Source organism: Weissella cibaria (assembly GCF_004521965.1).
Lineage (GTDB): Bacteria > Bacillota > Bacilli > Lactobacillales > Lactobacillaceae > Weissella > Weissella cibaria_A.
Genome location: NZ_SDGK01000037.1, coordinates 56,953 through 109,222 on the forward strand (window position 1 = coordinate 56,953; position 52,270 = coordinate 109,222).

A 52,270-nucleotide genomic window follows, 5' to 3' on the forward strand; every position below is an offset into this window, starting at 1 on the left:
CTCGCCGAATTACTGTAGAATAGAAGCAGATATTTTACGAGGAGGATAACATGACACAACCTGAGAGCAAGCAACTCGCAATTTTGCGGTTTGTCTACGAAAAGCAACTTGAAAAAGGTTATCCACCTACTGTCCGCGAAATCGGTGACGGCGTTGGCTTATCATCTTCATCAACAGTCCATGGACATTTGAACCGATTACAGAAAAAAGGCTTATTGCACAAGGATCCAGATAAGCCACGTGCACTAGAAGTCACCCCCGCTGGTATTGAAGCCCTCGGTATCACCACCCGTAACCAAAACATGATGCCCGTCTTAGATGAACATGAGGCCATTCCGGCCAGCAACGAAGATAGCGATTATATCGTTGATTACTTCCCCGTGCCCGAAAACCTCGTCCGCTTTGACGGTGATTTGTTCATGCTGCGCCTTCGTGGCAATGCCATGTTAAACATCGGCATGCTCGACGGCGACTTTGTCATTGTCCGCCGGCAAAACGATGCCGACAACGGTGATATTGTGGTAGCCCGTGATGAAACTGGGCAAACTCATATTAAACGACTTTTTCGCGAGGCCGATGCCTATCGACTCCAACCGGAGAATGATAATATGACGCCCATTATCGTCCGCAAACTAACCATCCTTGGCAAAGTCGTCGGCTTGTACCGGGATGCCATTTATTAATACGCTACTAAAAATAAAAACGTTCGACGCGCAAATTGCGGTCGAACGTTTTTTACTTCACTGCCAAGAACTGTTTACCAAGATAGTTCTTACCAGCACTGAGGTCATATTGCACATATTTCAAATCAGTTAACAACGCTTGTTGCTTCGTTGTAAGTTGTTTTTCCTTAACCGTCTTGCCTTGTTCATTTACAAACGTATTACGTGTGTAATTGGCAAAAGCTGGCATCTGCTTAGTGATTGCCGTTTGCAAAGCAAAATATGGTGACACCTTGGTGTTCATTGCCTCGAACGTCAAAGCTGGAAAATCGCTCGGCGACGCGACTGCTCGTGTAGCCGCCGGTGTCTTGCCTGCCAATTTTTTAGCCGCCGGATTCTGATAGACGAAGTAATCCGTCTCGTGAGCTACCTTGGCAGCCGCTTGCGCATCCACGAATGTGAAGACACCTGGCCAGTGATCACCATAAAGGACCATCGTAATTGGTCGTTCAGACGCATCTAACCGCTTAATTAATTTGCCTAAGGCCATATCACTACGATGAACCCCTTCTAAATAGCTTTCAATTTGCTTTTTCGTGCTTTTTGAGACCGCTGGGGTTTTTACCTTATAGTGATTATCAGGATGCTCACCTGCTGTATAAGGCATGTGATTTTGCATCGTCATGAGTTGCAAGAACTGGGACTGGTTTGACTTCGCGTTGTCAATTTTAGAGGTCAAAAAACGGTAGGCATTCGCATCGGTTGGATAATCCCCATCCTTTGCAGCAGCTTGATATTTTTCAGGATACGGCGTTTGCATGTTATCCGTCGTGTAAAAACCGTCGATACCCATTTTTTTATACGCATTCGTTCGATTATACAAACTACCAATAAAGGGGTGTAAGACATCTTTTTGCTGGAAAACGTTAGTAACGTTTGGCACCGCCTTAGCGAATGGTACAACCTGCACATAAGGTACAGACATCTCGGGGGCATACGTTGCTAACGGCATTCCTGTCAATGTCATATACTCAATGTTCGCAGTACCACCACCGTAGCCCGAAGACAACATTTTACCAGAGAACGTTGCCGTTGCCTTCACCTTGTCCATATTCTTCGACACATTTTTGCCACTATACGTCAACGACGGTACATCGTTGGGATTTGCCAATGATTCACTTAACACATAAATGACCGTTTGACCGGCTAAATTAGCTTGACGGTTTTTATTCAATTCGGTGGCATAAGCAGCGTACTTCTTTTGAATTTCTGCCATCTTGGCCTTTGAATAACCGGCTGGTTCACGCATGATAACCGTCGAGACATTCGAAACAAAAGTCATTAGCGGTCCATTCCATAGCGCGTCATCCCCTGAACTATAGACAACTCGTTCATAATTAAACCGCTGTAACCATTCTTGATTTTCATCTGCAGTAGAGACAAATGGAATGGCAAGCACACCACCGGCTACTAACACAACAATGATTCGTGACCACGTTTGTTGAAACAGGGTTACCATCACGAATTGCGCAAAGTGACCAGCTCGCCGTCGACGTAACAAAAACTCAAGCCAAATGGTGACAACTAGTAAAATCAGTACGGCAATAATGGCACCAATCAATAAACCACGATCAACCATCCCCGATAAACCACCGGCCGCTCCCGCCTCAGACATATCACTGAACATAATTGGTTCGTTACGGGCCTTAACTTTCATAAATTCAGCTACAAAAGCGACAATGCCAATGACGCCATACAAAGCAATGCTAAGAAACAAACGATTTAACAACGCCATAATGAAAATATAAAGTAAGAAAGTTTCAAATACAGAAAACCAAGCTTGCGGTTTCCACATAAAATTCCATGTATAACCGAGCGCCGTACCGAGGTCAGTTGTTTGATTGTAACGTCCCCATTCCTGGAAGTACATCGCAAATTGCAACATAAATGTCGTTAAGATGCTTAGCACCAGGCCAATCAAAATTAGGCGCATAAAATTATTTATCGCTATTGGCTGGATCATCTGTTTCAACGGAGTCCAACCCCTTCTTTTATTCGTCATATACTATCTCACGATCACTATTTCTCTCTATCACTAATGAATAAGTATACCGTATTAAAACGACGGTTTTTTAACAAATGGTTAACACGTAAAACAAAAAGCAGGCCATACAGTCTGCTTTAGAATTAGTCTTCAAAATAGATTTGTCGGGCCCAATTAATTCGTCGGGCGCCCCACGTTAGTAATCCCATCACGATTAATGTCACGACAATGTTTATCAAAACATTTAGGGTGTGGTCAGTAGTAATCAAACTAATGTACCCACCCATTTTGAACAGGCTCATTAAGATCGTCAAAATACTAATTTTTAAGATGACTGCATCACCTAATTTCGCAAACCATGTCGCAAATACCGGTGTCCATTGAATCAACCGTTGCGCAAGATACACAATTGTTAAACTGCCCAAAACTGCCCCAAGCGATGTAAACACCCAGTGTGGTGCGGCCGCCATAGTAACATCAAATGGTCCTGAGGTTGACACACCCGTCCAAACCAAGAAACCCGCAGCCGCTGTGGCGTGCCCAACCTGCCAGTCACCTGCAACTCGAAGTTGCTTGCCAAGCATCATTAATGGTTGCATCACTAATGCCCCTTCAGTCGACCAAGGCATCTGAAACTGAGAACTCAAGTAATATCCTAGCCAGGCTAGTAAAATTGTCACCACCCATTGGTACGCCACGCGACCCGGTAGATATTGCACTACCTTAAACACGATTGTGGCCACAAACAGAGCCAAGGCAATCCAAATCATTCCCGTACCAAGGACTTGCCAATCCCCAACATGCGCAGTTGGCCAGCCATTACCGTACAAAAATGTTGTTACACCATCGCGCATTGCAACGAATCGATACTGCATCCAATAAGTCAAATTAAATTTAATAATGACTTTACTACCAAGAATAATAACGGCCGCTGTAACAGCAAACGGCACAACATAATGTTTAATGCCCTTAAGTAATACTTCTCGCCACTGCAACCCCGCCGCCCAGTAGCCAGCCACCATAAATAAAACTGGTACATTCACGATTGTTAACCACTGATAAAGTGGCCTTGCGGTTGCTTGATCAATCAGCTGCGCAACCACAATCATAATGATTGCAAACACTGTTATCAATCGCGTTAGTTTTTGTTCTTTGGTCATAAAACTCCTCCAACTACAACAAAGGAGAAGCACAGAAGGCTTCTCCAGTTATGTTAGTAATTCATCAATGCCAAGATGTCATATCCTTCAAGACGATCACGTCCGTGAAGGGCATCAAGTTCAATCAAGAAGGCCAAGCCAACGACTTTACCGCCCAAAGCTTCCACCAACTTAATTGTTGCGGCAATCGTACCACCAGTTGCCAACAAATCATCCGTGATAAGTACCTTATCACCTGGCTTAATGGCATCCTTGTGCAATTCCAAAGCTGCCTCACCGTATTCAAGCTTGTAGCTTTCCTTAACGGTTTCGCGAGGTAACTTACCTGGCTTGCGTGCTGGTACCAAACCGATACCCATTTCGTGGGCGACCGGTGCACCGACTAAGAATCCACGTGACTCAGGGCCAACGATAACATTTACCCCGCGCACTTGTGCGAATTCAGTAATTTGATGCGTTGCTTCTGCGTAAGCCGCCCCATCCGCCAACAAAGGCGTGATGTCACGGAATGTAATTCCTTCTTCTGGGAAGTTCGGAATCGAGGCAACATAATCATGCAAATCCAACATCTGCTTAGCTCTCCTGCTTACTTAAGTTCGTCAACAATGTTTCGAGTTCACTTGTCGAACTGTAAATCAACTGTTGTTCTAGTTCTCGCTGTGCCACGAAACGCTGATATGACGGCATTTCTTCCAAGACCACTTGCTGTGGTGCAGGGATGGCGTTTAAGACACCATCGTTAATTGTAACAAATTTTGCGTCTGAAAACACCTGCAATATTAAAGTTAACATATTTCTATCGATCTGTAAGTGCGAAACGATTGCATCATACTGCGTTCGTAACGACACATCCGAAAACGATCGGGCAAATTTGTAAACCTTTGCAAAATCCGCCTTCGATGGCATCTTTTGTAAATACTTTGGTGACTTCGTGTAGAATATTGGGGCCAATCGACCAGCTGGCACGAATTTTAGCAAATCTGCTAACTGACTTAACTTATCTGGCATATCAACAAAGGCCATTGTCCCAATACTCGTTCGATTAAAAGCATCCTCCCAGTAAATCGCTTCACCGGGTTCCTGAATCGTCGGACCTAACTGGTCATAGTGTTTTTTATTAAAGAAAATATAGCTTGCCGGCTCCGCTAATGTTTGACGAGTTAAGCGGGTTGTTCGCCAATCCAGCAGCGATGACCCCGCAGCTTCAATATCCGTCAGCATCATTTGATAGGTAACATCACCTCGGAAACGATTCTCACTCATTGTCCCCACAATTTTGATTGATTCAAAACGCCCTGCTAAATCTTCAGCAAGTGATCCACGACCAAACGCAATCACCGGTAACGAGCCCATTTGCGTACTTGCCGCGAAACGGAGGTGCTTGCCTTCACTCATGGTTTTAACGTTTTGTACGCCGTTCAATGTCACAGCAAACAGTGGCTCTGGATTACCTTCACCAAACGGTGCTAAGACTTGCAACTGCTCATAATTCTGCGCACTAAAGTCTTTAGCCGTCACTTCGGCTGCAATGCGAATTTCTGGTAGGCCAGCGTCCGTAAGCCCTTGCGCATCAGCTTCCGTCCGTAACACATCTCGAACAGCTTGCAAATTGGCTGTTGGAATTATCATTCCTGCAGCGCTGGCATGACCACCGAATGAGGTTAACAAGTCTCGATGACCATCAAGACCGACAAATAAATCAAATGCCGGTACAGAACGGCCCGAACCCTTCATCTGGCCATCTTCGTCATTGAGCACGATTGCTGGCTTGCCTGTAGCTTCGACTACCTTACTGGCGACAATACCAAGAACACCTTCATGCCAGCCTTGATCAGCGATAACCAACACCGGGTCAGCCGTCAAAGTTTGTGCCTGCGCTAATGCTTCATCAGAAATTGTTGCTACCAGTTCCTGCCGTTCACGATTCAACGTTTCAATTTGACCAGCCAACGCACTTGCTTCTTCTGGATCATCGGCTAACAACAGCCGGACACCATCCGTTGCATCAGCTAAACGTCCGAGCGCATTTAAACGTGGTCCGATGGTGAAGCCAATCGTCATTGAATCAATATCGGATTTATTAGTGCCGGCAGTTTGCAACAAAGCCGCTAAACCAAGACGTGGATCTTCCTTAAGATTAGCCAACCCCATCGCAACAATCGCCCGGTTTTCGTCAACCAGTTCCATGACATCAGCGATCGCCCCTAAAGCTGCCAAATCCATAACTTCATCGGCTGGTTCTTCCAGCAAGGCCGAGGCAACTTTGAAGGCCACGCCAGCTCCAGATAAGCCTCCAAATGGATAGGCCCCATCTGGGTGACGTGGGTGAACCACAGCAACTGCCTCTGGTAACTCGGTAGGCATCTCGTGATGATCAGTCACAATGACATCGACCCCGTTGTTCATTAGCCAAGCAACTTCATCTCGTCCCGACACACCATTATCGACTGTAATCAGTAATTGCATGCCTTCACCCGCTAAACGTTGGTACTGCGCTAAATTAGGTCCGTACCCATCTTTAAAACGGTTAGGCACATAATAACTAACGTCGGCACCCATCAACTCCAGGGCCCAGGTCATGATTGCTGTACTGGTAATCCCATCCACATCATAATCACCGTACACGACAATCTTTTCGCCGTTGTCAATGGCGACCATGATCCGTGAAATCGCAACATCCATATCATGTAATAAGAACGGGTCATATAAGCCTTCAACACCCGGACGCAAAAATGCATTAGCCGTTTCAACGGTGTCATAGCCACGATTAACTAAAATTTTGGCAACCAATTCTGAAACACCAAAGGTCTCAGCGATTTCTTTGGCTGCCGCCTCGTTTGCAACGGCAGGGAAATCCCATTGATAGTGTGGTGAAATCATCTGTTTGCCTCCTTACTTACTGTTCGTCTTCATCTATCGGCGTCAATTTAATCGGTTTGCTATTGCTTTGCTCACCAAATGGCACCTCAAATACATCAAAATCATTCACAACGCGAGTGTTTTCAAAAATTGTCCGCGCTTGATAAGCGAGTTCATTCGCTGACTTACCGGCATAACGCGCCGAAATGTGTGTTAGCAATAAGCGACCAACCCCAGCTTTCGCAGCGACTTCAGCCGCCTGAATACTCGTTGAGTGGTAGTGATTACGTGCTTGTTTACCTTCACCTTTGCCATAGGTCGACTCGTGCACCAGGACATCCGCGTTCGTCGCAAGATCACTGGCATTCAGGGTCTTACGCGTGTCACCCAGAACAACAACTGTCCGGCCTTTTTTAGCAGGGCCAATTACATCGGCACTCTTAATTTCACGGCCATCAGGCAATGTAATATCGTTACCACGCTTCAATTGCCCGTATAGGGGACCTTCCGGCACTTGCATTGCCCTTAAACGTTCGACCAAAAGTTCACCGGCGTGGTCATGTTCGACAACACGGTAACCAAATGACAAAATTTTATGATCCAACGGCAAAGCTGTCACCGTAAACTTGTCAGTTCGAAGCACCTCACCACCTTCGTTTGGCAATTCGACAAACTTCAATGGATACGTTAAATGCGTTTGTGCCACGCGGAGACTTGTTTCCACGAATTGTTTAATCCCATGGGGACCATAAATCACCAGTTCTTCTTCGCCTCCCTGAAAAGAGCGAGAAGACAACAAACCTGGCAACCCATAAATATGATCACCGTGCAAGTGCGTGACAAAAATCTTATCCACCTTACGTGGACGAATCGTTGATTGCAGCATTTGAATTTGCGTGCCTTCACCGGCATCAAACAACCAAACGGAATTAATTTCTTCTAGCAAGCGAAGCGCGATACTCGTTACATTGCGAAAACGAGCTGGCACACCTGCACCAGTTCCTAGAAACTCGATTTGCATGATATTAGGAACTCCTTTTATCTATCTCTCAAACAAAAAACCGCCATAATGACGGTTTAAACTAACTATTAGTCTATCATTTTTTGACGCATATTTATAGACCCGGGCATTAAATCAAAAGCTCACCTGAAGCTTTGCAGACGGGCCGACCAAGATATTGCCATGGCGTTCCTTGACCGTGGCAAATTGCAACTCAATATCATTCGTCGCCCCTTTCGGAATGAAAACCGTCACGGTTGCATCAGTGTAGCCCCCGGCGGGAATGCCAGCCACGCCTAACTTGGGGTCATTGACCAAACCGTTTAATTCAGACATGGTTGGCTTACCCTTAAAGCCAATCGTCGTCACACCTGGTGTCACACCGAACGTCGTACTATCATTTGTAATCCGATAGGCAATGACCAACGTTTCATACCCATTGGCTAATTTAGGTGTATTCAGAACCCGTCGCGCATTTTGCAAAGCTTTCGTCGATCGCGCAGTATTTTTGTAACGGGCAATTCGAGTAACTTGATAAGTAAAGTTGCGATTTTGCAACGTTTCATTCACGACGTTATCCCCAACCAACTTTTCTGCAACCCCGCTACTCGTTAGACGATACTGCCCCACTTGCGTCAAACGACCATTCGCAACGAACTCCTTCGACTTCAAATCACTTGCGGTCGGGGTACCAACCGATTTCTTTTTTTCAGTGGGTAAATCATGATTACTATGTGTGTCCGCTTGCTCAGCAAACGTATGCACTGTTTTTGTCACATTGCTAGTATGGTAAAAAAATATCACTACGCTCGCAAATACCAGTAACAATATTGCGGTGATCAACCACCCTAAGCGTTTTTGCATTCTCATTTCTCCATTATCCAAGAACTAGGGCGTCGTCAACAATCCGGTATCCATACACCGGATGCAGTGTGAAATCGTCATCACGCACCACTATCTGCAATGCATCGGGCGTTTGCATAATCACCTCCGCCAATTCTGCTTGATAGGCTACGTCCGTTGTCATGACTAGCAAATCACCATCACGCCCAAGTAAGCGCACTGGTTGCACCTGGTCATCTAGCCGCACCGCCAACAAACGATTCGTTGGCATACCAGATGTCGCTGCTTTAAAATCTGCTAATAGCATGTCTTGCTCTCCATTGGTAATTTCTTACCGTTAATCTTACCACATAAAAAAGGTGACTAACCTTAAGATTAGCCACCTGATTAATGGTCGATTTAACCGAAAAAGCCCTTCTTGTGCTCACCAGTCATCGCTGCTTGGAATGCTTCAAGCGCCTTCTTTTGGTCCTTATTCAACTTCTTAGGCACGTCCACGTAAATCGTGACGATGTGGTCACCTTGACCACCGCGCATAAATGGTGCTCCTTGGCCGCGAAGACGGAATTTTGCTTCAGTTGGGGTACCGGCAGGAACCTTCAACTTCTTCAAACCATTAACCGTTTTTACTTCAATTTCGCCACCCAAGACAGCGGTCGCATAGTCTATTGGAACACGTGAATAAATCGTGCCACCATCACGCTCAAAGCCATCCTTTGACGCTTCAACACGGAAGACCACAAACAAATCACCGTATGGACCACCGTTGTAACCGGCTTCACCTTGCCCAGACAAGCGCATTTGCTGACCGTTCTCGATACCTGCAGGCACCGTAACTTTCAACTCCTTGCTTTCTTGGCCACCGTTATCCGTTGAACGAGTGTATGAAATTGTTGTTTCTTTACCAAACACAGCTTCTTCAAACGTTAAGTTCATACGGTATTGCAAGTCTTGTCCCTTACGTGGTCGGTTTGGATCTTGGAAACCACCACCAAACATCTGGCTGAAAATATCACCCAAATCAGAAAAGTCGCCGTATTGGCCACCACCGAAGCCACCAAAGCCACCTTGACCACCAAAGCCACCAGCTTGGCCGTCAGTTGCCCCGTATTGATCGTACATGGCACGCTTTTGCTCGTCACCAAGGGTCTCGTATGCTTCTTGCACATCCTTGTACTTCTTTTCGGCACCGTCTTCATGGTTCAAATCAGGGTGGTACTTCTTTGATAGCTTGCGGTAAGCTTTCTTAATCTCGTCTTGTGAGGCGTTCTTATCCACGCCTAAACGTTCGTATAGCTCCGTGTTATTCATGAGGCCAACCTCCATCATTATCTCAATATGTATCACAAAGCGAGATTCACACCTCGCTTTGTGTCTAGTCTGTAACTAGTAGGAAAATGAACAGACTAGGAATTTAATTTTAAATTACTTCTTATCTTCAGAAACGTCGTCGAAGTCACCATCAACCGTGTTGTCATCACTTGATGAAGCACCGTCAGTAGCTTGGGCACCTTGCTCAGGAGTAGCTTGTTGATACAACTTAACAGCCAATTCTTGAGCAACCTTTTCCAAAGCTTCCTTCTTCGTCTTCATGTCGTCCAAGTTGTCGGCTTCCTTAGCATCCTTCAACTCAGCAACTGCATCTTCAACTGGCTTCTTGTCCGTATCGGGCAACTTGTCGCCAACTTCTTCCAATGTCTTTTCTGATTGGAAGATCAATTGGTCAACATCGTTACGCAAGTCAACTTCTTCCTTACGCTTCTTGTCAGCCTCTTCATTAGCCTTCGCGTCATTCATCATACGCTCAATTTCTTCGTCTGACAATGAACCAGAGCTTTGGATAGTAATCTTTTGCTCCTTGTTCGTTCCCAAATCCTTAGCAGAAACTGAAACGATACCGTTACGGTCAATATCAAACTTAACTTCGATTTGTGGTACACCACGTGGTGCAGCAGGAATGTCAGTCAATTGGAAGCGACCCAACGTCTTGTTGTCGGCAGCCATTGAACGCTCACCTTGCAAAACGTGGATATCAACAGCTGGTTGGTTATCAGCGGCCGTTGAGAACACTTGTGACTTTGACGTAGGAATCGTCGTGTTGCGGTCGATCAACTTTGTGAACACACCACCCATCGTTTCGATACCCAATGACAATGGCGTCACATCAAGCAAAACAACATCCTTAACGTCACCAGTAATCACACCACCTTGCACAGCGGCACCCAAAGCAACCGCTTCGTCAGGGTTAATTGAATGATCAGGCTCCTTGCCAGTCAAAGCCTTAACAGACTCTTGCACAGCAGGAATACGCGTTGAACCACCATTCAAGATAACCTTATCAATATCATTGATTGACAAACCAGCATCCTTCAAAGCTTGACGAACAGGCTCTTCCGCACGCTTTACTAGGTCAGCCGTCAATTGGTTAAATTGGGCACGCGTCAAAGTCGTTTGCAAGTGCAATGGACCAGCTTCAGTTGCCGTAATAAATGGCAAATCGATTTGTGCTTCAGTTGCTGATGACAACGTCTTTTTTGCCGTCTCAGCAGCATCCTTCAAACGTTGCAAGGCTAACTTGTCAGCCTTCAAATCAACACCATTTTCAACCTTGAAGTTATCGGCCAACCAGTCAATAACCTTTTGGTCAAAGTCATCACCACCAAGGTGTGTGTCACCATTTGTTGACAAAACTTCGAAAACACCATCACCCAACTCAAGGATAGAAACATCAAACGTTCCACCACCCAAGTCATAAACAAGGACCTTTTCGTCGTTTTCCAACTTGTCCAAACCGTATGCCAAAGCAGCGGCCGTTGGCTCGTTGATGATACGCTCAACTTCCAAGCCAGCAATCTTACCAGCATCCTTAGTTGCCTGACGTTGTGCATCGTTAAAGTAAGCAGGTACCGTAATAACAGCCTTATCAACCGTCTCACCAAGGTAATCTTCAGCGTACTTCTTGATATATTGCAAGATAATAGCTGAAATTTCTTGTGGCGTGTAGTCCTTACCATCAACCGTTACCTTGTAACCAGCTTCACCCATGTGTGACTTGATTGACAAAATCGTGTCAGGGTTCGTGATAGCTTGACGCTTAGCAGTATCACCAACTTGCGTCTCACCGTTCTTAAATGAAACAGCTGATGGCGTCGTGCGACCACCGTTCGGGTTAGTGATAACCTTTGGTTGGCCACCTTCCAAAACGGCAACAGCTGAGTTTGTTGTTCCCAAATCAATTCCAATGATCTTTGACATAATGTTTTTACCTCTTATTGATCAATTTTTATTTCTAATAGTAAATGAGTAGTTGTTTAGTTATAAACCGCTACCATCGCTGGACGAATTACACGATCTGCCAAGACATAGCCCTTTTGAAGAACCTGAGCAATCGTATCTGCAGGGTGATCATCATCAGCCGGTACAGATTGGATTGCTTGGTGGAAATTAGGATCAAATGGTTCGCCTTCGGCCCCAACGGCCTTGATGTCATTATCCTCCAAGGCAGATGCCAATGTCTTATAGACCATTTCGACACCCGTCTTAATTTGCTTAGCTGCATCGTCATCAGCTTCTACTTGCAACGCACGTTCCAAGTTGTCCAAAGCAGGCAATACTGACTTTGCCAACTTTTGGCTCGCATACTTAACTGCTTGTGCTTGTTCCTTTGTGAAACGTGTCTGCATGTTTTGCATCTCGGCGTGGGCACGCAAGTACTTATCTTCCGTTTCTGCAAGCTTAGCTTCCATCGCAACCATTGGGTCAATTTCGACCGCTTCGGTTGTTTCGGTGTCAACATCCGGTGTCTCAACCGTTTCTTCAACTTCTTCTTCAGGAGTCTGCTTATCTTCTGCCATGCTAACACCTCTTTTCTATCGGTAATATTCTAATAATTGTTGTGATAATGCGGTATGATATACATCAACTAATTCAACCATATCGGCGTACATCATCGATGTTGGACCTAGAATGGCAACTGCCCCTACACCGTGTTGTGGCACACGATAGGTTGCTGATACCAAACTGTAAGGTGATAATAGGCTATTCCCATTCTCATCCCCAATTTGTACCAGCACACCATCATTCGCATTACCAACAACGTGACGCATAGCGGTCGGCGCATCCAACAATTGATACAACTGCTTAACTTCTTGCAAATTAGTATCAACCGTAAAGTCCATCAAATTCAAACGGCCACCAACGAAAACTTTATCACGGACGGAACGTGCCAACACGTCACCAAACAGTTGCAAAAAAGCAACCGGCGTTCGAATTGTTCGTTCCATCTTCAATGGTAAATCGCCAGACAGCGTTCGTAGAACATCAACAATTGGTTGATTAACCAATGTTTCATTAATGTAACGCACCATGTCATCTAATCCATGTACAGCCATACCCTCGGGTAGTCTAAAACTCTGACTCGTTACCTGTCCATCGTTTGTCACGATGATCGCCATAATTTGCTGGCCATCGACAGGCACCAACCGGAATCCCGACAATCGCGTGTCAACTGATTCCGGCTTCAATGCAATCACCGTGTAACCTGTTAGATTTGCCATCTCAGTAACCATGTGCTGCACCAAATCATCAATTTGTTGGAAGTTACGGCTAAACACCCGTTCCAACGATTGGTGCACAGCTTCCGACAATTGACTTCTTCGCATTAGTTTATCGACGTAATAACGATAACCCCGTTGCGATGGTACCCGACCAGAAGATGTATGTTCTTTTTGTAGCAATCCTTGCTCTTCCAATGAAGCCATTTCATTTCGAACAGTAGCCGAGCTGACTGCCAATCCCAATTGTTCAAGCAAAGATTTTGATCCAACAGCTTTACCGGTTTTTGCGTAATCTTGAATTATCGCGGCTAGAATTAACCGCTGCCGTTCCGTTAACATACGCTATACCCCTCTTAGCACTCTCTATCACTTCGTGCTAACACATATTATAATACACACCACGCAAACGCTTGTCAACACTTTTAGCACTTTTAATTATAGAGTGCTAAAAACGTTGGCGCCATCCCGAAAATACGACCGAGCAAAAAGGACCGAGCCATCACATGACCCAGTCCTTCGTTTACATTTATTAGTACCAACCAATTGCTTGAATGTGATTCCAAGCACCTTGTGGGTTACCGTAACGATTAGAAATGTATGCCAAGCCAACCTTAGCTTGCCCTTCAACTGACATGTCGTAAATTCCTGTCGTTTGGAACAAGCCCACGTATTGACCGTTGCGGGCATTTACATTCCAGCCTGATTCGTAGTTAATCAACAAATTAAGGTAGTATTGTTGTGTTGAGTCCCAACCGTGCCAAGCTTGTGCAAAGCCCATCATTTGATCCTTAACAGAGCCAGATGAAAGCTTGGTTACAACACCGTTAGCATCAGCTGAATAGTTTGCACCATTAGCTGTGAACTTCGTGTTCTTACGCAAGTAGAACGTACCGTCGTTACCGAAGAAGTATTGCTTGCCACCGATCGTTTGCAAGCCTTGCACAGCACGACCAACGTTATCAACGTAATATGTCATGTCCCAAGCATTCTCCCATGAATTTTGGATGCGAGCCCCATTTTGGAACCAGTAATATGTGCCCATGTAGAATTGGAAACCTGTGTAACGGTAACCATTTTGCATCCACAACCAACCTGATGGTGTTGCGACGTAACCATTGGTCTTGCCGCGTGAGAAGAACGTACCATTGTTACCAAAATCGTAGTTAACGCCGTTAATTTCGTTAACGCCTTGCACAGCGCGTCCGTCAGCACCAACGTAGTAGTTCAGGCCCCAAGCACTCTCCCATGAGTTTTCTTGACGCACGCCGTCTTGGAACCAGTAGTAAGCACCCATGTAGAAACGGAAGCCTGTGTACCGTTGGCCATTCTCAAACCAGTACCAACCAGTACCGTCATTCAAGTATCCTGAACCTTGCACCGTTGCGGCACTAGCTGACGTCCCAAATTGTGTTGTGTTTGCGATTGCCAAACCGGCCATCGCTGCAGTTGTTGCCAATACTAATTTCGCTTTATTACTAACCATATCTGAATTTAAACCCCATTCTTATCAACAGACTGTTCTGTATTCACGACGCATATCTGCGTCGGACTCGTTTTTACTAATTCGACTTTACTTAGTGTATCGAGTTATAGTGACAGCCGGTTAAAGTGAAAGTTTCAAATCCGCGCCTTTTATTACTTGTATGTTACAAGCCAAACGACCGTTACAGAATTCCAGATTTTTTACAGGTGTTTTGTGCGATGCCTGGATATTTTTGCGAGAATATCAGTTGCGATTTTTCACAGGCCTAAATTGTTTATTTTGCAAACGGATGCAAAACCACCTTACCATGAATAAATTCACCCAAATAAATATCTTCCACGTCACCCTTCGTTTGCTTAGCAACTTCTTCGCGTAACCAGTCGATGTCTTTATCCAAAACTTCTAACAAATCGTAATTAGCTTGACCATCCTGGATAAGTGGATACTTAATCGTTTCCTCACCATATTTGATAATCGTCAGTTGACCGTTTTGCTCTAGAATTGCTCGACGTACCACCTGCACCTCATCAACACCAGCAGCGCGTAGCTTAAACATCAGCTCGCTAGCCGATAGACCGACCCGCATCGTTGTGGCCACATCAACCTCACCATTCTTTATTACTGTGACCGGTGCCCCATCGATCACACGCTTGACCCAGTAATTGTGTTCTTTCAAGAACTTAAGTAGCAAGACTAAAAATGTCCAAACAATCAGGACTAAGACAAATTGCAGTGCCGTAATATCTGAATTATAAATAACACCACCAATAATCCCACCCAAAACATAATTTTGGACTTGATCCATCGCGGAAATCGGCGCTAAGTTACCCTTCCCCAAAATATTAATTTGGATAATCAGACCGATAATCCCGATTGCCAATTTCAAAGCAATCGTTGTATAACTTGCGTCCATCACTTCACCTCAACTACTGTATGCTCGTCTAATAAGTTCGTCTTTTCCAGGGTATAGTTCGATTGATCAGCACTTAAATTCACCCGATAGAACTTCTTCCCGGCTTTCACAATTAAATTATTGTTCAAATTGACACTGTTTACAGCCACTTGTGCTGGCTCCACGTCCCGATTATGTGCCACATGCTTTAACAACTTAACAACCTGTGCTTTTTGAGCCGACTGGCTTTTCACCTGGTTCATATCTTGATACTGTAGCCCAATGACAAACGCTACTAATAGTAACATCATCACACTCAAATCCCGGTACTTCGACTTTAAATTATTGCGAAAATACAGTACCGCAAAAATTGCAAAAACAATTACTAGTACCGCAATAACCACCGTCGTTGCCGTTTCCAACCACGAATGGCGCTGGGTCAAGTAACCAATTGTATAAAATGTCATGCTATCCTCCTATCCTTCTGTCATGTTACGCAAATTTTTGGCGGTATACAACCTGATTACCAAAAAAATCCGCCAGGTATACTACCCAGCAGATTTTGCAAATCAAAATAGATTTAATTAACGTAAGAAGAAAGTATGGTTTGTACCAAAGTTGTACGTCTTACCATCAATCTTAACCTTGTTACCCTCAACAGAGCGGCCATCGTTACCGACGTAATACTTCAAGCCCCATTCTGCAACCCATTGATTATGTTGGCGCACACCGTTAATGAAGTAGTAGTAGGCACCCATATACATACGGAATCCTGTGTAGCGCTTACCGTTTTCAATCAACAACCAACCATCTGGCGTTGATACATAACCGCTTGCCTTACCACGCAAGAAGAATGTGTCATCGTGGCTGAAGTTATAGTATATTCCGTCGACATTATAACCGTCTCCTTGTACGGCACGACCTTCGCTGTCAACGTAATACTTCAAGTTCCAGGCTGTACGCCATTGGTTATTGATACGTGCGCCCTTTTCGAACCAGTAGTATGTGCCCATGTAGAAGCGGAAGCCAGTGAATAATTCACCGTTTTCATACCACAACCAACCATTACCAGCATCTTGGTAGCCTGAAAGCTTTCCACGCAGGAAGAACGTACTGTTGTTCCCAAAGTCATACGCGATACCGTCGATTAGGTGGTAACCTTGGACTGAACGACCATCTGAGCCAACGTAGTACTCGTTACCCCACTGGCTGACCCACTTGTTTTCTTGGCGCACACCATTAATGAAGTAGTAGTAAGCCCCATAGTATGAACGGAAGCCCGTGTATGGCTTACCGTTTTCGAACCAGCGCCAACCTTGATCCGTGTTCAAGTAACCAGATTGCGTAAAGTTACGGGCATAGTAAGTCTTGTTTGTCCCAAAGTCGTACCACTTACCGTTGACCAACTTAATGCCCTCTTTCGTCGTACCATCGGTTGCAACGTAGTAGGTCTTACCACCGGCCGTCGCCAATCGGTCTTTCCCCTTCAACAAACCATTGTTGCTTGGGTTAAAGAAATAACCTTGACCGTTAATGTTCTTGAAGCCGCCGGCAAGCACATTGTTTGTCGCATACTGGCGGTTACCTGACTCATCCGTTTGCCAACCATTACTAATGAAATTCGTCTTTGAATCGTGTTCATTTTCAGCAAGGTTGCTGTTATCAGCCGTAGACACTTCAATCATCCATTGGGCCATCAAATCAGCCATCTTGGCATACGTATCTTGTGTTGGGTGAACTTCGTGATCCCCCAGCGTTTGTTGTCGGTTCACATCCGTAACAATCTGATAACCTGCTTGACGCCAATCTAACACTGGAATACCAAAACTCGTATAAACTTGCTTCAAAGCATCAGCCAACTGATTAAACGTGTATCCTGCTTGCCCTTTAACATTCAAGTTATTTCCACCCATATATGACGGAATTGGCAAAACACCATAAATCACTAACTTTGGATTAGCGGCACGCATTGTTCGAATGTTCTTTTGCAAACGTTGTTGCACGTAACCCAAGTTATTGTCGCTATAGTTTAAATCATTAACTCCGATTTCCAATACCAATGATTCAGCATTCTTGAACTGCGAATCAGCCGTGACACGCTTTAAGTTATTGGTCAGGTCGTAAGTCTTATCACCAGGTCCGTTTTGGTTACCTGAAATTTGTGAACCACTTGATGCATAACCTGCATGCATTGACTCAGGCTTGATGACGTTAGCTAAAAGCGTTGGGTAATTTTGCTTAACCACTTGGTTACCATCCCACCCAACGGCTAACGAGTCACCGACTACCCATACATTTTGATAACTAAAATAGTTATTTTCTGATTGTTCTGGCGTTTCGAGTGGCTGCGTAGTTGCGTTCGTCGCTGTTCGCTTTACCCCTTCAACCTTAGCCGTCGTTTGCGCTGATTCTTTTGGCTGCTGTACCGCAGTTGCGGCGTGTATTGAGTCTGCCGTCGCCCATAATCCGAAACCTAAAACTGCTGAGGCCAGCATTAGGCGTGTTGTTGTTTTACTCATTGATTTGCACTCCTCCAAACAATTGAATATAGCAAACATTTGCCCGGATGGCATAAAACTTCCTGAACTTCAATTGAATATAAATATAATGGTAGCATTTTTGAAAAAGTTATAAAAATATCGCAACGTTTGTTACAAACGTTGCGATATTTTAATTACTTATCCTTAGGGAATTCAATGGTTGGCTTAAACTTACGACCAGCCTTAATACCACTAATCATTGTATCAAATCGCTTCTTCTTGTGGTCTGTCCGTACAAAGATCAATCGAAGGAGGTCCCAAGCGATTTTACCGTTTCCACGCATGTGACGGAAGAAGTCACGCCTGCGCATCGTGTAAACACGATTACGGTACATGTTAAAGTACCAAGGTAAACGACGTTCAATATCGTTGGTAATATCATCTTCAGAATTTGAACGCATTTTGTGCGTGACAGAAGATGCTGGCACTAGATAACCTGGTGCAACCCGTCCGGCACGTTCCGTATACTCCAAATCGTCAATCCAAATAAAGAATTCTGTAATTGGCAAACCAATTTGGCGAACAATATCCCGTGAGAAAAATGATGACACGAATGTCGCATTTTCAATTCGAACAGGTTCTTTAAATTCTGTATTCAACGTCGTCTTATACGTACCGTATTGACGGAGTACGTTACGAACTGATGGCTTGCCATCACTAAACATTACCTTTGAAGCCAAGAAGCCAAAATTAGGATTTTGTTCCGCGAATGCCGTCAGTGGTTCCAAAGAATCTGGGTGCACCATCGTATCGTCGTCCATAACCCAAACGTAATCATCATCCGTTTGTTCATAAAAGTAGCGAATCCCGGCGTTGAACCCGCCAGCGCCACCAAGGTTCTCAGACATCCGCACATACGTAATGCTGTCACCCAACGATTCTAAGTAATCTTGTGTATCTTGCTCAGATTTATTATCAATCACAATTAAGTGTGACAATTTTGGCTCAACGGCTTGCAAAGCGGCAATTGCCTCTTTTAACATTGGCAAGCGGTTGTAGGTCACAATCACTGCGCTTACTTTTGCCATAATATCTCTTATCCCTTCGCCTTGTTCTTAGCAAATTCTACCTTTGGCTTGAAGAACCAACCAGTCGTGACACCCTTAAGGACCATCTTCAAGCGAAGCATCTTCTTTGGTTGTCCGTTAAAGAAAATCATCGCTGCTTCATAGGCAATGCGAATGTGTGCACGCAAGAAACGGACAAAGCCACGATTGCGACTGAAGTACATCCGGTTACGGAAGGCGTAGAAGTAACGTGGTACACGATCTATTGAATCAAGCGATACATTTGACTCCACGTTTTGCGCCATTTTGTGAATAACACGTGATGTTGGCACCATGTACCCTGGGTAAACACGCGCAGCACGCTCCGTGTACTCAATATCATCACCCCAGATGAAGAATTCCTTCACCGGTAGGCCAATCTTATCCACGACTTCACGACTAAACATCACTGAAACGAACGTCGCATTACGCAACTGTTCCATTTCAGTCGCATCCAATGGAATCTTCTTAAACCGGTCGATTGGGAATGGTAAGTTCATCTTGGCACGTGTGTTATCCGTCCAACGGACATCTGAAGACAAGAAACCAAACTTGTTGTCAACCTTAGCGGCACTGTCAACAAGTTCTGTCAAAGCGGTTGGCGTTGGGACCGTATCATCGTCCATCAACCAAACGTAATCATCGACAGTTTCTTCCATGAAGTAACGAATACCCTTGTTAAAGCCACCCGCACCACCAATATTTTCTTCCAAACGCACATAACGGATTTGATTACCCAAACTCGTCAAGTACTCCTGGGTATCAGCATTACTCTTGTTATCCACAACAATAATGTTGTCCACCGGCGTTTCTGAGGCTTGCAAAGCTGCAATAACTTCCTTCAACATTGGCAGACGGTTGTACGTAACGACGACAGCGCTAACAGTCATATCAATCAGTCTCCAAACTAAAATTCATTCAATATCTTGTCATTGTATAAAAACACTCCCTTCAGTTTACCACATCCAGGAGTGTTTCATATATCTTATTCTTTCTCTTTATAAAATCTACGTAATTGGGCAATGCCCGCACCAAAGGCTAAGAGGGCCCAGCTAATTGCGGCCACATACTGTGTGGTCGGCAACCAACCTGGCGTCTGATAACCCAAGATTAATGTGTTGCGACCAGCCTGCTGTTTGACCATAGGGGCTCCAATCCGACTCAGCTTAATGTTATTTAGCATTTGACCATTTAACGATAGCGTCGTCTCCGCATACTTCACAACTGGCAAAGTAACGGTTGTCGCCCGCTCAGCTTGCCAAGTCAGGTGCAACTGGCCATCAACAACCGTTTGCTTCATTTTCGGCAAACGATTTAATACAACATCGTGCATATACGCTTGATCTAACCCGTTCTTCGTATACCAATCTTTACCAGTCAAGGATAATGCCGTCTTCTTTGAAATTGGTACATAATCTGGGTAGTTTTGCGTGCCATCTAACATCAAACGACTTAAATCGATACGTCGCTCGTCGGCCACTAGTTGTTTTAACGTCAACTTCGGCCTAGTGTACGCCGTCAAACCGACCACTGTTTGCAGATCCGACTGTGTCGCCATCTTATCAGTCATCGGCGTGAATAACATCCCCATCGCCAAAACGCCCGTCGCCAGCGTCGCCACCTGCATACCTGAAGCCGCCGCAATTGGCTGTTGTTGCAAACACAATAGCAAGCCAAACACAATCAAAATCAAGCCCGGAATACCAAAACGCAGCGCAAATTGGAAGGTTGACAACCAATTGTCAGCATCCTTCATAATCATACGCCATGGTAGCAATTGTGAGCCGGTTACAACAAGCAACACGCCACCCAACAACGTCCATTGTGTGGTGAAATCCAACCGTGGTCGGTACTGGTTACGCAAAACTAAGGCGGCAACTGCAATGGTAATTAAAACCATCGCAATTAACGATAGATTGTGACTCCCATCCCAAGTGAAGCCCAGTGTATCGGCCGGTATATCACCACGTAATTCAATAAACGGCCGCAATAAGCGGTTACTCATGTTCACGTGCAAAAATGGTAGCCAAACATTAACTGACAATAGCAATGTCAAACCTGCCGCCAGAACCCCATTCAGGACCATGAACAACGGTCGCTTCGCCCTAAAAACTGCTGGTAGCGCGAACCACACTAATGCCAGGAGCATAAACAAAGTTGAGAGCATGTGGACTTGAATGCCCAAGGCCATCACTGCTCCCATCTGCCATGGGTTAATCGGCCGATTTGGTTGTTGGAGCATCCGAATACCAACACCCACAGCTAGCGCGATAAACATGGATCCAACGCTCATAAAAGCCTGATTGGCGAACCAACTTAGGCCCGGTAGAGAACCAACCATAATCATCGTCCCAGCCACGCTATACAGGCGGCGCACGTGGGCCCAACGCAACGCCAAGTAACCAGCCAACAGGCCACCAAATGCAACGATGAAATTAGACCAAAATTGCCAACGGACCCAACTACCTGCTAGCAATAGCAGTAGTCCATTTAGATAAGCGAACCATGGGCCGTAGACCGCATTCACAATCCGGCCTGATTGATTAAATCCAAACAACGACACGAAGTAATTGAATTGGCCAGTTTTCAGTTGCATCGCCGCATCGTAGAACCGATGTAAGTGGAAAAACGCATCCACGCCCAACACCATCCGGTTCTGATTTAAAATCGGCAATGCGAATAATAATGCAATAACGACAAAACCAAGCACTGCCTGGCTATCGCGATAAGCGCCAGTTTGTCGATATTGCGCAAACCTTCTTCTCATCGCTCTCTCCCTACTTTACTTTACGAGCAATATAAATTGGTCGCTTCTTAACTTCTAGATAAATACTTGAAATATAACGCCCGACAATGCCCAAACTCAACAGTTGCACGCCACCAAGCGCCAACATGATGACAATGGTTGATGGCCAACCAAAGACCGAGTTTTCTGGGTGTACTAGCGCACGAACAAACACAATGACCGCACCAATCAATGCCATCACAAAGGCAATCGTCCCCAGGACAGATACCAAGAGTAATGGTGCCTTTGAAAAATTCACAAACCCATCGATTGAATAACGGAACAAACTCCAGAAATTCCAAGATGTCGTGCCGGCAACGCGATCCTTATTCTCATACTCTAGATACTTTTGCTTAAAACCAACCCACGAGAAAATCCCCTTCGAAAAGCGGTTATATTCTTTCATACTCAAAATCGCATCAACCATTTGACGGGTCATCACGCGGAAATCACGCGCACCTTCAACGATATGAGTGTCAGACACCATATTAATAATCTTATAAAACAAGCTTGAAAACCAAGAACGAAGCTTTGGTTCACCGGCACGCGTTGTACGCCGTGCGCCAACGGCATCCCATTCACCAGATGCGACGCCAGTCAACATTTCTGGCAATAACTCGGGTGGATCTTGCAAATCCACATCCATAACCGCGATATAATCACCAGTTGCGTGTTCCAAACCAGCATACAAACCGGCTTCTTTACCAAAGTTACGTGAGAATGACACCAAGTGCACATTTTCATCGCGCGCAATCAATGATTCAACAGCGGCTACCGTCCCATCAGTTGAACCGTCATCGATGTACCAATATTCGATATCATAATCCGCAAAATTTTTGCGCTCAAGTTCAATCGCATCGTAGAAGATGACTACCGTCTCTTCTTCGTTAAAAACCGGTACGATAATTGACAACTTAGACATATCTGTCCTCTTTCATATATTTAATCAACTTGTTTCAGTATAGCAAAAAAGCACCCCCGATTGGGATGCTTTCACAATTTTATAATATCTGATTTTACTTGTGGAGACGTCCTTTGATAAACCCTTGCATAGTCAATACAAAGTTAGCTCGCATCAAGATGACCATAACCACGTACACCACGACACCAACCGCAATCTGTACCACCGTGCTCGTTGGGAACGGTGGCATTCGCCAAGCCATCGTCGCAATGACTGCAAACATAACGATACCCGCTACGAGATACTTCCACAAGCCGTGGAACAAAGTGCCCAATTCAAGTTGGTGACGAATGACATAAACCTGGTAAAGAGTTACTGCAAATTCAGCGATAATCGTCGCGACCGCCGCCCCATACAAACTCCAAAGCGGAATAAAGATGAAATTCAGTAACACATTAACAACCGCGCCAACCGTCACGGAAATCGTGAAATCACGGGTTCGATTAACCGGCATTAAATATTGTGTGCCGATAACGTTACTCCAAGCGATAAACAAAACAATTGGCGACAAAATCGTAATTGTCCAACCAGCTGGTAAGAAGTTTGGTCCCATGTACCAAATCGACATCTTTGGTCCCAAGGCCATCATCCCGAACATCAAGGGCGCAGCCATCGCTGTAACAAAGTCCATTGACTTGTAAATCGCGTCATTGACCGCTTTAGTGTTACCGTTGGCATAATGGTTCGCCACACGTGGCAACATGACAGTTCCCATCGCCGTCACTAGGGCCAACGACACTTTGACAATCTTATCCGCGTTTTCATAAAAGGCTGACAAACTAATTGAGCCACCAGCAAACAAAGGTAACATCGTCTTATTCAACTGCAAATAAATTTGCGTGGCAATCGTTGGCAAAAATAAGCCTAATGTTGGTAATAAGTGATGACTAAAGTTCAAAGTTGACAACTTCGGCAATTTCACCTTACCAGGAATGTAGAACCACATCGTGATATTACCAATCACTTGGGTGAGTGCCAACAATAGAATGTAGTTATCAACATCATCAGCTGACTTAACCAGGATGAAAATCAACACCACCATGGCAATCTTAACCAACGAATTACGGACAACCGTCTTCTTAAAGTCTTCCAAGCCCATGAAGTACCATGAAATATCGAGCAGCCCCGAAACAATTACCCACGTCTGCAAATACAGCTGGTGATTGTTTGTTGAAAACTCACCTGGTACATGGCGCATCGTGTAGACAAAGACGACATAAATCGCAATTGCCAACAGACTAACCATTGTGTGCAGTCCTTGGATTTCCCAAAACCGTCGATCACGTAATTCACGGTCATCACGCACATACGCAATTTCACGTTGACCATACAAAGTGATACCTAACGTGGCAAACAGCAAGAAGTAACTCACAATCGAGTTAGTCCAAGCCTGCACACCCATCCCATCCGCGCCAAGCACGTGTGACAGGTACGTCATCGTAACCAACGGTGCCAACACAGTTAGCAGTTGATAGAAGACGTTATACAAATAATTTTTTACGACTTGCATGTCACTCTCCGACTGTTTTTAAACTTATCAGTCTAGTATAGCGCAGATTTAGCGCAAATAGAATGTACCATTCGTCCCGAAGTTATATATCGTATTGCCAATCTTTACATGTGATCCCTGGACAGAACGGCCATCACTACCAACGTAGTAATTCAACCCCCACTCTGGCACCCAACGATTATATTGACGGACCCCATTGATAAAGAAATAGTATGCGCCCATGTACTTACGGAATCCGGTGTAACGTTGGCCATTTTCAATCCACAACCAACCATCCGTTGTGTTGACGTAACCATTCGCTTTACCGCGCAGGAAGAATGTGCCGTCGTGACCAAAGTTGTAGTAAGTCCCGCTAACTTTGTAACCATCTCCCTGCACCGCTCGGCCTTCACGATCAACGTAGTATTGGAGATTCCAAGCAGAACGCCACTTATTATCAATACGTGAACCATTTTCGAACCAGTAGTACGTTCCCATGTAGAAACGGAACCCCGTAAACTTACAACCATTTTCAAACCAGAACCAGCCATTACCATCATTGATGTACCCAGAAGCAGGTTTTCCCTTCAAATAGTAAATTCCATTCTTATAGCCATCGTTGTCCAGTTGATCAAAATGGTACTCTTCAATCAAATTAATGAGCGATTGGGCATACGTTGGCGATGTTGCATAACGCCCTTGTAGCCCATACGCCGCTTCTTTATAATTTTTAGCCCGCGAACGCCAAGCACCTGCGTAATATTCTGTATTCCACGACACACCGTTCTTAAGCAACTCGCCTTGTGCATCCACTGACTCATACGCCGAAGGATACTTAGCAAACTTCGCTTGAACTGAATATGGCTTGCCACCTGAATACTCAGTTGTCCACATCGTGACTGATTGTCCATTGAAAGCGCCTTTAACACCGAAATAATTGTTGGCTTTCGTACTCAACGTACTCTGTCCCCAACCACTTTCTAAGGTTGCTTGTGCCATTTGAATTGACGGATATAGTCCATATTTACTTGTATCCGCTAAAATTGCTGGCGTCATCTTATTCACGAACGCTTGTTGTTGTGTTGTTATTGTCGCTGCATCAACTGGAGTGACTGGTATAACGATACCCAACGTCATAGCCCCCGTTGTCAACGCAAATTTTAAGGTTTTATCCATACGCTAACCACCATTCCTAAACACTCTGTAAAATTTAACAAAATCCCCCAAAATTATATTATAGCGCAGCAAACAAAAAGAAAGAGATGTGTAACACCTCCTAGACTTACACATCTCTTAAACAACTGAAGTATTTTATGGCAATAAACGATTTACACCTGGAATTTTTTGTAATCCCAGCACAATCGCCACACTGATTACCCACACCACCATCGGCAAAACCAACATATGATAATAAGAGCTTTGATCAAGGTGCAATAACTTCTCTAGCACCGCAATTACAAATTCGTGAATGACGTAAACGCCCAACGACACACCAGAAAGCCGCTTCAACCAAACTGTTGTCTTTGGACCCGGTTGCCAATCAAGCGGGAAGTGCGCTTTTGCCCAAGCCCAGACCCCCAACGGCATCAAAAAGCCACCGATGGTGAAAATACTATAGGCATCGCGTACGGTCTCATGGCGCCAAGCTGAGAAAATAATCGTCAAACTAAACATAATAACGAACCCCAAAACACTGGCACCGTATAGCAAATGACGCATGCGCTTTGAGATATCGAAGTTATGAAAATACCAGCCGACAAAGAAAATGCCAATCCCCGTCGACAAGACCAGCGGAATGTTGTTCACCAACTGATTTGGTACCCGGTGAAAGAGCGTATAGGTGTAATTAATCACACCGACCCCAATGACATATAAGGCAATGATATATTCGACCACTTTTTGATTATCCTTTGTCGCAATCAATGACAAAAATGGCACAGCTAGATAAATCGGAATGATGAAATAGAAAAACCAAAATATTGGCTGAATCGTATCATATTCTAACCCATTCCAAAAGCCAATCAACGACCAATCAGGATTGTGACCGACGAAATGATTCCAAGCATACCAGACGAACGTCCAAAAGATAAATGGAATCAATACCTTCGCCCAGCGCTTTTTAAAGAATGTCTTTGTATCGTACCGCTCGCGATAATTAAATAAGTTGGCGCCTGAAATCATAAAGAAAATCGGCACCGCCCATATAAAGGCAATTTGAATCACCAAACTCAGCACCCAGCGGGGTGATCCCGGCGTATATTGGAAGGCAAATTCTGAGGTGTGCAACCACATCACTGCAACCGTCGCAATGATATTCAGAATATCCATATAGTAAAACCGCCGGCTACGCTTCTTGACCGGGGTTACAGGTTGATCTGCCATGTTACACGGCTCCTTTTAAATGATTGCTTACAAATCAGTATACCGAAAAAGACACCTCACGACGATGCGAAAGGTGTCTTTTTAAAGTTTATTTAGCCTTCCGTCTGTGCCAACTAGTCACAAAAAGAACCACCCAACCAATTGCAGATAATAGCCAAACTTGGTAAATCCACTTCGGTGTTGTATAACTGACTGTCAAACGATGGTCACCCGCTGTTACATGAACGCCAATCGAACCCCGTTTCGTTTGCTTAGCCGTCACATGGCGGCCATCTAATGTCACACGTTCATTGCCGTACATCAGAATTGGTACATTCAACTGCCCTGATCGTGGTGCGTCGACTTTAAACGTTGCTGACGTCAACTTGTAAATGGGTTTTGCTTTAATTTGCTGATTGCCCAGGAAAGTTTGGTGTGCGAGGAACGAATAGTAATTCTCGACTGGCCACGCATTTTTAGGCGCATAGTCGAGCATGCCGATATAATCGTGACGCGCACCTGGTTTAGTCAGAGCTGCTAGTTGCTTATCATTCGCCGTGAAACTTGTTTCAAACAACGCGGTGGTCGCCTCAAACCGTTGATTCGTTACCAATGGTTGCTGGTGCTGGCGCGTATAAATCAAATTCTCCGTAAGCGCCAAGTAGCTACCCACACTAAACAATAACACAACCAAAGTCGTAAGTGCCTGTTGCTTTGGCAAAGCAAAGACGCGCACTAATTCGCCTGATAAGTAAACGAGCAAGAACAATGAACTCAAGCCAAGTAAGCGGAACGGAAATTGGACTAATGCCTGTACATTCTCAGAGAGCGCCCGCCAAGGAAAAATTGAAGACGCCATGATAAATAACACGACTCCAAGCCCCCAGATTGTCAACTCACGCGAGAAACGGCGGCGCCATAATTGCACTGCACCAATCACAATTGCCAAAATGCCAACCAGTCCAATGTTTTGATTTATGCCATTCAGTGAGTACACTAAGCTTTGGCCCAAGTCATACATTTTGCTAATTGGCCCTTGCGCCGTCGTAATAATCGTCGTTTGGCGGTTTTGGTACAAGAATGGCAGGCAAATGACCGCCGTCATGACGACTGTCATCATCACCGCTTTAACAAAATTAAGTACGCGTATTTTTTCAATCTGCAAGCGTCGAGTCAGGACTAATAAACCCACAATGATGACAAACAACGTGAGCGTCAAAACTGTACTCAACATGTGGGCGTATAGGATTAAGGTTAAGCCTGCTGCCAGAGCCCGCCACTTACGCGCGTCACCCAAGAAGACGTTGTATAACCCAACAAACGCCAACGGTAGAAACGCAAATGCCAACATCTCACCAAACACAAACTGATCATACGCTAAATAAGTGCGGTAACTAGCAAATCCATATAGTAACGCAAAAATAATCGACCGCATGCGCTGTGATTGATACTGATTCATCGCCAGATATGCCACAATCAACGTCACAAACATCACAATCGCTTCACCTAGGTAAAAAGCGTGAATTGGATTGTGCATCACTGCGAACAAGCCGGACCACCCGAGCATGTATACAAACGGGTAGAAGAAATTGCTAGCACTACCAATGTTAGTTAGCACATTAAAGTAGCGATATGGTATTTCATGCGCCTGTACCCCTTGTGTCAGACCCGCTAGCCGATTAAGGTGAAACAATAAATCGCCTTGGCCATAAATGGTGCCCCGATTCCAGTAAGGGAGAACCGACAAGCCCGCAATTACCACGAACAACAGTATCACCAACAAATGTTGTAAAACTGCCTTTTTATTCATAAGACCCTCTTCTCGAAAAAAGCCAATCATTCAACAACAGAACGATCGGCTTTTTTAAATACAGATTAGTGTTCTTCGTCGTGTGCGAAGTTGAAGCTTGAAGAAATCTTGAATTCCTTACGTACTTCATTTAAAGCAGCGTTGAAGACTTGGTCCATATCGAAGTAACGGTATTGTCCCAAACGACCACCGAAAATAAATTGATCCTTGTGTTGGCGCGCCTCCTTAGCGTATTCCTTGTACAAGTTCGTGTTCTTCTCGTCGTTAACTGGGTAGTAAGCTTCCTTCGTACGGTCCCATGTTTGTGGGTACTCCTTCGTAATGATTGTCACACCATCGTCTGACAAACCATCGAAGTGCTTCCATTCCATCACACGCGTGTATGGCGTCTCAGCATCCGTGTAGTTAATAACTGAGTTTCCTTGGTAGTTATCTGATTCGATAACTTCTTGCTCGAAGCGCAATGAACGGTACTCCAACTCACCGAACTTGTAGTCGAAGAATTGATCGATCATTCCCGTGTACAAAATACGTGGGAACTCAGCAATGTATTCATCCTTGTGCTCAAAGAAGTCTGAGTTCAAACGAACATCAATCAAATCGTTATCCAACATCTTCTCGAAAATTTGCGTGTAACCACCGATTGGAATACCTTGGTACCGGTGATTGAAGTAGTTGTTGTCATAAATGAAACGAACTGGCAAACGCTTGATGATGAAGGCTGGCAATTCAGTTGCCTTACGTCCCCATTGCTTTTCCGTGTAACCCTTGATCAACTTCTCGTAGATATCAGTACCAATCAATGAGATTGCTTGCTCTTCCAAGTTACGTGGCTCGCGGTCACCCAAGTCAGTCAAAGCAGCAGCCTTTTGCTCTTCGATCTTAGCCTTGGCTTCAGCAGGCGTCTTCGTTCCCCACATCTCGTAGAACGTGTTCATGTTGAATGGTAAGTTGTACAACGTACCCTTGTAGTTGGCAACAACTTGGTTTTGGTAACCGTTAAATTCAGCGAATTGACGGATGTAGTCCCAAACTTCCTTGTTGTCCGTGTGGAAAATGTGAGCACCGAAATCGTGCACCGTAATACCGTGCTCCGTGTGTGTGTACATGTTTCCAGCGATGTGCGCGCGCTTTTCAATAATCAATGAGCGCTTTCCACGCTTAGCTGCTTCATAAGCAAAGATTGAACCAAATGGTCCAGCCCCTACGATCAGGTAATCGTAGTTCTTATCATTCAAAGTCATGATTTGTCTTCCTTCTGATGATTTTTGTATAAAAAATATCCTGAAATTACTTTACCATAATTTCAGGGTATTTCACACTAAAAGTGTGAGAGTAATTGGGATATTGTATCACTTTGTAATCAAAAACCACCCGCCATAGGCAGGTGGTTTTTGATTAATATTAGAAGTGAACCTTCTTATTGGCATTCTTGAAGAACTTACGCTTCAAAAATTGGGTTCCCTTGTCCAACCAATTTATCTTCTCAGTCGTAACCAGTGGGAATTCCATCACACGCTTTTGCCTGGTGTTCACCCATGTGTCCATCAAACGCTCTGATAAGAAACCAAAGACACGACGTTCCTGTCCTTCATATTCGAGATATGGAATACGCTCTTCAACGTCCTTCAACACATCGAACATGAAGTCAGTATACGCTTGAAAATCAGCTTGGCGCATAATGCTCATATTGAATAAATGCGCTTTTGTGCTGTTGCCCATTGCATCAAACGCAGCCAAGTAATCCGGATGCTTTTCTGCAATCACCCCACGCATCACAATATATGGCTCATGATTGTGCGCATTAAAGTAGTGATCCTTTTGCGTTTCGATATAGTAATTACGTTGTTTAGGCAACAATACATCCGCAGTTTCCAAAGCATTACGGATATCTGTCTCTGTCAAAATGTCAGTCAAATCATGACTAGCTTTCTTACCAAAGTAACGGCGATAGTGCATCAAACCAATCACATCTTCATCTTGCAGATTATACTTAGCCCAATACAACGCCGTCAATTCGTTGTAGAACGGATTCATTTCAGACATATTTTGCCCAATGTTATCTGGTGTGTAATTAGCTGGGTAACCCTCCTGCAGCGCAGCCCCGACCATGACCGGCAGATACGTTGGATCTTTAGGCATTTGGTATGGCTTGTGTACAGCAACTAAAATTTTCATTCAACTAAATTCCTTCGTTTTGTAATTCATCTTCTGCTAAGTGGACCACCCGCCAATAGAAGAACAACATCAACAGCATCGGCCATGACGTTGCATTGGCTGGTGTAATACCGGCCGTCACAATTGTAATCGCCACAGTAACCAGGAATGACTTAACCATCACCCGATAAAACATTACGTGGTCAGATGTACTTTTCTTCAAACGGCCGAGTGTCTTCACTGCCCGCGTAATCAATCCTAACAACAACCAGAAGCCAATTAGGACAAAGATAACACCATAGCGAGCTAACCAACCAAACACATCATTCAAAATTGGGTATGATTGATTCTTGTAAACATCCATGTATTCAGCATTGTTTTTTGACCACTCTGGCAAATTCTGCACAATATAGTGACCTTCGTAACCATAGCCAACCCCAAACAATGGATGATGGAGCCAAGCGCCAATTAAACCAATTGTACCGCCTAGACGATTATCGGTACCGCCCTTCTGGAACAACCACTGATTTAGCATCGCGTTAACCGACGGTACAAATTGATAAGCTGTGGCAACTGCAATTAAGGCAATCAACACACCACCCGCGATAAACAACTTTTGCTTACGTGGTGCAGCAAACCAATAGGCAACGGCGAGCAACCCGATCATCAAGAAACCAGTCGTAGTCTTGGCCATGAATAGAATAACAACAATAATGGCTAACAAAGCCCATGTCAACCAAAATAGCCACTTGCGGTTTTTGAAGTTTTTCAACGGCTCCTCAGCAATCATAATTAACAATGGTGAGAACGTTAATCCCAGCAGCAATGCTAAAAATGACGCTTCCGGTTCTAAACCGTTGACACGCCACAATGTTGCCACATAACTCCCATTATCATAGAAACTACGATCTAACCAGTGGCGTTCAAACAAGCCAGCAATCGGATTGATAATATGACTTAGCCAGAAAGCACCATCTATGAAGGCGATTTGAGGCAAAACAATTACTACGATGTAGACAGTCAAGCTAATCATCACTGACTTGACGAACTTCACGGCATCTTCATAACTCTGAATCGCCATCTTTTGGACTGTATACGCAATCCAAATCACGAGAATCATCTGAATAAACGAAACCAACCCGTGAAGCAAGCCATAGATTTGCTTCGTATCACCAACCATAAAGGATTGGTACGCCATCAGGATTAATTGCACAACCACAAAAGCGCCCCATAAACGAAGCGTATTTGTTTTAGGCAGCACCGTTTGTAACTGAGCAGGTTGCAAATAGATTTTCACCATGATGTACATTGAGAAAATCAAAACCGCAAGTTGAGCGAATGAATCAAAGAAGAAATATGTGTATGTCTTCGGCAAAAGCGCGAATGGCATTAACCATGCAACCATACGAATCTCCTTTGCTTAGTTCTTAGTAGCCGTCACGTTCTTGTAAACACCCACAAAGAATGCCAAAACAACCCCGATTGCCAAACCAGCAACAGCACCAAACAGTGCTGCCTTCTTTGGCGAACCAGCAACCATCGTATCCGTGTCGGCTTCCTTAGTCTTTGTCATCAACTCAGGCTTTGGCATGTCCGAAATCAACTTAGGCGCATTTTCAGCATATGACTCAGCGAAAGCGTTAACGATCTTGATTGCTTGCTTAGGCTTAGCAATCCCCTTAGCCTTGGCCTTCATCAACAACGTCCCATCTGTAATTGACAATGACACGTCTGAGCGCAAGGCATCAGCTGATACCTTAACACCTTCAACCTTCAAGGCTTTCACAGCTGGCTTAATCACCTTATCATCCTTGGCAACAGTTTTATATGACTTCAACAACCAAGAATCAGCCATAATTCGCGAATTTGGATCCTTCACGCCGGTGTTTGACTTGGCAACGTACATTGCGCGCGTTGCACTGTAGCTTGTCGCTGCAGATTGCTTATTCATCACGTACATGGCACCGCCACCAACAATTCCAAGGACAATAATCCACCAGGCATTGCGCAACATGTGCTTAAACAAATCAGTCACTGTAAATTGATTTTCCATCACTTCGTAGTTCCTTTATGTATATTAAAATTTTTGATGCTATAAATAGCAACTTCCCTTAAATGCGAAAAACTCGCCAATACCCAGTATACAGGAGTTTTGGCGAGTTTTATAGAACTGTCACGATTTCTTAATCTTAGAAATCACATCGCACCGTCACCCTTAAAGATGGCGAAAATGGTCATAAATAGAATTTTAAAATCAAACCAGATATCAGCATGGTCAACATAACTAATCTCTAGGTCAGCTCGTTCTGGGTATTGTATCTCACTGCGTCCACTAGCTTGCCAAAGTCCCATAGCACCTGGCTTCACTGATAAGAACTTATCAACACGATCACCGTATTCAATCAATTCCTTCTCAACGACTGGTCGTGGTCCAACGATACTCATATCACCAATCAAAATATTGATAAATTGCGGCAACTCATCAATTGACGTCCGACGAATGAACGCCCCAAACTTGGTAATACGCGGATCTTCTTCAGTCGGTAACTTGTAACCGTTCTCGACGAACTTTGCATACAGTTCTTTGTTGGCATATAGCTTTTCTTCTGCACCAACAACCATTGAACGGAACTTATAAATTCCAAATTCACGGTGGTTCATACCGATACGACGCTGCTTATAAAAGACAGGCCCTCGGTTTTCACCGAAAAGATAAAAGGATGAAATCACCAAAAAGATTGGCGAAAAAACAATCAATGCGAATAACGACACTGAAATATCCAAAAATCGCTTAGCAAAAATGTAACCTGAATGAGTCACGTCATTGCTCCCTTCTGTGTCAGTAATTTTTTATAGATACTTGGCGTCAAACTCAGGATCTTGTGATGTCAAAATCTTTGGTCCATCATTTGTAATCGCAATGGTGTGTTCATATTGCGCTGACCATGATCCATCTTCAGTAGTCACCGTCCAACCATCAGCTTCTGATGTTTCGACCTTCCAACCGCCCATGTTAACCATCGGCTCAATAGTAATCGTCATGCCTGGCTTCAAACGCAAGCCGTGTCCAGCAACACCATAGTGCGGTACGGCCGGCTCTTCGTGCATCGTTGGTTGAATACCATGTCCGATATATTCACGCACATTACCAAAACCATTTTCATCTTCAACGTAAGCGTTGATAGCCGCACCAATGTCACCAATTCGGTTGCCAACTTGTGCTTGTTCAATACCAATGTACAAGGCCTTGAACGTCACATCCATCAAACGTTGCACTTCTGGTGACACCTCACCGACAGCGTATGACCAAGCTGAATCTGAATAATAACCATCAAGGTCAACCACTGTATCAACCTTGACGATATCACCTTCGTGCAAAATCAATTCTTTGCGGGGGAAAGCGTGGGCGACTTCATTGTTCACTGACACAGTCGTTGCAAATTCGAAGCCTTCGAAACCAATTTGTGCAGCGCGTGCACCATGGTCTTCAATATACTTGCGACCGAATTCTTCGATTTCCCATGTTGAAATACCAGGATTAATGATATCGCGCAACCCTTTGTGCATGCCGGCGATAATCGCACCAGATTGGCGCATACCTTCAATTTCACGTTCTGACTTAATAGTAATCATATTTTTAACCTGCTTTGTTTTCTTTTTCCCCTCGTAATTAAATATCTATTATACGCCAAAAATAGCGTTTTATGGCAAATTTATACGAATTTATTAAGAATACAAAAATAACCCTCGTTGTTGAGCGAAGGTTATTTGCTAATGATTGTTCGTCATTATGAATTTGCCGAAGCAGCTGTTGCTGATGAATCAGCGGCATCCGACGCAGATGATGAACTTGCTGTACCGAAGTGAGACTCATACGTTGCAACAACAGGTTGTTGCGTTGATGAAGACTCACGAATCAATTCCTTCATCTCTTGGTCACCCAAGATTGAATCATCCAAGTGAGCAGCTTGCAATTCCTTACGAGCATCCGAAATCATATCACTTGAAATGTTCGTACCATCAGCAGTTTGGTTCGGATCGTAGAATACCATCCCCGAGTTGCTGGTTGCTGGAGCACTTGAACTTGAAGCAGCTTCGCTCGGTGCCACTGGCGCAGCTTCTGATGATACTGCACTAGACGTCTTTTCTGACTCACTTAAAACAACTGAAGAAGATGCTTCTGACGTTGCTTCACTTGATGAACTTGCTGACTCAAGCGCTGACGTTTCTGCCTTTTCACTTGATGAACTGCTCTTCTTTAATGAAGACGTTTCTTCTGTACCAAGGTGTGTGTTCCTATTTGCTGTTGCAAAGTAGAACCCACCACCGATAAGTGCCACAACAATAACACCCAAAATGGTTACTGCACTTTTTTTCATAATTTTGTCCTCCGCAGTCTTTATGACTACCTAATATCACTATACTAGATATTCATGGCAATTTACGAATAATTAGCGAAGGAAGAATGTACCATTATCACCGAAGTAGTACTTCTTACCATCAATTGTTTGCCAACCTTGTACGGCACGTCCATCGTTACCTACGTAGTAACGCAATCCCCAAGCATTTTCCCATGAATTGTTTTGGCGTTGTCCGTTTTGGAACCAGTAGTATGAGCCCATGTAGAAGCGGAAACCTGTGAAGTATGAGCCATTCTCATACCACTTCCAGCCAGCACCCATATCCATGAATCCTGACCATGGTGCAAGGACACCATTACCGTCAGCCTTGTACTTTTCTGATTGATTACTTATGACACCATTCTTACGCAAGTAGAATGTACCATCAGTACCGAAGAAGTACTTCTTACCGCCGATCGAGCGCACACCTTGTACGGCACGTCCGTTATTATCTGTGTAGTACTTCAAGCCCCAAGCTTCACGCCAACCATTATCTTGACGGATGCCACCATTACCGAACCAGTAGTACGTACCCATGTAGACGCGGAAGCCATCAAATGGCACACCATTCTCATACCAGCGCCAACCACGGCCACCATCGTAGTATCCTGATGCCTTCTTACCGTTGACGTAGTACACATCCCCACGGAAGCCATCAAATGGCACACCATTCTCATACCAACGCCAGCCACGGCCACCATCGTAGTATCCTGATGCCTTCTTGCCGTTGACGTAGTACAAATCCCCACGGAAGCCGGTGAACGAATCACCCTTCATTGGTGAACCGTAATCAATTGAGACATCAAAGACACCACTCACACCTGGGAACGTCGTATTTGAGTTCCATTGCCAAGCACCGTATGAACCGTACCATAGATCATTCTTGTTTGGGTTGTATGGATATGAGGCCATCCAAACGTTGCGGTTGCCAAATGATGACAAGTTCATGCCCATTTCTGATGAATAGCTGGGATATGTGTACAACATTTGGTTGTTGTAACCCAAATCATTCAAACGATTACGGAAAGCCAATGCGTTGTTCGTCACATTTCCAGTCTTCGTGCTGCTATCTTCCAAGTCATCAACCATGACAACTGACTTGGACAACCCCATGTTTGCAGCTTGGTTAGCAAAGTAATTCGCTTCAGTAACGGCACTACCAGAATCAGTAAAGTGTGCGTAGTGATAAACGCCGATTTTCAAGCCTGCTGCTTGCGCGTTTGCAATTTGTTGGCGAGCGTATGGGTTAACGTACGTCGTGTGCTCCGTCAACTTAACGATGACACCCGTTACGTCATATTTCTTCATTGTTTGGAAGTCTGATACCGACAAGTTTGGGTTCCATGATGAAATATCAACAAAATCAATTCGTGGCGCCGTTACATCACCAGCTGTCGTTGATTCATATGTAGCCGCATGTCCTGGTGTTATGACAGCAACCATACCGATTGAGGCAGCGACAAGACCACCCATTAGCAACTTTGAAAACTTCATGTTGCAATCCCCTTTTATAAATAAATAATTTCTACTTTTTATGACGGGTTCTAGTTTACGCATTTAAAATGTCGAAAGCGTTACAGCGAGATTTGAACTCGCTACTTTATCTTTACAACAGAACAATTTTTCCATGAATTTTCAATGTCCAAATAAGACAAAGATAGGGCAACCAATACCAGTCGCCCTATCCTGATTATCAATTTTAGAAGTTAACCGTGTAGGCTTGTGGGTCACCCCAAACACTACGGATACTCGTTACCGTACCATATGTGGCTGAGTCAATCATCTGACCGTTACCAAGATAGATGCCGACGTGATACTCATTTCCTGTACCACCCCAGAACAACAAGTCTCCCGGTTGAGCTTGTGAATATGACTTAGGTTGACTACCATGTGATCGCAAGTAGGCTGCTTGGGTCCATGTAACTGAACCAATATCTGGCAAATCAGCTTGTGAACGAACCAAGGCAACGTAACCAGCGCAATCCACACCGCTCCAAGTCTTACCACCCCAGGCGTATGGCAAACCAAGCATCTTCTTCGCTTGATCTGGCATCGCGTTCTTAATTGAACGTTCAAAGAACGTACCATCGTTTCCGAAGTAGTGTGTACCACCAGAAACGTGCTTCACGCCTTGTGAGGCACGACCATCACCGTCAACGTAATACTTCATGCCCCAAGCATTTTCCCACTTGTTTTGCTGACGAACACCGTTCTCAAACCAGTAGTACGTACCCATGTAGAACCGGAAGCCGGTAAACTTTTGACCACCTTCATACCACTTCCAACCTTCACCTGCATCCGTGTAGCCAGACATCTTACCACGAAGGAAGAATGTACCATTGTCACCGAAGTTGTAGGCAACACCATTAATGACACGGTTACCTTGGACCGCACGGCCTTGGTTATCTGTGTAATACTTCATGCCCCAAGCTTCACGCCAACCTGAATCTTGACGAATACCATTAATGAACCAGTAGTACGTACCCATGTAGAACCGGAACCCAGTGTAACGTTGGCCATTTTCAAACCATAACCATTGTCCGTCAGCATTCAAATAGCCTGACTTATGTTGTGATTGAATGTTTGCTAGTGTGTCACCGTGTGACACCTCTTGTTGTGCAACAACCGCAGTCGTCATTGCAGCACCAGCAAGCATCGCAGATTTAACTGCAGTTTTCAGATTGTTGTATTTATCCATCGTCAAAATTGATTCACTTTCTGCTTACTTAACACCTAATAAACCATACTTGCGATATATTAGCAGAAAAACGTAACGATTCAATTACAATTCGTTAGCACAACGTTAAAATGCGGTAATCCGGGCATCCCGATTACCGCATTCTTATAAACTTGCTTCTGCCAAATGAATCACGCGCCAATAAAAGAAATACATCAATAACATTGGCCACGAAAAGGCATTTATTTGTGTAATCATCGCAACCATCAATGTTAATGGCACCATAACAAAGAATGCACGGATGACAATCCGATATTCAATCTGTTCCGGCTTGTCTGATTGTATCAACTGACGATAGACATTCACCGCTCGAACAATCAAACCACCAAGCAACCAAATTGCACTAATCACAACAATTGCACCAAACCTAGCTAACCACCCCAAAAAGTCATTCAGCACTGGATAAGCGGTTTTGATATAAAAATTAATATACTCAGAATTGTGTTTACTCCATTCTGGTAAGAATTGCTCAATGAAGTTCCCTTCATTTCCGAAACCAACCCCAAAGAATGGATGGTGGATAAATGTCTGTAACAAACCAATGGCACCACCAAGACGATTATCAGTTCCTTGCTTAGCAAATAACCATTTTTCGAAAATATCATGGACAACCGGTACAAGAAAGTACGCTGATATTACCACAGCTAACGATACAGCCCCGGCAATAAACAACCACTTACGCGTAGAACGTGGCGCAAACAATACCGCAAACAGGCCGAGTAAAGCAACCATCAGATAACCACTTGTCGAGCGAGCCATTAAGAACACCAGACTTAAAACGGCTATCAACACCCAAACAAGTTTTTGCAGGCGTCGTCCATTCTTTAGACGTTTCATTGGTTCTTGGACAATCGACACCAATATCGGCCCAAAAACAAGTCCCAGTAGCATAACTAAGAACGGTGCTTCAGGCTCGAAACCGTTAATACGGTGTTGCGTGGCTACATAACTTCCCGCATCGTACCAAGCTCGGCTATCCCAATGGCGTTCAAACAAACCCGCCAAAAAATTTGTCCAACCGATAAATGGTAGTCGGAATGAAACCGCCAACTGTGGGACAATAACCGCAACTAGATAAACCACTAAAGAAATAATCAAGGATGCCAGAAATTTAAATACTGAATCTGCATCACGAATAAATATCTTTTGCATGGTGTACGCAAACCAAATAACAATAATTAATTGCACGAACGTAAACCAACCGTGAATCAGGCCATACGTTTGATCACTATCACCATACGCCAGCGCATGCCAACCGAACAGTATAAATTGTACGACAATCAGTGCACCCCAAATTTGAAGCGTACGTCGTTCTGGCAAAATATCTTGCACTAACGCCGGTTTAAAATTTAGTTGCACCAACAAAAAAATCAAAAACACAGGAAATGCAATTTGTGCAAAATTTTCAAACAGCGCGCTCGTAAACGTTTTTGGCAACAACGCAAACGGTAGTAACCAACCAACCATGCTGGCTACCTCCTATTGGCGTTTTGAAGGACGCAAGTTGGCAATAATACCTGTAAACAGTGCCAAGATGATACCGATGCCTAACCCAGCACCAGCGCCAAAAACGGCAGCCTTCTTTGGTGAAATGGGTTCAGAATCATCAGCTTTTGCAGCTCCTTGAATTGCGACCATCAATCGTGGTGCTGGCATACCTGGCACCAACTTAGGCGCCTTCGTAGCAAATGCTTGCGCATAACTGTTCGCCAGTGCAATTGCTTCTGTTTCATTTTGCATCAATACACGAGCACGCACCGTCAAAGTTCCGGATACTTGTTGCAACTTAGCGTGCTTAACAACCGCCGCGTTATCTATTTTCTCAAACCCAGCAACGCGCATCAAACGTGTTGTTTCATTCACGATTGTCCGATCGTAAGAAAATGATAAGTAAGTGCGGATCAAATCCTTGTCAGCAGACAAAGCAGACTTTGGATCTTGCGTCTTAACATAATTTGCGTGACCAATGTACATCGCTCTTGAAGATGAGTACGTGCCAGCTGCCGGTGCGCTATGCTTTGCAGCAAAGAACATACTACCAGCTCCAATAATCGCTAATACGATAATCCACCACAAGTTCTTAAACAGGTGGTGTAAAAGGCCAGATAACGTCATTTGATTATTCATATGTATACTCCTGAAGATTAAAACTTGCTCATCCATTTTGCAAATCTTGTTTGATTTGCGTTGTTGACACTTCTGGTGTCCTAGGCAGATAAATTACCTCTACGTCAGTTTGATTGACCAGATAGTCAAACTCACCTTGCCAATCATCCCCCATAACAAATGTATCTACCTGATAAACAGTCATATCAGAAACTTTTTGCTCCCATGATTCTTCAGGAATAACCAAGTCGACATATCGAATTGCTTCAAGTAATTGCTTCCTCTTTTCAAACTCAAAATATGTTCGCTTATGTTTTTCCTGCCAGTTAAATTCATCTGTCGACAGAGCAACAATCAAATAGTCGCCCTGCTCTTTTGCCCGTCGAAGCAAATTGATATGTCCATAGTGCAACATATCAAACGTCCCGTACGTAATTACACGTTTCATCACTTTGCACCCTTCCTGCAGACCTACATTTGCTTATTATACATGAAAATGCCTATTTGTCGGCCAGTTATCTAAAAAGATTAAAAACAGCTTACGAAAAAAGCACATCTCAGAAAGGTGCGCTTTAATTTCCTTATGTGTGCTCCAGGATTGACTTAAACGCAAACGCTGCTTTATCCCCACCATGAGGATTGAATCTACTGTTCAAAGCATCCAAAGCATCGTAGTCGTATTCCACTTTATTCAAGCAATCGATTAGTTCAGCCTCTGAATAAGAAACTGGCAAGCCAAGCGTTTCAGCTGTGAAGTACAACCCTCGCTTCACTTGGTATTCTTCCAAATCAGGTTGGAAAAGATAAACCGGCTTATGATATGGTGCAAAATCAAAGAATACACTCGAGAAATCTGTTATTAACAAATCCGATACCATAAACAACTTATAGAGTGAAAACTTGTCAGCTGTAATAATTGACCCAGATTGCGTCGCACGAGAGAAATAGTGACCACGATAGATAACCACATATTCCTTCGCCAAACGTTCCAATGTTGCGTCCGTTAATGTCGTTTGCTCTTTGGCGTCGTATCCTCGGAAAGTCGGTACGTAAAGCAACACTTTTTTATCGCTCTTGATTCCTAGTTCTTTCTTAATGCGCTCCACATTAGTTTTGCCTTCGTACCGTTCAACAATCTTCTTCCGTAGTTGGCCCGCATTAACAAATCGCTTTGTTCTCGGAAATACTTCCTTAAACTTATCAAGATCATACTCGCTATACGTAAACATATAGTCAAAAGCCACCTTGTCGTACCAATGCTGCACCAATGGCGCCAAACCGATTTCTGTATGTCCTAATGCCTTCATTGGCACACCATGCCAGAACTGAATATACACATTATTATCGTGCTTAAAAGGAATTAGGCGATCAATGCTTGAATTAGCTACCCAATACTTTGAACGCAATAGGTGATAGAAAAACAGTGGCGAATTTGATGAAATTTTATTTGTAATTTCCGCCTGTTTAAAATCTGAAGGTCGGTTAAACGCCCAAACCAACTTGTATTCCGCATACGCTGGGTCTTCTCGAATTAAATTAAAAGCCTCTTTCGGCGTGTCGGAAAATTGCCTACCACTATAAGAGATAAATAATATCTGCTTTTCGTTTGGCTTAATAAAAAGCTGGAGAAATTTAACAATCGTTATACCAACCCAATAATACAACCAACCGAAGAGCGTTGAATTTTTTATAATGTTTTTTATTTGTTGTGCATGAATCAAAATGCTAACCTACCTTAATATTCTTATATTATAACAAAGAAAATACGAATATGCGGTTAACCTTATTAATCTCACATCTTTCAGTAATATAACAGCAACAAAAAAGGCACAAAATGCTCAGATTGTGCCTTTTCTTTAATCTTGTCTCTGTATTAAACCATATCAATAAATCGTTCACGGAATCGCAAGTGAATCATTGATCCAACCATTAACATCAGCAACGTTAATAACCAGAAGAATAATGCGTTTGAAGCCTTGTCCCAGAACCAAACATGATACAAGAAAGCGTCTCGGAATGATTCCAATACATAATAGAATGGGAACATCTTAATAATCGTCACCAGTACAAATGGCAAATGCTTAGCGTCCATATTAATTACAACGCCCGAAGTAAAGAAAATCAACCGGAATACTGCCGACATAGCCGGCTTATAGTCCGGAATAATCACTGTTAACGTAGAATTAACCAAGTTGTGTGCCAGAACAGTTGCGAACATTGCAATGAAAACATACCCAAATTGTAACCAGTGTACATTTGGCATTTCACCAAACGCTAGTAATAACACCAGCATTGCCACAGTCATAACAAAAAATCGACGTAGCTCTTCCAACATTGGCATCACAGGAGCAACTGACATTGGGAAGCGGATTTTAGTCAACAATCCTAGTTGCGACTTAATTGACGTCAACCCCTTATTAAACGACCCTTGAATAAAGTACCATGGCACAATTCCAGTTAGTAGCCATAAAATGTACGGTTGCCCATTCACTGTACCATTATACATACCCATACCAAAAACAAGGAAGTACGTTCCAATATAGATTGTTGGTTCCAAGTAATCCCAAATAGATCCAAGATAATTATCCGCCCAACGTGACTTAACATTAAATCGCGCTATACGGTTGGCAATCTGTGCGTTTGAAAAGATTTCACGCATCACTTGCAAAAAATCAGTCATGTTCTTTCTCCCTACTTCGCACTCAAATCATCAGCCATATGTTCAACATTTAACTCATGAATTTTCTCTGGTGACCAATTCGTAATTAAATGTGAAGGATGCTCAACAATATTTTTCATACCTAAGTTGAGAATAACCTTATCAGCGACGAAAACCGTTAACAGCAACAAAACAACCAAGATAGTCTTATCTACTACTGACCACCGCTCAGCTGAGTGTCGATTGTGCGTTGAATTATAAATTGATGTTTCGATTTCAGCTGGTAAAACATCATTGCCTGTTATCTTGCGTTCACGCTTCAACGACTTTTCATATAATTCATCCAAGCTAAAGTTCTGCTGCGCAGTTCGATATTCATTACGATACTTAGTTTGTTCCTTACCAGATAAAGCCTTGTAGTCAGCAATGAATTTATCATATGCGTTCATAACTTCTTCTGTAGGGCCAAACATCCGCACTTCACCATAATGCATCCAAAGTACGCGATCGGCCATTTCACGAACTTGACCTAGCGAGTGTGACACAAAGAAAATAGTCTTTCTTTGTTGCTGGAATTCCTTGATTTTTGCCAGTGACTTACGATTAAACGTCGCATCTCCAACCGACAATGCTTCATCAACAATCAAAATGTCTGGATTCGTGTGTACAGAAATTGAAAAACCAAGTTTTGACTTCATACCCGATGAGTAACTTTTAACTTGTTGATCAATGAAATCACCCAATTCAGAGAACGCGATGATTTCATCCATTTTCGCGTCAATTTCGTCATTTGTTAATCCTAGCATGAGGGCTTTTAGTCGAATGTTTTCACGTCCGCTCATATTTCCCTTCAAGCCAGCGTTAATCGCAATTAACGATGTTTCACCGTTAATTTCAATCTCCCCTGAAGTTGGTGGTACAATACCCGCAACCATCTTCATCAGCGTTGACTTACCCGAACCGTTGTTTCCAACGATGGCAATCGTTTCACCTTCAAAGGCCTCAAAATTCACTCCACGGACAGCCCAAAACTTGGGGAAGTTCGTCTTGAAAAAGAGTGACTTCGTCTTATCAGACTTTGTAGGAGCCATTTCATATTGCTTTGTGACGTACGATGCTCGCACCTTCACTTGTCGCTCTTCTTCAGCCACAACATTATCTCCATCGTTCTAAATAATTGCACGGTCTTTAAATTTTTTAAATAAAAAGAATACCGTCAATAATTATACCCCTAACCTGTATAAAAAAGAACATTCGCTTAACAGAAGCGAATGTTCTTTTGGTTATTCTTAAAGACTACATGTGCCAGTCGAGCACTGTCTTACCCCAATTCATCGTCAAATCCTCATCAAACGCATCTGTAATGTCTTTGATTTCGGTAACATGCTTGATGTTTTGCACCAACAATTCTAAACGTTCCTTAACCGCATTATTATTCGCAACCAAGTCAATCGCAGTTTGGAAATCTTCACGGGATGATCGCGTCGTTCCCGCCAACGTAATCCCCTTTTCCAATACCATTCGTGTATTAATGGCAACTGGATCTTCTGAAACACCAGACAAGACAATTGCCCCGCGCGGATTGATAATATCAATAATTTGATTTGTCGCCACTTCTGACCCACGACCACCAACCGCCTCAATGGCTTGATCAAGTTTCAAATCAGCCGGTACTTCATCAATTTGGACCGTATTGGCAAAACTGATAAAATCCAACTTTTCTTGATGCTTTCCAAACACATAGAGTTCTGAGTCTGGGAACATTTCACGTGCAACAACTGCCGTCATATACGCGACATTGCCATCACCCCAGATACCAATTTTATCTTGTCGGTTAATCATCGTTTCCTGCAAACGGCGTACAGCCTGTACAGCAACGGACACGACCTCTAAAAAGGCATTCATCGTCGATTGCGCACCAGCAGGTATCTCAATCAAACTTTCTGGTTCAATTGTGACATATTCACGCATAAAACCATCTTCCGTAGAGGAACGGAACGTTGATGATCGCAAATAATTATCTGCAATTAAATTATCATGGCCATGTGCATGCGTGGGAATCAGGACAACTTTGGTGCCAGGTATAAAAGTGCCTGTCTTATCACGCACCACTTCACCAACTGCTTCATGAATCAAAGCCATCGGCAAACGTGCAGCTAAAACTTCCTTATCTCGTGTTCCGGTGTAATAACGTTCATCTGCACGGCAAATTGACATTAACGTTGGTCGCACAATTATCTTACCCGGTGTATTCAAATCCGTTGACGTCGTCACTCGTTCAATTTGGCGGACACCTGTCAAACGGTAAACATTATTGAACATCCAAATTCTCCCGTGCAATGATGTTAGCAATACGCAGATCGTAAGGCCGTGTCACTTTGATATTAGACTCATCACCAGCAACAATTCCAACTTTGTGTCCCGCCAGCAACATCACCTTAGCTGAATCAGAAAGAATGTTGCGTTCTTCTTCAGTCATATTATTATATTGCAACTCAAAAGCCGTAATGTTAACGGTTTGTGGCGTTTGACCCTGATACATTTCATCACGAACTGGAATATCTGTAATCATACCTGCCTTGGCGCGGACAATCGTGTCAGTTGCGCCAATAACCGTATCAACTGCCTTATACACCTTAGCAGCTTCAATGTTATCCATGATAATGCGTCGTGAGATAAACGGGCGAACAGCATCGTGCATAACCAATACATCGTCCGCATGCAAGCCAAAGTTATCTTTGATGTAGTTAATAGCCCCCATAACAGTATCGTTACGTTCGGCACCACCTTCAATCACAACAATGCGTTGGTCATCGATATACTTGGCAATCAAGTCCTTCGCATACTGCATCCACTTCGGGTGAATTGACACAATAATCTTGTCAAATTCAGCAATCAATGAAAACTTCTCCAACGTATGGATAATTATAGGCTTATCTGCCAAATTCAAAAATTGCTTTGGACGCTCTGTGTGCCCCATTCGGCTACCGATGCCGCCTGCCATTACTTGTGCATAAATCATTTATCTGCCTGCTCCTTAGTAAAAAACCTTGCGTGCTTATTTTCTGACTTAATTGGCGTTTGCCAATCCCCAAAAAATTGCGTTAAATATTGATTGAAATTTTGTGGGATATATACTTCCGCGCCCTCGAAATTTCTCATAATCAACGGAGAAAAAATATTACCATTAAATATTTCTTTTCTTCCATACATACCATTCAGCACACCAATAGCATTGGGGTACTGAATACCACGAATTAAACGGTTCGACGCTTTAATTTCCAATTCAACGAAACGATGCGTTTGTTTATAAGAAACTATTTTGCTTAGACCTCGCTTTAACGGCACAATTTGGGCATCATCTGGGAATTTTCCTGTCGATCTGGCGACGTTTCGTAAAACATTTAAAACTTTATGCGCCAATAAGAAAGCCTTTAACTTAATCCCCATCTGTACCTGATCAACTGGAAAAATATCAATAAACACACCGTGATTAATTTTATAATAATCTGATTGTGCGATAGTCTCCGAATCAACTACTCGCGCATTCGGCACCAATGTATCATCGTCTTCTTCAGTCATTAATCGAAATCTTGAATTAGTTGGTTGATAATGCTTCATCAACCAGTTGTAGTCCTCACGAAATAAACCCACGTCTAAATCATCATCCCATGGAATAAAACCATCATGACGTACAAGTCCAAGCATACTGCCACCAAGTAGTAACAACCGCCGGTTATTTTGTGATGCAAAGTTAGCAAGATCCTGCAACATTGCGCGTGTAATTGCTTGAACATCGTTAATCGTCATTTCATGCTTAACCATGAAAGTACCCCATTTCAAAATTCAGTATGTGTTAAGTATAGCAAAAGTGTTAACAACGTCAATTTTATTATGTAAGCAAAAAGCCGAGCACAACGTCTCGGCTTTTTGCCTATCGATAAATTATCGAAAATCAACAAAATTATTTTCTAGTGCGTCAACAAATCGTTTAGATGCCTTGCCATCTAAGTCATCGAAGTAATATGCCAAAAAATTATCCAGGCTGTGAGGATTAAATTCATCAACTCGCTCAATCTCCGTTACCAAAGAATCCATATCCCTAACGATTGGCCCAGGAACAAATTCTTGATAATCCACATAAAAATCTCGTGAAGCCGTGTATTCTTCAAGGTCTGGCGCAAAGAATATTGTCTTCTTCCGCAACAAGCTATATTCAAATATAACCGACGAGTAATCAGTGATTAATGCATCAGAAACCAACAGTAAGTCATTAACCTCTCGATACGAAGATACATCATAAAAGAAGTCCGCATATTCTTCAGGAATTTGTACCTTGTTTTTCACGAAGGGGTGAATCTTAAACAACATGACATACCCAGCTACAGATAGCTTAGTATATAGTTTTTCAAAATCAATCCAATCAAAGTTGTAGTACGCCGACCTTTGGCCATTACCGCGGAAAGTTGGTGCAAAAAGCACAACTTTTTTGCCTTTAATAAAGGGTAATTCTTCTTCAAGTCGAGCAACAACCGACTGCTTATAACTCGTATCGAAAAACATGTCAGTACGTGGTGCACCAAGAGGCAGCACCTTCCGGTCATCTATGCCAAAACCTTCGGCATAGAACGGTGAAACATGCTTCGAAGAAACAATCGCCCAGGTATAATTTTTATGGTTCTTTGACGTTGGCTTAGGACCGCCCGGTAACCCCATTCGACTAAATCCAAATGTTTTGAAGGCACCAACTGCGTGCCAAACCTGAATTAAATTCACGTTATTCCGAATTTTTAACGGATACACTAGCGGATAAAAATCATCCAGCAGTACATGTTGACTAGTTGCGATTAGCCAAGCAATTTTCGTGTACTCCCTAAACGTTTTTTTAGCTGAATTTGTTTTTTTAAGCATATAGCTAATTTTCAAATCAGTTTGACGTGTCTTGATTTCTCGATCGATATATTCGAAATTTCCAGTTAGATTCGATCGCGAATCCGATAAAAACGCTACTGCATCTTTATGAATTGGTAATAATGTGAATACCTTATACACAATTCTAAAATATGCTTTTTTAGATTTATTCATATACTTTTTCAGTTTCTTTTTAATCTTATTTTTTAACTTAGAAATCATCTAAAAGAGTCACTTTCATTACTTAGTCAAACGCTCAACAATCCCCTTAACAGCCTTTTTGCGAAGCGCTGTCATTTTAGGATCAATCGAAACATAATTCTTATTTGCAGTAATATATCCATTTGCCGTTTTGAGTCGAGGAGTTCCGTTCTTTGTCCATTCAACAGCCAAAACATCAATCTTTTGACCACGTTTAGCCTGCTCATCAATTCTATCTGGTCGACCAAACGCCACCGTTCGATAATAGTAGGTTGGTGTAACTACCGTTACTTGCTTCACATTCTCATAAATGTACTGGTCAATATCATCGCGAAGAGTAGCGACGTAATTTACGTGAGCGGTGATATATCCAAATCGAGTTCGCAGACGTGGAACTCCGGTTGCGGTCCATTCCACAGAACTGACCTCTAGAATAGTGAACGCGCTTAACTCCTCCTGCTTTTTAGAATTCTTATTCCACCCCACACTAGCGTACGCAAATTGACCTTTGAGGAGTACAACTTGTGCAGGAAGTTTCTTTGGAACAATATAATTTGATAAATCGTTCTTAGGAAATAAGGCATCTCTTTGCTTTAGTTTTTTAACAGGTAATTTTTCGATTTTCTGCCGGATTTCAAATGCTTCTCGAGCTTCATCTGTTGACCGACTTAATGATATCTCAAGATTCTTAGTCATCTGTTTCAACTCTGCAATCGAATTACTCAAAACTACATCGGCTGACAATGCAGGAGCAAATTCTTGTGTATCCCCGTACATTGAAACATTATCTTTATAATTTGCAAAAACATCAGCAATAAACTGATCTTGTGGATTATCAAAGTAATACTGATATACTGTCTCCGCAACGTATCTTTGAATTGTATCGTTTCCAGAGAATCCTAACTTAGAAAACTCGGCCGCAAACTGTTGAATGCCTGCCGAAATATCTTCATTATATTCATTCCACTGTGATTCAAAGACTGGCTCCACTTTGCCGTTTTCGCCATAGTAGTATCCAGGAATACTCTTATATGGTGTTGTTGCAAAAATAGACTCGAAATCCGTGAAATTAACAGGCATCTGCGTAAAGCGATGACGAATTGAACGTCCATAATCTGGTGTGTAATTTCTTACATAATAAAACGGATTGTCCACTTCTTTGCCTGCTGCGTCTATCAACAATCTTGTGACTGTATCCTGTGTGTACCCTCGTCCCCAGAACTCAACAAATGCAAACTTTTCATCAAAATTAATGGTTTGTTGCAAATATTCTCGTACAATGCCTCGTCTTTCAGTTGCAATATTCAGCAAGCGTTCCTTGTACTCATCTGAATTTTCAAATAGTTGTCGAATTCCAATGGCAATATCCCCACGAAGAGTTGGCTCATTTTTGTAACCTTTTAAATCTGGGATTAAATGAAGTAATTCTTTTTCACTAAGTTGACTAGCTTTTACTAAGTCTTCAAAAGTGTCCATATTGCTAAACATTCCAAAAGGTGTAAACGATGCTGGATCCACTTCATTGATAAATGATGGTACACGCCACGCCTTTCTAGACCCATAAACGAATTCAGACTTAATATTAAGATTATTTTTTTCAATCAGCACATCCGCAATTTGTTTCAAGTAATAACCATCACGCGAAATGAAGTAAACGGTTTGGTATCCACGACGAATAGCATCATTAATTGCCCAGTCAACATATGGCACCAAAATAGATCCGACATATGCGAATGCGAAATACTTTGATGAATCAAATGTCATTTCCTCATCATTGACGTGTGACCAGCGATAACGATGCATTGCAGTTGCTAGTTTGAACATATCATATTTAATGTCATTTGGTGCCTTATTAATCAACGTTTCTTCAAACGGCAAAAACGAATCCATATCATGGTTCACAGTGTTAATACCGATTCTGCGGGGCACTGTGCCATCAGCTCTCTTATTATCCCCGTGGTGAATCCATTCTGCGTACTCGTATTTTTTATCAAAGAAAATGTATGTAAATAAACGTCCCGTTGATTTTTGATACCCAATTTCTGAAGATACATATAATGGGATATTAACAAGTGATTCGTCTGCCTGAGCTATCATCTTTTTGATGACATCTTTAGGCAAATACATATCACTTACCAGATAAACATCTGCTCCCTCAGCCTGTAATGCATGCAACTCATCAATCCTAGATTGAATTGGTTCTACGGCTTCAATTTCAGCTTCAACTTCAGCATTATAAAGAAGTTGAACCTGTTGGTCATCTAGATCAAAATTGTTCTTTAATCGATCCAAAATTTGTGACAAAGTAACTTCGATTTTATCTGTATCGCGTTCAAACGTGGTTTTCCGGAATACATCTCTTAAATCAAATTCAACCTGGTGACGAATCACGGGATAATTTTCAATAAGATAGTTACTAAACCTATTGCCAGAGTACGTTGCCATCTTCTTTTGAACTAAATAAAAGATACCTTCGGGATCGACAGTATTTCGTCGGATTAAAGTGTCAAATATATCAAAAGTATGTAGTGTTTTGTACTCTTTCTTATTTAGAACTGCATTGTCAATTTTTTCGATTAAAGCATCAACGGAAGAACCCGCATCATACTCAAAAAAGTAATTTAACAAGTCCGCTTTTTTTGTTATAACCGGTAGATTTGAACCCAATAAGCCAGTGAATTCTGCAAAAGAATATGCATCAATACCATCCGTCAATTCAAAATAATCTCCAACTAACTCCAAATCATTAACATACTGATCATAATCAGGGATATAACGGATAAACCGTTCGATACCACTTTCAAGCATATCGTAAAAGATTGATGAATAGTCAATTACTCCAACGGTAATCTTATTGAAAATTTCATATACGTCATATTTATCATCCCAGAAATAGATATTTTCATCATCTTCATATTCTTCCAATGCTGCCAAATACTCTGGATCTTCAAGCATAAACGGATGCAGCTTAATAATAAAGAGTGAATTGCTGTCGGCCATTTTTTGCGCAACAGCCCCAAGATTAGGCAAAAGCTTTTTAAACGACCCATTTACATTCGTAAAGCGGTACGTTGGCGCAAACAAATAAACGTCGTCATATTTTTCAATAAAGTCTAATGCGCCGTTATCCGTACGCATATTCTCCAATTGATACACTTGATTTCGCGGATAACCGCCACGAATAATTTGTGACTCATCTAACGGCATATCTTCGATAAAATGGTCTTCCATAGCTTTCGAAGTAGCCAAGAATTTGAGGTTGTTTTTATACAATTCGAAGTTTCGCACGTACTTTCGCACGATGCTTTCTGCAAGAGCAGACTCAGCCCCTAAAGCAAGTTCGATGTGCTTAAGTCCAACCCCATGCCACAGATTAATAATTTTGATGTTAGGGTTCATTTCTGTGGGATATTTTTCACGGAAATTTTCTGTTATATACACATCCGCGTTACTAAATAAGCCCCGTGCCTTCTTACTATTTGACACAACCGCGTGATATCCTAGGCTAGACACAAGCGCTGCATCCTGCTCTGAATCAGCAACCCACCAAACTTCATGCGTTTTGGCAGAATATTCTGCCATATACATCATCAAAGCTTTTGGGTTACCTTGCCATTTATAAGATCCAAATAACCAAAGTTTCATTTACTTACTCCATACTATTTCTAAAAGCCCTATCCCAAACTAGAGCACATATCAAGAATTATACACTAACGTAACGTTTCTTTTAATATGAAAAAAATTGGCTATCATTCCAAAGTGATAATGTCTCATTAGTTCAAAAAACAAAGCGTCCTTCTGATATTCTCATATATAGAGTTTATTGAAGGAAAATGGATTGGTGCGGAAAGTTGAATTAACACTCATGGAATTAGATAAATATAATGCAATGAAGGCTCTAGTCGATGGCAAGAGTAACGTCAAAGCGACCGCTTTGAAGATAGGTAGATCAACTAGAACTGCGAACCGTTTGAAGCATGAATATATCGCCAACGGAAAGAAAGCTTTCCGCCACGGAAACAAGAACAGCCGGAAGGTTTCAAGTGCAACTGAGCATCGCATTGCTAATTGGTTTGGACAAACCGGATGCCAGGATATGTCCGTCACCCACTTCACTGAGCATTTGCGTAGCGACAAGCAACTTGATTTATCTGTTGAAACTGTTCGTAAGATTCTGCTAGCACACAACATCATCACGAATCATTCCCAACGAAAGACTGTCCGTGCAGTAAATAAAAATCTTGAAACGAAGTTTAACGGCGGAGTTGTTTTCACCCCACTTGAGGCAGCGACATTCCAAACCGTAAAAGGGATTGATTATAGCAACACCCACCCTAGTCGTGAACGTGTAAAGTACATGGGTGAATTGGTTCAAATGGACGCTTCCAAGGAAAACTGGTTTGGGGCAAACAAAAACACGCTTCACGTAGCAATTGACGACGCTACCAGCACAACTGTCGGCGCATGGTTTCACCCGGAAGAAACATTGCGGGGTTACTTGTATGTCTTTGAACATATCTTAGGACAATACGGTGTGCCTGGTAAGATATTGAGGGCGCTGATGTCAAGATTATGGACAGGTTTTTTCGGCACCGCAAGGTGCCGCTA

General features: G+C 43.2%; 44 protein-coding genes and 1 pseudogene. 2 read left to right on the top strand and 43 right to left on the bottom strand.

All coding sequences use genetic code 11. The features are described from left to right. Positions 1-50: 50 nt before the first annotated feature. Positions 51-683, top strand: a complete 633-nt coding sequence (gene lexA / locus EST42_RS05645; RefSeq protein WP_134644580.1) for a transcriptional repressor LexA — start codon at positions 51-53, stop codon at positions 681-683. 52 nt (positions 684-735) lie between these two features. Here lexA and EST42_RS05650 read toward each other — a convergent pair whose 3' ends face one another. From EST42_RS05650 to EST42_RS05860, 43 genes are all read right to left on the bottom strand, one after another. Further along, positions 736-2,685, bottom strand: a complete 1,950-nt coding sequence (locus tag EST42_RS05650; protein ID WP_245150411.1) for an LTA synthase family protein — start codon at positions 2,683-2,685, stop codon at positions 736-738. 164 nt (positions 2,686-2,849) lie between these two features. Further along, complete coding sequence (locus tag EST42_RS05655) at positions 2,850-3,866, bottom strand: hypothetical protein (RefSeq protein WP_134644582.1); 1,017 nt, start codon at positions 3,864-3,866, stop codon at positions 2,850-2,852. A gap of 53 nt (positions 3,867-3,919) precedes the next feature. Beyond that, entirely contained in the window at positions 3,920-4,435 is a 516-nt protein-coding gene (locus tag EST42_RS05660; RefSeq protein WP_134644583.1) for an adenine phosphoribosyltransferase, read from the bottom strand. 4 nt (positions 4,436-4,439) lie between these two features. Beyond that, positions 4,440-6,746, bottom strand: a complete 2,307-nt coding sequence (recJ, locus tag EST42_RS05665) for a single-stranded-DNA-specific exonuclease RecJ (protein ID WP_134644584.1) — start codon at positions 6,744-6,746, stop codon at positions 4,440-4,442. A 16-nt stretch (positions 6,747-6,762) separates the two neighbouring features. Beyond that, positions 6,763-7,746 carry a ribonuclease Z gene (rnz, locus tag EST42_RS05670; RefSeq protein WP_134644585.1) on the bottom strand — a complete coding sequence of 328 codons (984 nt, stop codon included), beginning with the start codon at positions 7,744-7,746 and terminating at the stop codon, positions 6,763-6,765. Positions 7,747-7,860: 114 nt separating this feature from the next. Continuing rightward, positions 7,861-8,490, bottom strand: a complete 630-nt coding sequence (locus EST42_RS05675) for a hypothetical protein (protein WP_134644586.1) — start codon at positions 8,488-8,490, stop codon at positions 7,861-7,863. Between the two features lie 112 nt (positions 8,491-8,602). Beyond that, positions 8,603-8,875, bottom strand: a complete 273-nt coding sequence (locus tag EST42_RS05680; protein ID WP_134644587.1) for a hypothetical protein — start codon at positions 8,873-8,875, stop codon at positions 8,603-8,605. 92 nt (positions 8,876-8,967) lie between these two features. Beyond that, positions 8,968-9,879 (bottom strand): DnaJ C-terminal domain-containing protein, encoded by a 912-nt coding sequence (locus tag EST42_RS05685; protein WP_134644588.1) that lies wholly within the window; start codon positions 9,877-9,879, stop codon positions 8,968-8,970. A gap of 114 nt (positions 9,880-9,993) precedes the next feature. Further along, positions 9,994-11,823 (bottom strand): molecular chaperone DnaK, encoded by a 1,830-nt coding sequence (gene dnaK / locus EST42_RS05690; RefSeq protein WP_134644589.1) that lies wholly within the window; start codon positions 11,821-11,823, stop codon positions 9,994-9,996. Between the two features lie 56 nt (positions 11,824-11,879). Further along, positions 11,880-12,422: a nucleotide exchange factor GrpE gene (grpE, locus tag EST42_RS05695; protein WP_134644590.1), complete on the bottom strand. Its 543-nt coding sequence runs from the start codon at positions 12,420-12,422 to the stop codon at positions 11,880-11,882. 15 nt (positions 12,423-12,437) lie between these two features. Further along, on the bottom strand, positions 12,438-13,463 hold the full coding sequence (gene hrcA, locus EST42_RS05700) for a heat-inducible transcriptional repressor HrcA (RefSeq protein WP_134644591.1): 1,026 nt from the start codon (positions 13,461-13,463) through the stop codon (positions 12,438-12,440). A 190-nt stretch (positions 13,464-13,653) separates the two neighbouring features. After that, entirely contained in the window at positions 13,654-14,607 is a 954-nt protein-coding gene (locus EST42_RS05705; protein ID WP_134644592.1) for an aggregation-promoting factor C-terminal-like domain-containing protein, read from the bottom strand. Between the two features lie 274 nt (positions 14,608-14,881). Further along, positions 14,882-15,520, bottom strand: a complete 639-nt coding sequence (locus EST42_RS05710) for a DUF421 domain-containing protein (protein ID WP_134644593.1) — start codon at positions 15,518-15,520, stop codon at positions 14,882-14,884. Next, positions 15,520-15,966 carry a DUF3290 family protein gene (locus tag EST42_RS05715; RefSeq protein ID WP_134644594.1) on the bottom strand — a complete coding sequence of 149 codons (447 nt, stop codon included), beginning with the start codon at positions 15,964-15,966 and terminating at the stop codon, positions 15,520-15,522. Before EST42_RS05715 ends, EST42_RS05710 begins: the two co-directional genes overlap by 1 nt. A gap of 117 nt (positions 15,967-16,083) precedes the next feature. Continuing rightward, positions 16,084-18,018: an SGNH/GDSL hydrolase family protein gene (locus EST42_RS05720; protein ID WP_167711117.1), complete on the bottom strand. Its 1,935-nt coding sequence runs from the start codon at positions 18,016-18,018 to the stop codon at positions 16,084-16,086. A 155-nt stretch (positions 18,019-18,173) separates the two neighbouring features. Continuing rightward, entirely contained in the window at positions 18,174-19,067 is an 894-nt protein-coding gene (locus EST42_RS05725) for a glycosyltransferase family 2 protein (protein ID WP_134644596.1), read from the bottom strand. Positions 19,068-19,075: 8 nt separating this feature from the next. Continuing rightward, the gene (locus EST42_RS05730) at positions 19,076-19,975 is read right to left on the bottom strand and encodes a glycosyltransferase family 2 protein (protein WP_134644597.1); all 900 of its coding nucleotides are present in this window, start codon (positions 19,973-19,975) and stop codon (positions 19,076-19,078) included. Positions 19,976-20,070: 95 nt separating this feature from the next. Beyond that, on the bottom strand, positions 20,071-21,852 hold the full coding sequence (locus EST42_RS05735) for a hypothetical protein (RefSeq protein WP_134644598.1): 1,782 nt from the start codon (positions 21,850-21,852) through the stop codon (positions 20,071-20,073). A 10-nt stretch (positions 21,853-21,862) separates the two neighbouring features. Further along, on the bottom strand, positions 21,863-22,792 hold the full coding sequence (locus EST42_RS05740; RefSeq protein WP_134644599.1) for a glycosyltransferase family 2 protein: 930 nt from the start codon (positions 22,790-22,792) through the stop codon (positions 21,863-21,865). Between the two features lie 94 nt (positions 22,793-22,886). Next, the gene (locus EST42_RS05745; RefSeq protein ID WP_134644600.1) at positions 22,887-24,341 is read right to left on the bottom strand and encodes a flippase; all 1,455 of its coding nucleotides are present in this window, start codon (positions 24,339-24,341) and stop codon (positions 22,887-22,889) included. 48 nt (positions 24,342-24,389) lie between these two features. Next, positions 24,390-25,496, bottom strand: coding sequence for a glycoside hydrolase family 73 protein (locus EST42_RS05750; RefSeq protein WP_134644601.1), 1,107 nt, complete (start codon positions 25,494-25,496; stop codon positions 24,390-24,392). A gap of 135 nt (positions 25,497-25,631) precedes the next feature. Further along, positions 25,632-26,702, bottom strand: a complete 1,071-nt coding sequence (locus EST42_RS05755; protein WP_134644602.1) for an acyltransferase — start codon at positions 26,700-26,702, stop codon at positions 25,632-25,634. Positions 26,703-26,790: 88 nt separating this feature from the next. Further along, the gene (locus tag EST42_RS05760; RefSeq protein ID WP_134644603.1) at positions 26,791-28,491 is read right to left on the bottom strand and encodes a hypothetical protein; all 1,701 of its coding nucleotides are present in this window, start codon (positions 28,489-28,491) and stop codon (positions 26,791-26,793) included. Between the two features lie 65 nt (positions 28,492-28,556). Then, positions 28,557-29,735, bottom strand: coding sequence for a UDP-galactopyranose mutase (glf, locus tag EST42_RS05765; RefSeq protein ID WP_060655167.1), 1,179 nt, complete (start codon positions 29,733-29,735; stop codon positions 28,557-28,559). A 160-nt stretch (positions 29,736-29,895) separates the two neighbouring features. Further along, the gene (locus EST42_RS05770) at positions 29,896-30,669 is read right to left on the bottom strand and encodes a DUF4422 domain-containing protein (protein WP_134644604.1); all 774 of its coding nucleotides are present in this window, start codon (positions 30,667-30,669) and stop codon (positions 29,896-29,898) included. 4 nt (positions 30,670-30,673) lie between these two features. Further along, positions 30,674-32,053 (bottom strand): O-antigen ligase family protein, encoded by a 1,380-nt coding sequence (locus EST42_RS05775; protein WP_134644605.1) that lies wholly within the window; start codon positions 32,051-32,053, stop codon positions 30,674-30,676. Between the two features lie 15 nt (positions 32,054-32,068). Then, positions 32,069-32,701, bottom strand: coding sequence for a YveK family protein (locus EST42_RS05780; RefSeq protein WP_134644606.1), 633 nt, complete (start codon positions 32,699-32,701; stop codon positions 32,069-32,071). A 143-nt stretch (positions 32,702-32,844) separates the two neighbouring features. Further along, positions 32,845-33,468 (bottom strand): sugar transferase, encoded by a 624-nt coding sequence (locus EST42_RS05785; protein WP_134644607.1) that lies wholly within the window; start codon positions 33,466-33,468, stop codon positions 32,845-32,847. A gap of 30 nt (positions 33,469-33,498) precedes the next feature. Continuing rightward, positions 33,499-34,281: a type I methionyl aminopeptidase gene (gene map, locus EST42_RS05790; RefSeq protein ID WP_134644608.1), complete on the bottom strand. Its 783-nt coding sequence runs from the start codon at positions 34,279-34,281 to the stop codon at positions 33,499-33,501. A gap of 155 nt (positions 34,282-34,436) precedes the next feature. Next, positions 34,437-35,027: a hypothetical protein gene (locus EST42_RS05795; RefSeq protein ID WP_134644609.1), complete on the bottom strand. Its 591-nt coding sequence runs from the start codon at positions 35,025-35,027 to the stop codon at positions 34,437-34,439. A gap of 72 nt (positions 35,028-35,099) precedes the next feature. Beyond that, positions 35,100-36,542, bottom strand: coding sequence for a GH25 family lysozyme (locus tag EST42_RS05800; protein ID WP_134644610.1), 1,443 nt, complete (start codon positions 36,540-36,542; stop codon positions 35,100-35,102). Between the two features lie 205 nt (positions 36,543-36,747). Beyond that, entirely contained in the window at positions 36,748-37,746 is a 999-nt protein-coding gene (locus tag EST42_RS05805; RefSeq protein ID WP_134644627.1) for a C40 family peptidase, read from the bottom strand. A gap of 144 nt (positions 37,747-37,890) precedes the next feature. Beyond that, entirely contained in the window at positions 37,891-39,252 is a 1,362-nt protein-coding gene (locus EST42_RS05810) for an O-antigen ligase family protein (RefSeq protein WP_134644611.1), read from the bottom strand. 12 nt (positions 39,253-39,264) lie between these two features. After that, positions 39,265-39,912 carry a YveK family protein gene (locus EST42_RS05815; RefSeq protein ID WP_134644612.1) on the bottom strand — a complete coding sequence of 216 codons (648 nt, stop codon included), beginning with the start codon at positions 39,910-39,912 and terminating at the stop codon, positions 39,265-39,267. A gap of 28 nt (positions 39,913-39,940) precedes the next feature. Next, positions 39,941-40,339 carry a glycerol-3-phosphate cytidylyltransferase gene (tagD, locus tag EST42_RS05820; protein ID WP_134644613.1) on the bottom strand — a complete coding sequence of 133 codons (399 nt, stop codon included), beginning with the start codon at positions 40,337-40,339 and terminating at the stop codon, positions 39,941-39,943. Positions 40,340-40,472: 133 nt separating this feature from the next. Further along, positions 40,473-41,612 (bottom strand): CDP-glycerol glycerophosphotransferase family protein, encoded by a 1,140-nt coding sequence (locus EST42_RS05825; protein ID WP_167711120.1) that lies wholly within the window; start codon positions 41,610-41,612, stop codon positions 40,473-40,475. Between the two features lie 152 nt (positions 41,613-41,764). Beyond that, positions 41,765-42,571, bottom strand: coding sequence for an ABC transporter permease (locus EST42_RS05830; RefSeq protein WP_134644615.1), 807 nt, complete (start codon positions 42,569-42,571; stop codon positions 41,765-41,767). An 11-nt stretch (positions 42,572-42,582) separates the two neighbouring features. Beyond that, on the bottom strand, positions 42,583-43,701 hold the full coding sequence (locus EST42_RS05835) for an ABC transporter ATP-binding protein (protein ID WP_245150410.1): 1,119 nt from the start codon (positions 43,699-43,701) through the stop codon (positions 42,583-42,585). 145 nt (positions 43,702-43,846) lie between these two features. Continuing rightward, positions 43,847-44,872 carry a zinc-binding dehydrogenase gene (locus EST42_RS05840; RefSeq protein WP_134644616.1) on the bottom strand — a complete coding sequence of 342 codons (1,026 nt, stop codon included), beginning with the start codon at positions 44,870-44,872 and terminating at the stop codon, positions 43,847-43,849. Further along, positions 44,862-45,572 carry an IspD/TarI family cytidylyltransferase gene (locus EST42_RS05845; RefSeq protein WP_134644617.1) on the bottom strand — a complete coding sequence of 237 codons (711 nt, stop codon included), beginning with the start codon at positions 45,570-45,572 and terminating at the stop codon, positions 44,862-44,864. The genes EST42_RS05840 and EST42_RS05845 overlap by 11 nt, the downstream gene beginning before the upstream one ends. After that, entirely contained in the window at positions 45,569-46,375 is an 807-nt protein-coding gene (locus EST42_RS05850) for a LicD family protein (RefSeq protein ID WP_134644618.1), read from the bottom strand. The genes EST42_RS05845 and EST42_RS05850 overlap by 4 nt, the downstream gene beginning before the upstream one ends. Before the next feature lie 120 nt (positions 46,376-46,495). Then, complete coding sequence (locus tag EST42_RS05855) at positions 46,496-47,683, bottom strand: CDP-glycerol glycerophosphotransferase family protein (protein ID WP_134644619.1); 1,188 nt, start codon at positions 47,681-47,683, stop codon at positions 46,496-46,498. 18 nt (positions 47,684-47,701) lie between these two features. Next, the gene (locus EST42_RS05860; protein ID WP_134644620.1) at positions 47,702-51,307 is read right to left on the bottom strand and encodes a CDP-glycerol glycerophosphotransferase family protein; all 3,606 of its coding nucleotides are present in this window, start codon (positions 51,305-51,307) and stop codon (positions 47,702-47,704) included. Between the two features lie 220 nt (positions 51,308-51,527). On the opposite strand from EST42_RS05860, the pseudogene EST42_RS05865 reads away from it, so the two are divergent. Continuing rightward, positions 51,528-52,270, top strand: a pseudogene (locus tag EST42_RS05865) (helix-turn-helix domain-containing protein); the annotation flags it as partial.

Coding starts and splice junctions, on each gene's coding strand:
- EST42_RS05735 (WP_134644598.1), bottom strand. CDS start 21,852: ATGAGAAGAAGGTTTGCGCAATATCGACAAACTGGCGCTTATCGCGAT.
- EST42_RS05740 (WP_134644599.1), bottom strand. CDS start 22,792: ATGTCTAAGTTGTCAATTATCGTACCGGTTTTTAACGAAGAAGAGACG.
- EST42_RS05780 (WP_134644606.1), bottom strand. CDS start 32,701: ATGGAAAATCAATTTACAGTGACTGATTTGTTTAAGCACATGTTGCGC.
- dnaK (WP_134644589.1), bottom strand. CDS start 11,823: ATGTCAAAGATCATTGGAATTGATTTGGGAACAACAAACTCAGCTGTT.
- EST42_RS05830 (WP_134644615.1), bottom strand. CDS start 42,571: ATGACTGATTTTTTGCAAGTGATGCGTGAAATCTTTTCAAACGCACAG.
- EST42_RS05770 (WP_134644604.1), bottom strand. CDS start 30,669: ATGAAAATTTTAGTTGCTGTACACAAGCCATACCAAATGCCTAAAGAT.
- EST42_RS05815 (WP_134644612.1), bottom strand. CDS start 39,912: ATGAATAATCAAATGACGTTATCTGGCCTTTTACACCACCTGTTTAAG.
- glf (WP_060655167.1), bottom strand. CDS start 29,735: ATGACTTTGAATGATAAGAACTACGATTACCTGATCGTAGGGGCTGGA.
- EST42_RS05860 (WP_134644620.1), bottom strand. CDS start 51,307: ATGAAACTTTGGTTATTTGGATCTTATAAATGGCAAGGTAACCCAAAA.
- EST42_RS05795 (WP_134644609.1), bottom strand. CDS start 35,027: ATGAAAAAAAGTGCAGTAACCATTTTGGGTGTTATTGTTGTGGCACTT.
- EST42_RS05705 (WP_134644592.1), bottom strand. CDS start 14,607: ATGGTTAGTAATAAAGCGAAATTAGTATTGGCAACAACTGCAGCGATG.
- grpE (WP_134644590.1), bottom strand. CDS start 12,422: ATGGCAGAAGATAAGCAGACTCCTGAAGAAGAAGTTGAAGAAACGGTT.
- EST42_RS05680 (WP_134644587.1), bottom strand. CDS start 8,875: ATGCTATTAGCAGATTTTAAAGCAGCGACATCTGGTATGCCAACGAAT.
- EST42_RS05750 (WP_134644601.1), bottom strand. CDS start 25,496: ATGGATAAAACCTTAAAATTTGCGTTGACAACGGGGGCTATGACGTTG.
- EST42_RS05655 (WP_134644582.1), bottom strand. CDS start 3,866: ATGACCAAAGAACAAAAACTAACGCGATTGATAACAGTGTTTGCAATC.
- hrcA (WP_134644591.1), bottom strand. CDS start 13,463: ATGTTAACGGAACGGCAGCGGTTAATTCTAGCCGCGATAATTCAAGAT.
- EST42_RS05660 (WP_134644583.1), bottom strand. CDS start 4,435: ATGTTGGATTTGCATGATTATGTTGCCTCGATTCCGAACTTCCCAGAA.
- EST42_RS05710 (WP_134644593.1), bottom strand. CDS start 15,520: ATGGACGCAAGTTATACAACGATTGCTTTGAAATTGGCAATCGGGATT.
- EST42_RS05805 (WP_134644627.1), bottom strand. CDS start 37,746: ATGGATAAATACAACAATCTGAAAACTGCAGTTAAATCTGCGATGCTT.
- EST42_RS05685 (WP_134644588.1), bottom strand. CDS start 9,879: ATGAATAACACGGAGCTATACGAACGTTTAGGCGTGGATAAGAACGCC.
- EST42_RS05800 (WP_134644610.1), bottom strand. CDS start 36,542: ATGAAGTTTTCAAAGTTGCTAATGGGTGGTCTTGTCGCTGCCTCAATC.
- EST42_RS05730 (WP_134644597.1), bottom strand. CDS start 19,975: ATGACTGTTAGCGCTGTCGTCGTTACGTACAACCGTCTGCCAATGTTG.
- recJ (WP_134644584.1), bottom strand. CDS start 6,746: ATGATTTCACCACACTATCAATGGGATTTCCCTGCCGTTGCAAACGAG.
- EST42_RS05810 (WP_134644611.1), bottom strand. CDS start 39,252: ATGGTTGGTTGGTTACTACCGTTTGCGTTGTTGCCAAAAACGTTTACG.
- EST42_RS05850 (WP_134644618.1), bottom strand. CDS start 46,375: ATGGTTAAGCATGAAATGACGATTAACGATGTTCAAGCAATTACACGC.
- EST42_RS05775 (WP_134644605.1), bottom strand. CDS start 32,053: ATGGTTGCATGGTTAATGCCATTCGCGCTTTTGCCGAAGACATACACA.
- tagD (WP_134644613.1), bottom strand. CDS start 40,339: ATGAAACGTGTAATTACGTACGGGACGTTTGATATGTTGCACTATGGA.
- EST42_RS05715 (WP_134644594.1), bottom strand. CDS start 15,966: ATGACATTTTATACAATTGGTTACTTGACCCAGCGCCATTCGTGGTTG.
- map (WP_134644608.1), bottom strand. CDS start 34,281: ATGATTACTATTAAGTCAGAACGTGAAATTGAAGGTATGCGCCAATCT.
- rnz (WP_134644585.1), bottom strand. CDS start 7,746: ATGCAAATCGAGTTTCTAGGAACTGGTGCAGGTGTGCCAGCTCGTTTT.
- EST42_RS05650 (WP_245150411.1), bottom strand. CDS start 2,685: ATGATCCAGCCAATAGCGATAAATAATTTTATGCGCCTAATTTTGATT.
- EST42_RS05845 (WP_134644617.1), bottom strand. CDS start 45,572: ATGATTTATGCACAAGTAATGGCAGGCGGCATCGGTAGCCGAATGGGG.
- EST42_RS05760 (WP_134644603.1), bottom strand. CDS start 28,491: ATGAATAAAAAGGCAGTTTTACAACATTTGTTGGTGATACTGTTGTTC.
- EST42_RS05745 (WP_134644600.1), bottom strand. CDS start 24,341: ATGCAAGTCGTAAAAAATTATTTGTATAACGTCTTCTATCAACTGCTA.
- EST42_RS05840 (WP_134644616.1), bottom strand. CDS start 44,872: ATGTTCAATAATGTTTACCGTTTGACAGGTGTCCGCCAAATTGAACGA.
- EST42_RS05720 (WP_167711117.1), bottom strand. CDS start 18,018: ATGAGTAAAACAACAACACGCCTAATGCTGGCCTCAGCAGTTTTAGGT.
- lexA (WP_134644580.1), top strand. CDS start 51: ATGACACAACCTGAGAGCAAGCAACTCGCAATTTTGCGGTTTGTCTAC.
- EST42_RS05855 (WP_134644619.1), bottom strand. CDS start 47,683: ATGATTTCTAAGTTAAAAAATAAGATTAAAAAGAAACTGAAAAAGTAT.
- EST42_RS05755 (WP_134644602.1), bottom strand. CDS start 26,702: ATGGCAGATCAACCTGTAACCCCGGTCAAGAAGCGTAGCCGGCGGTTT.
- EST42_RS05725 (WP_134644596.1), bottom strand. CDS start 19,067: ATGGCAAAAGTAAGCGCAGTGATTGTGACCTACAACCGCTTGCCAATG.